The organism is Arthrobacter castelli DSM 16402 (assembly GCF_000430705.1).
In the GTDB taxonomy this organism is placed as follows: Bacteria; Actinomycetota; Actinomycetes; order Actinomycetales; family Micrococcaceae; genus Arthrobacter_C; species Arthrobacter_C castelli.
Genome location: NZ_AUMN01000004.1, coordinates 1 through 57671 on the forward strand (window position 1 = coordinate 1; position 57671 = coordinate 57671).

General features: G+C 62.7%; 50 protein-coding genes and 2 pseudogenes (1 of these 52 running past the window's edge). 33 read left to right on the forward strand and 19 right to left on the reverse strand.

Annotated features, from left to right (window positions below; translation table 11 throughout):
- The first annotated feature begins 454 nt into the window (after positions 1 to 454).
- From H535_RS0106030 to H535_RS23785, 3 genes are all read left to right on the forward strand, one after another.
- Positions 455 to 2086, forward strand: coding sequence for an ABC transporter family substrate-binding protein (locus H535_RS0106030; protein ID WP_245580188.1), 1632 nt, complete (start codon positions 455 to 457; stop codon positions 2084 to 2086).
- A 203-nt stretch (positions 2087 to 2289) separates the two neighbouring features.
- Positions 2290 to 3831, forward strand: coding sequence for an ABC transporter permease (locus H535_RS0106035; protein WP_026818840.1), 1542 nt, complete (start codon positions 2290 to 2292; stop codon positions 3829 to 3831).
- Positions 3828 to 4868 (forward strand): ABC transporter permease, encoded by a 1041-nt coding sequence (locus H535_RS23785; RefSeq protein WP_035768528.1) that lies wholly within the window; start codon positions 3828 to 3830, stop codon positions 4866 to 4868. Before H535_RS0106035 ends, H535_RS23785 begins: the two co-directional genes overlap by 4 nt.
- Before the next feature lie 11 nt (positions 4869 to 4879).
- On the opposite strand, the gene H535_RS0106045 is transcribed toward H535_RS23785, so the two are convergent.
- Entirely contained in the window at positions 4880 to 5509 is a 630-nt protein-coding gene (locus H535_RS0106045; RefSeq protein WP_026818841.1) for a PH domain-containing protein, read from the reverse strand.
- Positions 5510 to 5583: 74 nt separating this feature from the next.
- Here H535_RS0106045 and H535_RS0106050 point away from each other — a divergent pair, with 74 nt between their 5' ends.
- The 4 genes from H535_RS0106050 to H535_RS27625 all read left to right on the forward strand — a co-directional run bounded on the left by H535_RS0106050 (position 5584) and on the right by H535_RS27625 (position 11470).
- Positions 5584 to 7407, forward strand: a complete 1824-nt coding sequence (locus H535_RS0106050) for a dipeptide ABC transporter ATP-binding protein (RefSeq protein WP_026818842.1) — start codon at positions 5584 to 5586, stop codon at positions 7405 to 7407.
- A 56-nt stretch (positions 7408 to 7463) separates the two neighbouring features.
- Entirely contained in the window at positions 7464 to 8009 is a 546-nt protein-coding gene (locus H535_RS0106055; RefSeq protein ID WP_026818843.1) for a hypothetical protein, read from the forward strand.
- A 140-nt stretch (positions 8010 to 8149) separates the two neighbouring features.
- Positions 8150 to 10081, forward strand: a complete 1932-nt coding sequence (gene typA / locus H535_RS0106060; RefSeq protein WP_026818844.1) for a translational GTPase TypA — start codon at positions 8150 to 8152, stop codon at positions 10079 to 10081.
- Positions 10082 to 10123: 42 nt separating this feature from the next.
- Positions 10124 to 11470 carry a PIG-L family deacetylase gene (locus H535_RS27625; protein ID WP_051298636.1) on the forward strand — a complete coding sequence of 449 codons (1347 nt, stop codon included), beginning with the start codon at positions 10124 to 10126 and terminating at the stop codon, positions 11468 to 11470.
- 64 nt (positions 11471 to 11534) lie between these two features.
- On the opposite strand, the gene H535_RS0106070 is transcribed toward H535_RS27625, so the two are convergent.
- Complete coding sequence (locus H535_RS0106070; RefSeq protein ID WP_026818845.1) at positions 11535 to 12029, reverse strand: ArsR/SmtB family transcription factor; 495 nt, start codon at positions 12027 to 12029, stop codon at positions 11535 to 11537.
- Between the two features lie 589 nt (positions 12030 to 12618).
- On the opposite strand from H535_RS0106070, the gene H535_RS0106075 reads away from it, so the two are divergent.
- The 4 genes from H535_RS0106075 (at position 12619) to H535_RS0106090 (ending at position 17989) form a co-directional block, all read left to right on the forward strand.
- A complete protein-coding gene (locus tag H535_RS0106075) occupies positions 12619 to 14277 on the forward strand; it encodes a peptide ABC transporter substrate-binding protein (protein WP_026818846.1) in 1659 nt (552 codons plus the stop codon).
- Between the two features lie 82 nt (positions 14278 to 14359).
- Complete coding sequence (locus tag H535_RS0106080) at positions 14360 to 15283, forward strand: ABC transporter permease (protein WP_026818847.1); 924 nt, start codon at positions 14360 to 14362, stop codon at positions 15281 to 15283.
- The gene (locus H535_RS0106085; RefSeq protein WP_035768531.1) at positions 15276 to 16238 is read left to right on the forward strand and encodes an ABC transporter permease; all 963 of its coding nucleotides are present in this window, start codon (positions 15276 to 15278) and stop codon (positions 16236 to 16238) included. Before H535_RS0106080 ends, H535_RS0106085 begins: the two co-directional genes overlap by 8 nt.
- Complete coding sequence (locus H535_RS0106090) at positions 16235 to 17989, forward strand: dipeptide ABC transporter ATP-binding protein (RefSeq protein ID WP_026818849.1); 1755 nt, start codon at positions 16235 to 16237, stop codon at positions 17987 to 17989. The genes H535_RS0106085 and H535_RS0106090 overlap by 4 nt, the downstream gene beginning before the upstream one ends.
- Before the next feature lie 18 nt (positions 17990 to 18007).
- On the opposite strand, the gene H535_RS28290 is transcribed toward H535_RS0106090, so the two are convergent.
- Complete coding sequence (locus H535_RS28290) at positions 18008 to 18202, reverse strand: putative acetyltransferase (protein WP_245580189.1); 195 nt, start codon at positions 18200 to 18202, stop codon at positions 18008 to 18010.
- 233 nt (positions 18203 to 18435) lie between these two features.
- On the opposite strand from H535_RS28290, the gene fdxA reads away from it, so the two are divergent.
- The 3 genes from fdxA (at position 18436) to H535_RS0106105 (ending at position 21317) form a co-directional block, all read left to right on the forward strand.
- The gene (gene fdxA, locus H535_RS0106095; RefSeq protein WP_026818850.1) at positions 18436 to 18768 is read left to right on the forward strand and encodes a ferredoxin; all 333 of its coding nucleotides are present in this window, start codon (positions 18436 to 18438) and stop codon (positions 18766 to 18768) included.
- Positions 18765 to 19916, forward strand: coding sequence for a succinyldiaminopimelate transaminase (gene dapC, locus H535_RS0106100; RefSeq protein ID WP_026818851.1), 1152 nt, complete (start codon positions 18765 to 18767; stop codon positions 19914 to 19916). The genes fdxA and dapC overlap by 4 nt, the downstream gene beginning before the upstream one ends.
- Positions 19917 to 20033: 117 nt before the next feature.
- Positions 20034 to 21317 carry a citrate synthase gene (locus H535_RS0106105; RefSeq protein ID WP_026818852.1) on the forward strand — a complete coding sequence of 428 codons (1284 nt, stop codon included), beginning with the start codon at positions 20034 to 20036 and terminating at the stop codon, positions 21315 to 21317.
- A gap of 235 nt (positions 21318 to 21552) precedes the next feature.
- On the opposite strand, the gene galE is transcribed toward H535_RS0106105, so the two are convergent.
- On the reverse strand, positions 21553 to 22569 hold the full coding sequence (galE, locus tag H535_RS0106115) for a UDP-glucose 4-epimerase GalE (RefSeq protein ID WP_026818853.1): 1017 nt from the start codon (positions 22567 to 22569) through the stop codon (positions 21553 to 21555).
- Positions 22570 to 22742: 173 nt separating this feature from the next.
- Between galE and H535_RS0106120 the strand changes: the two genes are divergently transcribed.
- Positions 22743 to 23354 carry a hypothetical protein gene (locus H535_RS0106120; RefSeq protein WP_026818854.1) on the forward strand — a complete coding sequence of 204 codons (612 nt, stop codon included), beginning with the start codon at positions 22743 to 22745 and terminating at the stop codon, positions 23352 to 23354.
- A gap of 12 nt (positions 23355 to 23366) precedes the next feature.
- Here the strand turns inward: H535_RS0106120 and H535_RS0106125 are convergent, their stop codons facing one another.
- Both H535_RS0106125 and dapD read right to left on the reverse strand, forming a co-directional pair.
- Positions 23367 to 24224: a hypothetical protein gene (locus H535_RS0106125; RefSeq protein ID WP_035768532.1), complete on the reverse strand. Its 858-nt coding sequence runs from the start codon at positions 24222 to 24224 to the stop codon at positions 23367 to 23369.
- Positions 24224 to 25279: a 2,3,4,5-tetrahydropyridine-2,6-dicarboxylate N-succinyltransferase gene (gene dapD, locus H535_RS0106130; RefSeq protein ID WP_026818856.1), complete on the reverse strand. Its 1056-nt coding sequence runs from the start codon at positions 25277 to 25279 to the stop codon at positions 24224 to 24226. The genes H535_RS0106125 and dapD overlap by 1 nt, the downstream gene beginning before the upstream one ends.
- Positions 25280 to 25347: 68 nt before the next feature.
- On the opposite strand from dapD, the gene dapE reads away from it, so the two are divergent.
- Positions 25348 to 26433, forward strand: a complete 1086-nt coding sequence (dapE, locus tag H535_RS0106135) for a succinyl-diaminopimelate desuccinylase (protein WP_026818857.1) — start codon at positions 25348 to 25350, stop codon at positions 26431 to 26433.
- 104 nt (positions 26434 to 26537) lie between these two features.
- Here dapE and H535_RS0106140 read toward each other — a convergent pair whose 3' ends face one another.
- The 5 genes from H535_RS0106140 to H535_RS23795 all read right to left on the reverse strand — a co-directional run bounded on the left by H535_RS0106140 (position 26538) and on the right by H535_RS23795 (position 31867).
- The gene (locus H535_RS0106140) at positions 26538 to 27398 is read right to left on the reverse strand and encodes an amino acid ABC transporter permease (RefSeq protein ID WP_026818858.1); all 861 of its coding nucleotides are present in this window, start codon (positions 27396 to 27398) and stop codon (positions 26538 to 26540) included.
- Entirely contained in the window at positions 27395 to 28045 is a 651-nt protein-coding gene (locus H535_RS0106145) for an amino acid ABC transporter permease (protein ID WP_245580191.1), read from the reverse strand. The genes H535_RS0106140 and H535_RS0106145 overlap by 4 nt, the downstream gene beginning before the upstream one ends.
- A gap of 83 nt (positions 28046 to 28128) precedes the next feature.
- The gene (locus H535_RS0106150) at positions 28129 to 29025 is read right to left on the reverse strand and encodes a glutamate ABC transporter substrate-binding protein (RefSeq protein ID WP_026818860.1); all 897 of its coding nucleotides are present in this window, start codon (positions 29023 to 29025) and stop codon (positions 28129 to 28131) included.
- 14 nt (positions 29026 to 29039) lie between these two features.
- Positions 29040 to 29768, reverse strand: coding sequence for an amino acid ABC transporter ATP-binding protein (locus H535_RS0106155; protein ID WP_155838596.1), 729 nt, complete (start codon positions 29766 to 29768; stop codon positions 29040 to 29042).
- Positions 29769 to 30007: 239 nt separating this feature from the next.
- Positions 30008 to 31867 (reverse strand): BCCT family transporter, encoded by a 1860-nt coding sequence (locus tag H535_RS23795; RefSeq protein ID WP_081416479.1) that lies wholly within the window; start codon positions 31865 to 31867, stop codon positions 30008 to 30010.
- Positions 31868 to 32107: 240 nt separating this feature from the next.
- Here H535_RS23795 and H535_RS0106165 point away from each other — a divergent pair, with 240 nt between their 5' ends.
- From H535_RS0106165 to H535_RS0106190, 6 genes are all read left to right on the forward strand, one after another.
- Positions 32108 to 32872, forward strand: coding sequence for an LOG family protein (locus tag H535_RS0106165; RefSeq protein ID WP_026818862.1), 765 nt, complete (start codon positions 32108 to 32110; stop codon positions 32870 to 32872).
- Between the two features lie 48 nt (positions 32873 to 32920).
- Complete coding sequence (locus H535_RS0106170; RefSeq protein ID WP_051298638.1) at positions 32921 to 33355, forward strand: DivIVA domain-containing protein; 435 nt, start codon at positions 32921 to 32923, stop codon at positions 33353 to 33355.
- Entirely contained in the window at positions 33355 to 34662 is a 1308-nt protein-coding gene (locus tag H535_RS0106175; RefSeq protein ID WP_026818864.1) for a hypothetical protein, read from the forward strand. Before H535_RS0106170 ends, H535_RS0106175 begins: the two co-directional genes overlap by 1 nt.
- A gap of 204 nt (positions 34663 to 34866) precedes the next feature.
- Entirely contained in the window at positions 34867 to 35037 is a 171-nt protein-coding gene (locus H535_RS28295) for a DUF3117 domain-containing protein (RefSeq protein WP_081416480.1), read from the forward strand.
- A gap of 14 nt (positions 35038 to 35051) precedes the next feature.
- Positions 35052 to 36740 (forward strand): leucyl aminopeptidase family protein, encoded by a 1689-nt coding sequence (locus tag H535_RS0106185; RefSeq protein WP_035768580.1) that lies wholly within the window; start codon positions 35052 to 35054, stop codon positions 36738 to 36740.
- A gap of 242 nt (positions 36741 to 36982) precedes the next feature.
- A complete protein-coding gene (locus H535_RS0106190) occupies positions 36983 to 38446 on the forward strand; it encodes a glyceraldehyde-3-phosphate dehydrogenase (RefSeq protein WP_026818866.1) in 1464 nt (487 codons plus the stop codon).
- Positions 38447 to 38500: 54 nt separating this feature from the next.
- Here the strand turns inward: H535_RS0106190 and H535_RS0106195 are convergent, their stop codons facing one another.
- The gene (locus H535_RS0106195) at positions 38501 to 39553 is read right to left on the reverse strand and encodes a zinc-binding dehydrogenase (RefSeq protein WP_026818867.1); all 1053 of its coding nucleotides are present in this window, start codon (positions 39551 to 39553) and stop codon (positions 38501 to 38503) included.
- 67 nt (positions 39554 to 39620) lie between these two features.
- On the opposite strand from H535_RS0106195, the gene H535_RS0106200 reads away from it, so the two are divergent.
- The 3 genes from H535_RS0106200 (at position 39621) to H535_RS27630 (ending at position 42643) form a co-directional block, all read left to right on the forward strand.
- The gene (locus H535_RS0106200) at positions 39621 to 40226 is read left to right on the forward strand and encodes a TetR/AcrR family transcriptional regulator (protein WP_026818868.1); all 606 of its coding nucleotides are present in this window, start codon (positions 39621 to 39623) and stop codon (positions 40224 to 40226) included.
- Positions 40227 to 40375: 149 nt separating this feature from the next.
- Positions 40376 to 40555: a hypothetical protein gene (locus H535_RS0106205; protein WP_155838573.1), complete on the forward strand. Its 180-nt coding sequence runs from the start codon at positions 40376 to 40378 to the stop codon at positions 40553 to 40555.
- Positions 40556 to 40630: 75 nt separating this feature from the next.
- Positions 40631 to 42643, forward strand: coding sequence for an HNH endonuclease signature motif containing protein (locus H535_RS27630; protein ID WP_155838575.1), 2013 nt, complete (start codon positions 40631 to 40633; stop codon positions 42641 to 42643).
- Positions 42644 to 42733: 90 nt separating this feature from the next.
- On the opposite strand, the gene H535_RS0106215 is transcribed toward H535_RS27630, so the two are convergent.
- Positions 42734 to 43369 (reverse strand): O-methyltransferase, encoded by a 636-nt coding sequence (locus H535_RS0106215; RefSeq protein ID WP_026818870.1) that lies wholly within the window; start codon positions 43367 to 43369, stop codon positions 42734 to 42736.
- 396 nt (positions 43370 to 43765) lie between these two features.
- Between H535_RS0106215 and sigE the strand changes: the two genes are divergently transcribed.
- From sigE to H535_RS23805, 4 genes and pseudogenes are all read left to right on the forward strand, one after another.
- A complete protein-coding gene (gene sigE / locus H535_RS0106220; RefSeq protein WP_081416509.1) occupies positions 43766 to 44389 on the forward strand; it encodes an RNA polymerase sigma factor SigE in 624 nt (207 codons plus the stop codon).
- Between the two features lie 15 nt (positions 44390 to 44404).
- Positions 44405 to 44488, forward strand: a pseudogene (locus tag H535_RS30345) (zf-HC2 domain-containing protein); the annotation flags it as partial.
- Positions 44489 to 44506: 18 nt separating this feature from the next.
- Positions 44507 to 45373 (forward strand): hypothetical protein, encoded by an 867-nt coding sequence (locus tag H535_RS0106225; protein ID WP_245580193.1) that lies wholly within the window; start codon positions 44507 to 44509, stop codon positions 45371 to 45373.
- A gap of 58 nt (positions 45374 to 45431) precedes the next feature.
- Positions 45432 to 45776, forward strand: a pseudogene (locus H535_RS23805) (twin-arginine translocase TatA/TatE family subunit); the annotation flags it as partial.
- A gap of 301 nt (positions 45777 to 46077) precedes the next feature.
- Here the strand turns inward: H535_RS23805 and H535_RS0106235 are convergent.
- The 3 genes from H535_RS0106235 to H535_RS0106245 are packed head-to-tail and all read right to left on the reverse strand — an operon-like array spanning position 46078 to position 49088.
- Positions 46078 to 47202 carry an Mrp/NBP35 family ATP-binding protein gene (locus H535_RS0106235; RefSeq protein ID WP_026818873.1) on the reverse strand — a complete coding sequence of 375 codons (1125 nt, stop codon included), beginning with the start codon at positions 47200 to 47202 and terminating at the stop codon, positions 46078 to 46080.
- A 10-nt stretch (positions 47203 to 47212) separates the two neighbouring features.
- Positions 47213 to 47824, reverse strand: coding sequence for a DUF1003 domain-containing protein (locus H535_RS23810; RefSeq protein ID WP_051298642.1), 612 nt, complete (start codon positions 47822 to 47824; stop codon positions 47213 to 47215).
- Positions 47805 to 49088: a magnesium transporter MgtE N-terminal domain-containing protein gene (locus tag H535_RS0106245; protein ID WP_026818874.1), complete on the reverse strand. Its 1284-nt coding sequence runs from the start codon at positions 49086 to 49088 to the stop codon at positions 47805 to 47807. The genes H535_RS23810 and H535_RS0106245 overlap by 20 nt, the downstream gene beginning before the upstream one ends.
- A gap of 104 nt (positions 49089 to 49192) precedes the next feature.
- Here H535_RS0106245 and H535_RS27635 point away from each other — a divergent pair, with 104 nt between their 5' ends.
- Positions 49193 to 50440, forward strand: a complete 1248-nt coding sequence (locus H535_RS27635; protein ID WP_211236543.1) for a YflT domain-containing protein — start codon at positions 49193 to 49195, stop codon at positions 50438 to 50440.
- Positions 50441 to 50621: 181 nt separating this feature from the next.
- Here H535_RS27635 and H535_RS0106255 read toward each other — a convergent pair whose 3' ends face one another.
- A complete protein-coding gene (locus H535_RS0106255) occupies positions 50622 to 52154 on the reverse strand; it encodes an aminopeptidase P family protein (RefSeq protein ID WP_026818875.1) in 1533 nt (510 codons plus the stop codon).
- A 138-nt stretch (positions 52155 to 52292) separates the two neighbouring features.
- On the opposite strand from H535_RS0106255, the gene H535_RS0106260 reads away from it, so the two are divergent.
- The 3 genes from H535_RS0106260 (at position 52293) to H535_RS29585 (ending at position 55407) form a co-directional block, all read left to right on the forward strand.
- On the forward strand, positions 52293 to 53141 hold the full coding sequence (locus H535_RS0106260) for a PHP domain-containing protein (RefSeq protein WP_026818876.1): 849 nt from the start codon (positions 52293 to 52295) through the stop codon (positions 53139 to 53141).
- A 496-nt stretch (positions 53142 to 53637) separates the two neighbouring features.
- Positions 53638 to 55266: a sodium:solute symporter family protein gene (locus H535_RS23820; protein ID WP_081416510.1), complete on the forward strand. Its 1629-nt coding sequence runs from the start codon at positions 53638 to 53640 to the stop codon at positions 55264 to 55266.
- Positions 55267 to 55275: 9 nt separating this feature from the next.
- A complete protein-coding gene (locus H535_RS29585) occupies positions 55276 to 55407 on the forward strand; it encodes a putative transporter small subunit (RefSeq protein ID WP_026818877.1) in 132 nt (43 codons plus the stop codon).
- A gap of 164 nt (positions 55408 to 55571) precedes the next feature.
- Here the strand turns inward: H535_RS29585 and H535_RS0106275 are convergent, their stop codons facing one another.
- Together H535_RS0106275 and H535_RS0106280 are read right to left on the reverse strand one after the other, a co-directional pair.
- Positions 55572 to 56474, reverse strand: a complete 903-nt coding sequence (locus H535_RS0106275) for a DNA-methyltransferase (protein ID WP_026818878.1) — start codon at positions 56472 to 56474, stop codon at positions 55572 to 55574.
- Between the two features lie 11 nt (positions 56475 to 56485).
- Positions 56486 to 57671, reverse strand: the 3' portion of a protein-coding gene (locus H535_RS0106280; protein WP_026818879.1) for a DEAD/DEAH box helicase. The gene runs 497 nt beyond the window's last position; the window shows 1186 of its 1683 coding nt (coding positions 498-1683); its start codon lies off the right edge, out of view; its stop codon occupies positions 56486 to 56488.

The following is a 57671-nucleotide window of genomic DNA, read 5'->3' on the forward strand; positions in this document are numbered from 1 at the left end:
CTTCGCCAACTACAGGCTCAGATGCCTACTGGCCGCCGGCGGCCACCGCCCCTACCGGCGAAAAACCGCTAACCATGCCTAAATGCGAAGAGCCGGATTACGGTGCGGTGTCTGAGAGGAATATTAGGTTGCATCTCGATAACAACCCGGTGAACAATCGCTAATCGAAACCTAGCCAAGGCAATTTTAGTCTAGGCTCTTTTGATGTGAGACACGCCACGTACCGGTAGGGTGGGTGGCTGTCGGTCCAACGCGAAATAGCGTTGGGCTACTTCCACATCAATAAATAGGAGGCGGAATGCGTTTCGGACGTACTTCCAAAGCAGTCGGGACCGCGGCTATCGCCGCTCTCGCACTGAGCGCCTGCGCCAGCACCGAAGGGGGCGGCGGAGGTGATTCCACCGAGGGGGGATCCCAGGCATCCGGGGGGAATACATCTGTGACGGTGGCAGAGGTGAACCAGTTCACTTCGTTCAACTCGAACAGCGCCACCGGCAACGTTGACATCAACGGAACCATCGAATACCTCACCCAGTGGGATTTCAACTATCTCACCAACGATCTGGAGCTTAAGCGCCGCGAGGAGTTCGGCACTTACAAGAAGCTCTCCGAGGATCCGCTGAAAATCAAGTACACCATCAACGAAGGCGTTGTGTGGTCTGATGGAACGCCGATCGACGCGGGGGATCTGATGCTGGCCTGGGCTGTGCAGTCCGGGCACTTCGACGATGCGAAGACAAATGATGCCGGCGACGTGGTCTCCGGTACTAACTACTTCTCATACGCCGGAAGCACCAGTGGACTCGGCTTGACCGATGTACCTGAAATCGGCGACGACGGCAGGTCAATCACGATGACCTACTCCAAGCCGTATGCTGACTGGGAGATCGCCTTTGGCGTGGGTCTGCCGGCACATGTGGTGGCCAAGGGCGCCGGACTCAAGAACGAGCAGGCGCTGACGGATCTGCTCTTGAGTGCTCCTGAGGGGGATCCCGAGAATCCCAAGAAGCGCCCCAAGCTGAAGAAGGTCGCCAATTTCTGGAACACGGGATTCGACACCACGACGTTCCCCTCGAATAAGGGGCTGACGTTATCCAGCGGTCCGTACATGGTCGAGAGCATGGTTCCCGACCGGTCCATGACTCTGGTGCGCAACCCCGAGTACGACTGGGGCCCGGAGCCAAAGATCGACGAAATCGTCATCCGGTACATCCCGGAGTCACCGTCCCAGGTGCAGGCGCTGCAGAATGGCGAGGTCGACATCATCGCCCCGCAAGCTTCCGGCGACATCAAGGCCTCGCTGGAGCAACTCAGCGGTTTCAAGATGCTGACCGGCCAGATGCTTTCCTTCGACCATATCGACCTCAAATACGGTGGCGTGTTCAAGGACGTGGATGTACGCAAGGCATTTATGAACACGATTCCGCGCAACCAGATCGTCCAGTCGACCATCGCCCAGGTCATCCCGGATGCGAAACCACGTGATTCGCATGTCTTCGATATGGGTACGCCGGGGTATAAGGCGTCCGTTAAGGTCAACGGTTCGGAGAACTGGCAGGAAGTCGATATCCAGAAGGCGAAAGAATTGCTGAACGGACGGACTCCGAAGGTCAAGATCATGTACAACGCGGACAATCCGAACCGTGTTGACGCCTACACTCTGATTGCCGAGAGCGCAGAGAAGGCCGGCTTCAATGTTGTCGACGGCGGACTTCCGGGCAACAAGTGGGGCGCGGCCCTGACTGCCGGCGGCTGGGACGCCACCATCTTCGGCTGGATCAGCGATGGCGTCGGTGTAACGGGTGTTCCGCAGCTGTATGGCTGTGGCTCCGCGTCCAACTTCACCGGTTTCTGTGATGAAAAGGCGCAGCAGGCCATGGACGAGCTCATCGTCACCACCGATCCACAGAAGCAGCAGGAACTGAAGATCACTGTCGATAAGCGGCTCTTCGAGACCGGCTATGGACTGCCGCTCTTCCAGTCGCCGGGCATCATCGCCTATAACGACAAGCTCAAGGGGATCGAGTTCATGGGTAACCAGACCGGCGTCTGGTGGAACTTCTGGGAATGGGAAGTCGCGAAGTAAATCAGCGACCACCAAACCCCTGACGTTCTTGCACTGAATAACTGGAAGCGCCGGGGCCGCAAGGTCCCGGCGCTTTCCAGTGCCCAGCGCGGCCAATGAGTGATTGGGATCTCCCAAATTTTCACTGATGATGATCTGCATTACACTTTTTGCGACAACCCGGATTCTTCCCGGCAACCTTAAACATTGAGGTTTAAACAACTATGGTGACCTACATTGTTCGGCGGTTAGTCACTGCCGTACTTATTCTGTTGGCCGCTTCTTTCCTGGTGTATCTCCTGACAGCGGCGTCAGGGGACCCCTTGCAGCAGTATCGCCAGAGCAGCCTGCCGAATAAAGAACAACTAATTCAACAACGTATCCAATTACTAAACTTGAATACTCCTGCTCCATTGAGGTACTTCGACTGGCTCGGCGGCGCTGCCGGGTGCTTGATCCCCTTTGCGGCCGAGTGCGACCTGGGAAAGAGTATTCAGGGTATCGAGGTAACAACCCTGCTGGCCCGGGCGATGGGCCAGACCATCCAATTGGTGACCGCCGCGACGATCCTCGCGATCATCATTGGAATCGCGCTCGGTATCATCACCGCGCTGCGCCAGTACAGCGGCCTGGACTACGGTGTCACCTTCATGGCGTTCCTCTTCTTCTCGCTGCCGATCTTCTGGGTGGCCGTGCTGCTCAAGGAGTATGGAGCCATTGGATTCAACAATTTCCTGAACCAGCCCAATATCGGGCTCTCGGCCATGGGCATTATCGGGCTCGTGGCGGGTTTCATCTGTTATCTGGTGCCGAAATCAGGGGTGAAGCGAAAACTAATCGCGGCGGCCATAGGTTTCGTCGCCGCGGTGGCACTGTGCTGGTACCTCGACATCTCCGGCTGGTTCCTGACGCCAGGCTTCGGCGCGATCGGCGTGGCGCTGATGGGGGTGGCTGCGGCGTACCTTGTCACCGTACTCACGGCAGGCCTGCGCAATCGCAAGGCCTTATATTCAGCGCTGATTACCGTTGGCCTGGGGATGATCGCTTATTTCGCCATCCAGCCACTGCTTGACCTGGCCACGATCCTGATGATCATCATTCTGGGGGTTGGAGCAGTGCTGGTTGGTGTGGCCGTGGGGTACCTGATGGGCGGCTTCGACCGCCGGCAGAGCATGAATGCGGCCGGGCTGACAGCCTTCCTGATGGGATTCGTGATCCTGCTGGACCGCTACATGCAGGAATGGCCGGAGTACTTCAACAACTCCCGGATCGGCGGACGCCCCATCGCCACTATCGGCTCGTCGACGCCGAACCTTGAGGGTAATTTCTGGATCGCCGGACTGGACATATTCACCCACCTGCTGCTGCCCACGATTGCGCTGATGCTGATTTCGCTGGCCAGCTACAGCCGTTATTCACGGGCGTCCATGCTGGAGATCATGAACCAGGACTACATCCGCACCGCCCGGGCCAAAGGCCTGACCGAGCGGACCGTCGTGATGCGGCATGCATTCAGGAATGCGCTTATTCCTTTGGCCACTTTGGTGGCTTTCGATATCGGGGCGTTGATTGGCGGGGCAATTATCACGGAAGCTGTTTTTGCCTTCAGCGGCATGGGCCAATTGTTCGTGGATGCACTGAACGCAGTGGACCCTAATCCGGTGATGGGCGTATTCCTTATTACCGGGATTCTGGCCATGACCTTCAATCTGGTCGCCGACCTAATCTATTCCGTGTTGGATCCGCGCGTAAGGGTGAAAGCATGAGCACATCTGCTGAAAACGAAAATCCGGATACCGCCACTCCTGAGGCCAGGGGGCTGAGCCAGGGACAACTGGTCCGCAAGCGGTTCTTCGGCCATACCGCTGCTGTGATCAGCATGTTTGTGTTCGCCGGGATTGTCATTCTGGCGTTCACGTCCGTCGGCTACGCCGGAATCCCCGGTTGGTACCAATGGAACTACATCGAAACGCCCCCTATCCAGGGACGCGGTGAGCCGACCTGGGAACTGCCGTTTGACTTTGGCCAGCATCCGTTCGGCCAGGACAGCGTCGGCCGGGATATGTTCGCCATGACCATGCGCGGCGCCCAGCTCTCGCTGATTGTCATGTTCATCATCGGGGCCCTGGGCGGGATCCTCGGCGTGATCATTGGCGGCGTGTCGGGCTACTTCCGCGGCTGGGTGGAAGCGGTGCTGATGCGTCTGACGGACACCGTCATCATCATCCCGCTGATCATCCTGGCCGCCGTGTTGGGAACTATCAGCCAAACCATGACGGGACGGGGAACAATCGCCAACGCTATCTTCGGCGGAAGCGACGGCGTCGTCCTCCTCGGACTCTTCGTCGGCGTGATCATCTGGACGGGGCTGGCGCGTCTGGTCAGAGGTGAATTCCTCTCCCTTCGTGAACGGGAGTTTGTCGACGCCGCACGGATTGCCGGTGCCTCCGACCGCAGGATCATCTTCAAGCACATCCTGCCCAACGCCGTCGGCGTCATCATCGTGAACACCACCCTGGTGATGGCTTCGGCGATTCTGCTGGAGACAGCATTGTCATTCCTCGGGATGGGTGTTCAAGCGCCGGATGTGTCGCTGGGCAGCTTGATCAGTGATAACCAGCAGGCCTTCACCACTCGCCCGTGGCTGTTCTGGTGGCCGGGCCTGTTCATCATCGCGATCTGCCTGTCGATCAACTTCATCGGCGATGGCTTGCGGGACGCATTCGATCCACGGCAAAAGAAGTTCAGGGCCAAGAAGGCGAAGGACACCCGGGCCTCCTCCTCAGCCGAAGCGAAGGCCTGACAATGGACGTTTCAGGCTACGGCGAAGGCAAGGAAACAGGCGGCCACCAGGGCGGCTGCGCAGCCGACGTGGAGCCAATGGACCGACTTGGTGACGTTGGCCGCTTCCGGGCTGTCAACGTCGAGCTTCCCCGCTTCGGCCAGTGCCGCCCATTGGGAACGGACGTGGTAGGCAGCCGCACCGGAGTCAGTGTTTTTCAAGTCTCCGGGGCGGATCGAATCGGCCGCGCCATAGGTGGTGGCCGGCAGGCCGCGTACGTGTTCCGGTTTGCCCCGGTGCGTACCCCACACGCCGGGGGCCGGAGCGGCCCACGCGGTGAATTTTCCGCGCGTGGTGATCAACGTCAGCGCGAACTTGGTGTCCACGTGGATCAGCGCACTCCACGGCACCCGGACGCTGCGCAGCAGATTATGCAGGGTGACGCCGTCGTCGTCGATCTGCACAGAGGGATACCAGAAGACCCACCAGCCCAAGTAAGCCATCACCAGCAGCGGCCACGCGGTCAGCAGCCCGTCGACACCGTTGACTACTGCTGCAGCGATCAGGCCGACGGCGGCCAGGGCCCATGTGATTCCTGCGAACCACTTGGCGCTGCGGGGCCTGAGCGTGATGTCGCTGGCGTCAATGTTTGCCGAATTCATACACATATAGTTTCAGCATCCCGGATCAGTTCACCAATCACAGAGGTGACTGATGCGGTTGGAAGGAAAAAGTCATGACTGATGGCATTGTCGAAATTCCCGAATCCGGGGATGATCGACGGGACGAGACTCCCGTCCTGGAAGTCACCGACCTGAGTGTCGACTACGGCGTCGAGAAGGAATGGATTCCGGCGGCGATCGACCTGAACTACAACGTCCGTTCCGGCGAGGTGCTGGCGATCGTCGGCGAGTCCGGCTCCGGCAAGAGCGCGAGTTCCATGGCCCTGCTCGGATTGCTGCCGGAGAACAGCAGGACGAGCGGCAGCGTGAAGCTGAACGGGCGGGAAATCCTCGGCCTGAGCGGCAGCAAGCTCAGGGAGATCCGCGGCAGTGACGTGGCGGTGATCTTCCAGGAGCCGATGACGGCGATGAACCCGGTGTACACGGTGGGGTACCAGATCATCGAGACCATCCGCCTGCATAACGCTATTTCGCCCCAGGAGGCGAAGGAACGGGCGTTGAAGATGCTTGACCTGGTGGAACTGCCCGATCCGGAAAAGGCCTTCCAGTCATATCCGCACCAGCTCTCCGGTGGCCAGCGGCAGCGCGCCATGATCGCCCAGTCATTGTCCTGCGACCCCAAGTTGCTGATCGCGGATGAGCCGACGACGGCGCTCGACGTCACGGTTCAGGCTGAAATCCTCGATCTGATGCGCAACCTGCGGAACAAGCTCGACAGCGCGATCGTGCTGATTACCCACGACATGGGCGTGGTGGCCGATCTGTCCGACAAGATGGCCGTGATGCAGAAGGGCTTGATCGTGGAGTCCGGCACGGCGGACCAGATCTTCAACAATCCGCGGCACGAATACACCCAAAAACTGCTCTCCGCCGTCCCTCACTTGGGCCAGAGTGCAGAGGGCGACGAAATTGACGTGTCCGCCGCCCTGGCGGCTGCTGCCCACGCGGAACTGCAGGGTGTGGACCAGGAGGAAATGCGGCGCCGCGAGGAAGAAAACCAGCGTCGGCTGGAAGAGGCGCAGCAGGAGACGCAGCACGATGCAGAGAAGGCGGTCCTGGAACTCCGGGACGTCGCCATCGAGTACCCAAAACAGGGACGCGTTCCCGCGTTCCGCGCTGTAGAGGGCGCGAACCTGTCCATTTACCCGGGCGAGGTCCTCGGCTTGGTGGGCGAGTCCGGCTCCGGCAAGACGACAATCGGCCGGGCCGCCGTCGGTCTGTTGCCCGTTGCCGACGGGTCGCTGAAGGTGACCGGCGAGGAGATTTCACACGCCTCCCGAAAGCAGCTGTTCAGGCTGCGCCGCGGCGTCGGGATGGTGTTCCAGGACCCTTCGTCGTCGTTGAACCCACGACTTCCGCTGGGCGAAAGCATCGGCGAGCCGATGTACCTGGCCAAGGTGGCCAAGGGGCCGGCATTGCAGAAAAAGATCGAAAACCTGCTGGACCAGGTCCAGCTGCCCCGCGACTACCGCAACCGGTTCCCGCACGAGTTGTCCGGTGGGCAGAAGCAGCGCGTCGGCATTGCGCGGGCGCTGTCATTGGAGCCGAAGCTGCTGGTGGCCGATGAGCCGACGTCGGCGCTGGACGTGTCCGTCCAGGCGACGGTGCTGGAACTGCTGCAGAACCTGCAGCAGGAGTTGGGCTTCGCCGCCCTGTTCGTCACCCACGACCTTGCCGTCGTCGACCTGATGTCCCACCGGATCTGCGTGATGCGCCGGGGCAGAATCGTTGAGCAGGGCACCCGCGACCAGATTCTGCGGAACCCGCAGGATCCGTACACCCAGCGGCTGCTCGCAGCGGTGCCGCTGCCGGATCCGGAGAAGCAGCAGGAGCGCCGCGAACTGCGGGCGCAGCTGCTGGCATCGGGAATGGAGTGAGCCGAGCAGCCTGAGGCGGAGTAGACGCACGGAACCGGCTGAGAGGAGCTGCGGCGATGGTCCGCCCCATGAATATCGGCGCGCTGGAGACCGGAACGGGCAAGTCCTGGTCGGATTTCGAGCAGTACCTTGCCGGTATTGGTGCGGACCAGCTGTCCCACCAAGAGATCGCGCAACGGTTGAACGACGACGGCGTGGCCACAGGTTGGTGGGCACAGTCCGTCACGGTTGCCTATGAGCAGCAGATCGGTCGGCGCCAACCCGGGCAGGATTGTAATGGCGAGTACAGCGTCTCGGTCAGCAAGACCCTGCACGGCAGCAAAGATGATGCGCTGCGAATGTGGCTGGGCCTGGTCGAGGGAAACGAGTCCTTTTCGGGCATCGACATCAGCGCCGCCCCGGATGTGAACTCGACCGATAAATGGCGCTACTGGCGGTGCAGGCTCACAGATGGTTCCCGGGTGAATGTGAACATCCACCAGAAATCCGATGAGAAGGCCTCGCTGGGTATCCAGCACGAGCGGCTGGAATCAACGGACCAAGTGGAGCATTGGCGGGCGTTTTGGAAGGACCTCGTCAGCGGTTTGGGCCCGCAAATCTGAGCCGTTCGCCGCATCGAATCGGGGTGTTCGTCCCGCCTGCGACCACATTTCGTTAGGCTACTGACGCCTCTGGCCGCTAAAATGGATTGTCTGCCCTTTTTGAAGGGCGCATCCGTCATACTGAATTGAGTCTTTTTCGCATGTCTGAAACCACCGTCGACCCTAATTCCGGGGCTACTGCGCTTCGCAACGATATCCGCAATGTCGCCATCGTAGCCCACGTTGACCACGGTAAGACCACTTTGGTCGATGCCATGCTGAAGCAGACGCATTCGTTCGCCGAACATGGCGAGGTCGCGGACCGGGTGATGGACACTGGTGACCTGGAGCGGGAAAAGGGCATCACCATCCTGGCCAAGAACACCACTGTCACGTACAGAGGTACCGCCTCCGACGAAGACAAAGTCACGATCAACGTCATTGATACCCCCGGCCACGCCGACTTCGGCGGCGAAGTGGAACGCGGGCTGTCGATGGTCGACGGCGTCGTGCTGCTGGTCGATGCGTCTGAAGGACCGTTGCCCCAGACCCGTTTCGTGCTGCGCAAGGCCCTGGCCGCAAAGCTTCCGGTCATCCTCGTGGTCAACAAGACCGACCGCCCGGACTCACGGATCGAGGAAGTCGTCAGCGAATCCATGGACCTGCTGCTTGGCCTGGCCAGCGACCTCGCCGAGGAGCACCCCGAGCTGGATCTTGATTCCGTGCTGGATGTTCCGGTGGTCTACGCTGCCGCGAAGGTCGGCAATGCGTCCCTGGAGCAGCCGGCCGACGGCACCGCTCCGGAGAACCAGGATCTCGAGCCGTTCTTCCAGACCCTCATCGACCACATTCCGGCTCCCCGCTATGATCCCGATGGCGTGCTGCAGGCGCACGTGACGAACCTTGACGCATCACCGTTCCTGGGCCGTTTGGCGCTGCTTCGCGTCCGCAACGGCACGTTGAAGAAGGGACAGACTGTTGCGTGGGCCCGCCAGGACGGCGAATTGAAGAACGTGCGCATCACCGAGCTGCTGGCCACCAAGGCGCTGGATCGCGTTCCCGCTGAGTCTGCCGGGCCGGGCGACATCGTCGCCGTCGCGGGTATCCCCGACATCACCATTGGCGAGACCCTGACCGACGCATCCAATCCGCAGCCGTTGCCACTGATCACCGTGGACGACCCGGCAATTTCGATGACCATCGGCATCAACACCTCACCGCTGGCCGGCAAGGTCAAGGGATCAAAGGTCACCGCCCGGCAGGTCAAGGACCGGCTGGACAAGGAGCTGATCGGTAACGTCTCGCTGAACGTGCTGCCCACCGAACGCCCGGACTCCTGGGAAGTGCAGGGCCGCGGCGAGTTGGCCCTTGCCATCCTGGTGGAGCAGATGCGGCGCGAAGGCTTCGAACTGACGGTTGGCAAGCCGCAGGTGGTCACCCGCGTGATCGACGGCAAGGTGAACGAACCGATGGAGCACATGACCATCGACACGCCGGAGGAATACCTTGGCGCCGTCACGCAGCTGTTGGCCGGCCGCAAGGGCCGGATGACCAACATGGCCAACCACGGCACCGGCTGGGTCCGGATGGAGTTTGTGGTTCCGGCCCGTGGGCTGATTGGCTTCCGCACACAGTTCCTGACCGATACCCGCGGCGCGGGGATCGCCTTCTCCTACTCGGAGGGCTTCGAGCCATGGGCCGGTCCCATCGAGTTCCGCACCAGTGGTTCGCTGGTCGCCGACCGCGCCGGCGTTGTCACACCGTTCGCAATGATGAACCTGCAGGAACGCGGCAGCTTCTTCGTCGAGCCGACCTCGGAAGTATACGAGGGCCAGATCGTCGGCGAGAATAACCGCGCCGACGACATGGATATCAACATCACCAAGGAAAAGAAGCTGACGAATATGCGCGCGGCTTCCTCGGAAACCTTCGAGAACCTGACACCGCCGCGCAAGCTGACCCTGGAGGAGTCCCTTGAGTTTGCCCGCGAGGACGAATGCGTGGAGGTGACCCCGGAATCCATCCGGATCCGCAAGGTGATCCTGAACGCCAGTGAACGGGTGAAGGCTGCTCGTGCGCGGGCGAAATCCTAGGCGCTGTCGGATCCGGCGGGCCATTGAAGGCATAATGGCCGTATGACCATCCCGCAACCTGCTGCACCACCCGGACAACAGGCGGGGTTGCTGCCATCGTTCGCGCACCACTTTCCGCACGAGCGGCCACGCATGCTGTTTGTCCATGCGCACCCCGACGACGAATCGATTGCCACCGGGGCCACGATGGCCGGTTACGCTGCGGCGGGGGCCGACGTCGTCCTGCTCACCTGCACGCGCGGCGAGATGGGCGAGGTCATCCCGCCTCAGTTGCAGCATCTGCAGGCCGGGCAGCGTTCGAGTATCGACGACGGCGAGTCACTGGCCCAAGTGCGCCAGGTCGAACTGGGCGAAGCCGTTGCCGCCGTGGGGATCTCCCGGCAGGTCTTTCTCGGCGATGCTGACGCCGCCGCCCCGGCGCTTGGGCCGAAGCGTTATCGCGACTCCGGGATGGCGTGGGGCGAGTCCGGACGGGCGGAAGCCGGCGATGACATCGACCCGCGCTCGCTGGTCGCCGCAGCACTCGACGAGACGGCCACGCATGCGGCGCACTTGATCGCGTCGTTCCGGCCGCACGCCGTGATTACCTATGACGCGGACGGCGGCTATGGGCATCCCGACCACGTCCGTGCCCATGAGATCACCCACGCTGCGGTCAATTCGACGCCGGGCGGTTGGAAGGTCCCGTGGGTGTATTCCATCCATAGCGATGCCGAGGGTGCGACGGAGCCGGGGCACCGCACGATGGTGCGGATTAATGGCGAGCTGGAGCGCAAGACCGCTGCGATGCATGCCCACCGCACTCAACTGATCATCGATGACGGGCGCTTCGCGCTGTCCAATATGATCTGGCAGCCGCTGCGCGGCGAGGAGGTCTTCCTGCTGGAGGACTCCTCAGGTGTGCTGACGCAGGCACGGCCCGAAGCGGTGCCGGCCGGTGGCGGCCGCTTTCAATCGATTGCCGGCCCTCCGCCGTCGTCGTCATCAAAACCGTCAATGTTCAAGGCACTTGCCGGGACCGTCGCCGCGTCGCTGGCCGGAACATTCTTCGGCACCAGCCTGCACGGGCAGATCATGCATTTATCCTCATTTGCCGTGCCTTGGGGCGCCATTGCCGCGCTGGTACTGGTGTGCAGCCTGGTGGTCTTTGTCGGCGCCTGGGCCCGGAATGTCTGGATGTCGGTGCTGACCGGGTTGTTGACGTACGTGTTCGTCGGCCTGATATCGACCAGTTCAAAAATGATCGTCGTCGGGGTGGCCGGCAGCGCTGCGGAAGCGACGCCGACCATCGCCATGGCGGGGATGATCTTCAGTTACGGCATTACGGTGGCGACCATAGTCGGCACGATTATCACCCTGCGCGCCTTGCGGCGGCCCGGCCGGCGCTGAGCCTGATCCCGACGACAAGGTGCTGCCTTGGGGCGGGGCCTCATCTGCTGCGAGGCGCTGGGCCTCATTCCGACGAGCGGTCTCTGTGGTGGGCCAGCATGATCGACGTCGGAATGCCGTCGCCGTCGGCGGGCATCTTGGCGTACTCTTCCAGCAGCGCCTTGATCCTGTCCATCATTTCGGTGCGGTGCTTCTCGTTGAGTTTGAGGCCCAAGCGTGCGACCTCGATTTCCGACGGAGCCAGCCCTTCGATCTCCTGCAGGAAGGTATCGACCAGTATCGGAGCCACATTCTGAACCGGGGTCCCCCAGGACAGCCGCGTCGCCCGGTAGGGGACTTCTTTGGCTCCGCGATTGCCCTTGCGGTGCTCTTCGGCCTCCAGGAATCCGGTGCCCAGCAGGGTCCGCACGTGGTGTAAAGCGGTGGCCGGATTCAGCTCCAGTTTTTCGGCGATTTCCTTATTGGTCCGCGATTGATGCAGGCACAGCCGCAGGATCCGCAGTCGGACCGGGGAGCTCAGTGCCCGGCCCTTGGCCTGTAAGTCGTCGTCGTTAGACATAGCCAAAGTCTACGTCACCGGCAGGGTGTGATTGATATTACCCAATCGCATAGTAGATGCTTTTCCGGGGTCACCGCTGCCTCCGCCGGTGGTGGGTTCGAGACCTGGAATCGGGGGAGGCCGGGGCATATTGGCCCTTTGCTGATCTGCGCTGAGACAGCGGCCGCAAGTGTGCGTGTATAACAATCAGACAACGGCGCCAATGTTCCTGCCGTTGATTTGACTTTTGGGACTGTTGCCTCGGTTTACTATCCACCTTGATATTACGCGGCGCAGCCGCCGGTCGGATCACCGGTTTTGACGGAATTCTCTGGATCCTGATACGTCGAATGATTCCTTTTTGTGCCTTTGTGGTTCAGTTGTGACTGGGCTAACGTCATCTGCGATGCAACAAAAGTTGATACGCAGTCCGGTTTCTTTAACTGGCTGCCGCGAAGGACGCGCCGGCGCGTTCATCCGCACGCAACCGCGGGATGCGGGAATTTCAATGCATCATCACCTGCCACGTATCAAGATTCTCACCACAGCTCGCTGAACTGGTTGGAGCCATGGTGGCTTCATCACGAGCTATACGATCCCAGGAGGAGTTATGAAGAGCATCCGTCACAAGGCGTTGCTCAAGGGCGTTGGTCTTGCCGTCGTTGCCAGCCTTGCCCTCACAGGCTGCGGCAGTGGCGGTGGCGGTGAAGGAGGCGCAGGCGAAAGCGCCGAAATCATCACCACGAACACCACTGAGCCGCAGAATCCGCTGATCCCCACATCCACCAACGAAGTTGGTGGCGGACGCATCATCACCCAGCTGTTCGCGGGGCTCGTCAGCTACGACGTTGACGGCACCATGCAGATGGAAGTCGCCAAGTCCATTGAGACAGAGGATTCGCAGACCTATGACATCACGCTGAAGAAGGGCTGGACCTTCACCAATGGCGAGAAGGTCACGGCGCACTCGTTTGTCGATGCTTGGAACTATGGTGCGCTGGCCAGCAATGCCCAGCTGTCGGCAAACTTCTTTGCGCCCATCAAGGGGTATAACGACGTCAACCCCGGCAAGGAAGGCGCCAAGCCAACTGCCAAGACGATGTCGGGTCTCAAAGTCGTGGATGACTACCACTTCACCGTGACCCTCAATGAGCCACAATCGGACTTCCCCCTGCGGCTGGGCTACTCGGCATATTCACCGCTGCCCAAGGTTGCTTTCGAAGACATGGAAGCCTTCGGCGAAAACCCGATCGGCAACGGACCGTACATGATGGATGGCAAAGGGGCCTGGGAACACAACCGCCAGATCAAACTGGTGAAGAATCCCGACTACAAGGGCAACCGCACCGTCAAGAACGATGGCATCACCTTCCGCATCTACACCGATGCCGAAGCTGCCTATGCCGACGTGCAGGATGGCGCACTCGACCTGATCGACCAGGTGCCCGCCTCAGCTCTTCAGACTTACAAGGAAAATGAGAGCATCAAGGCCTACAACAAGCCGGGTTCCGTCTTCCAGAGCTTCACGATTCCCGGCCGCCTTGACCATTTCGGTGGCAAAGAAGGCCAGCTGCGCCGCAAAGCCATCTCAATGGCGATCAACCGGCCGCAGATCGCCGAGGCGATCTTCTACGGTTCCGTAACTCCGGCAACAGACTTCACGGCTCCCACCCTCGACGGCTACAGCGATAGCCTTGAGGGCTCGGATGTGCTGAAGCACAACCCGGAAAAGGCCAAGAAGCTGTGGGCAAAGGCCAACGAGATCAACAAATGGACCGGTGCCTTCAAGCTTGGCTACAACGGTGACGATAACCATAAGCAATGGGTCGATGCCGTGACCAACCAGATTTCGAATACTCTCGGCATCAAAGCAGTCGGCGCTCCCACTGCCACCTTCGGACAATTCCGCACTATGATCACCGAACGTAAGATCCAGTACCCCTTCCGTTCCGGTTGGCAGGGCGATTACCCCTCGATTGGCAACTACCTGGTCGCGCTGTATGCCTCAGCCGCCGCTGACGGCAATGGTGCGAACGACGGCGATTACAAGAACCCGGAGTTCGATAAGAAGGTTGCCCAGGCTGCTTCCGCTGATTCGCCCGAGGAAGGCATCGAGTTGTACCAGGAAGCGGAGGAGATCCTGCTTGAAGATCTGCCGGCCATTCCGCTCTGGTACGAAAATGTCGCGGCAGCCAGTGTGCCCGAATTGGAGAACGTGGAATTCGACTGGAAGAACGTCCCCGCGTACTACCAGATCTCTAAGAACTAGCTTCTCCTGACAGCCGGTCCGCCGCTGGGAACATTCCCACCGGCGGACCGGCTGGCGAGCACACACATAAGGAGGCCGCGTAGTGCTTCGCTACACGTCCCGCAGGATTCTCCAAATGATTCCTGTGCTGCTTGGCACCACCCTGCTGATCTACGCGATGGTTTTCGCGATGCCCGGCGATCCCGTAACAGCATTGTTCGGAGATAAGCCTGTCAACGAAAATGTCGCCGACCAGATCCGTGCCGAATACAATCTCGACGAACCGTTCATCGTGCAGTACCTGCTGTTCCTCAAAGGCATTTTCGTCGGCGATTTTGGAATTACTTTCTCGGGCCGACCGGTCATTGACATCATTGCCCGGGTTTTCCCGACCACGATAAAGCTCGCCTTTATGGCTCTCATTATTGAAATGGTCCTCGGCGTTGCTGTAGGCGTGATGGCGGGAATCCGCAAAGGCAAATTGTTCGACTCGACGGTGCTGATGCTCTCGCTGGTCGTCATAGCCATCCCCACCTTCGTGCTGGGGTTCGTCGGCCAGTTCGTGTTCGGTATTGAACTGGGCTGGTTCCCGGCCACCGCCCGGGACGCTTCCATCGGATCGCTGCTGATGCCCGCCGTCGTGCTGGCCGGTGTCTCCCTGGCGTACGTGATCCGCCTGACCCGCACATCGATCGTGGAGAACTTGTCCGCCGACCACGTCCGGACCGCCAAGGCGAAGGGGCTGTCAGGAAGCCGCGTCACCACGGTCCATGTGCTGCGGAATTCGCTGATTCCTGTGGTGACCTTCCTGGGCGCTGACCTGGGGACGTTAATGGGCGGCGCGATCGTGACAGAGTATATCTTTGCCGTCGACGGAGTCGGCAGCGCCCTGTATGACGCCATCCTGCGCAGCGAAGGTACAACTGTTGTCTCCATCGTGACCCTGCTGGTCGTCGTTTACATCTTTGCCAACTTGCTCGTGGACCTGCTGTATGCGGTCCTTGATCCGAGGATTCGATATGCCTGACACTTCCATTCCCCGCGCGACCCGTGCCGGTCAACAACGCTATGTGGCGCCGCTGGATGAGACGCCGCTGCAGGGTGTTGATGCGGTCTCGAACGAATCCGATGGATCCAGTCTGTGGAAGGACGCTTTCCGCTCCCTGATCCGTCAGCCGCTGTTCATTATCTCCGGGCTGCTGATCCTGCTGATCCTCGTCGTCGTCGCGTTCCCGTGGCTGTTCACCTCCGCTGACCCGACCTACTGCACGCTGGACAACAGCTTGGCCGAGCCTCGTGCCGGGCACCCGCTCGGATTCAACCAGCAGGGGTGTGACATTTACGCCCGCGTCATTTACGGCGCGCAAGCCTCAGTGATGGTGGGCGCCTTCACCACGCTGGGTGTAGTCATTATTGGCGGCATTATCGGCGCTGTCGCCGGTTTCTACGGCGGATGGATCGATGCGCTGCTTTCACGCATCATGGACATCTTTTTCGCGCTGCCTTTCGTCCTCGCCGCCATAGTCGTGCTGCAGCTCGTCCGGGACAGCATCACGGTATGGCATATCATTGGCGTTCTGGCGGCCTTCGGGTGGACCCAGATAGCGAGGATTACCCGCGGAGCCGTGATTTCGACGAAGAATTCCGACTTCGTCACCGCCTCCACGGCGGTGGGAGCGTCCCCGCTGAAGAACCTGGTCCGGCATGTGCTTCCGAACGCCATTGCGCCGGTGATTGTCACGGCGACAGTATCGCTGGGGATCTACATTGTGGCCGAGGCAACGCTGTCCTACCTGGGCCTGGGGCTGCCCAGCACCATCGTTTCCTGGGGCGCCGACATCGCTTCGGCGCAGACACTGATACGGACAAATCCTGAAGCCTTGTTCTTCCCCGCCGCGGCCTTGGCAGTGACAGTGCTGAGCTTCATCATGATGGGCGACGCCGTTCGCGACGCTCTCGATCCGAAAGCGAGGACCCGATGACCGGGGATGCTAACCAGACCGTAGACGAGGCCGCGACCGCTGAAACCGGTCCGCTGCTGCAGATTTCCGACCTGGAAGTAGGCTTCAAGACCCAGAACGGCATGGTCTCCGCTGTCCGTGGAGCAAACCTGAGCGTTTATCCCGGCCAGACGGTGGCCATCGTGGGGGAGTCTGGATCCGGGAAGTCCACGCTGGCGCACACCATCGTTAACCTGCTCCCTGACAACGGCCGGATACGCCGCGGCTCCATCCGCTTCCGGGACCAGGAAGTGACGCAGTTTTCCAAGCGGCGGATGGCCGCCCTGCGTGGCTCTTCGATCGGCCTGGTTCCGCAGGACCCGATGTCCAACCTCAACCCCCTGTGGCGCGTCGGGTTCCAGATCAAGGAGACCCTTAAGGCGAACAACATTGCCACGGGCAAGGCCGCGGACAAGCGGGTCCGTGAATTGCTGGCCGAAGCGGGCCTTCCGAACGCAGAAGAGCGGGCACGGCAGTTTCCCCATGAATTCTCCGGCGGAATGCTGCAGCGCTCGCTGATTGCCATGGGCCTGGCCGCCCGGCCCGACCTGCTGATTGCCGATGAGCCGACGTCGGCCCTCGACGTCACTGTCCAACACCAGATCCTCAACCATCTCGATGGGCTGACGTCCGAATTGAACGTTGCGGTGCTCCTGATTACTCACGACCTCGGGCTGGCGGCCGAGCGGGCCGAGCACCTTGCGGTGATGTACAAAGGCCGTATCGTCGAGTCCGGTCCGGCGCTGGATATTCTGCAGGATCCACAACATCCTTATACCCAGCGGCTGGTGCACTCAGCCCCATCACTTGCATCCCGGCGTCTTGAATCTGAACATCAACACATTCAGGTCAGCGACCCGTCCGCCGCTGCGACGGAGACCACGGACGGCGCCACCAGTAGGGATGCAGCCCCCGGTGCCACCAGCACCGACACTGTCCTGGAGGCCGAGCACCTGGTCAAGTCGTTCCCGATTCGGGGTGACTTCGGTCAAAAGTCCACAGATTTCAAGGCCGTCGACGACGTCTCTTTCTCGCTCCAACGCGGAACCACCATGGCACTGGTGGGAGAGTCCGGGTCCGGCAAATCGACTGTCGCCCAAATCACGTTGCGGTTGCTGCGCCCGACAAGCGGGAGGGTGCTGTTCGATGGAGAAGACATTTCCCCCTTGGCGAGTAAAGAGTTGCTTCGGCTGCGACGGAAGGTCCAGCCGATTTTCCAGAATCCATACGGCACCCTCGATCCGATGTACTCCATCTACCGCACCATCGAAGAACCGCTGCGGACCCATGGCATCGGCAATCAGAAGCAGCGCCGGCAAAAGATCAAAGACCTGTTGGAAAAGGTTGCGATGCCCGCCTCAACTGTCAACAGGTATCCCAATGAGCTCTCGGGAGGACAGCGACAACGTATTGCCATTGCCCGTGCCCTCGCGTTGGATCCGGAGGTCGTGGTGTGCGATGAAGCGGTCTCGGCACTGGACGTGCTGGTGCAGGACCAAATCCTCAATCTCCTCAACGACCTCCAGGGAGAATTCGGGCTGAGCTATCTTTTCATCAGCCACGATTTGGCCGTAGTCCGGCAGATTGCAGACGACGTATTGGTGATGCGCCACGGCCAGCTGGTCGAAGCCGCCAGCACTGACGAAGTCTTCGGTAATCCCCAACAGCAATACACTCGCGATCTGCTCGAATCGATCCCGGGCGGCCACATCCCGCTCGGTAACACCGCCTGACTCGCGGCTGCCGGTTCCTCAGCCATCTCGTGCAGACCGGCGCGGCGGGGGAGGGGGAACTGGCTTGGCCGCTTGGACATCTGCCAGGTCGATCACCACCTCCGAGCTGCGCGTTTCGACCATGCAGCGTTCTTCATCGACGCTGCGCAAGTACCCCAGTGCGTCGGTCAGCCCGCCGGGTATCCGGTAGCGGACCACGACCCGCGTCCCCACGGGTAGGGTGGTAAGTGTTTGAGCAGCACGATTTAAGGGCACAGCCCCATGGTAGAGGGCTGCAAAGTTTCACATCCGCCCCTCACGACTCCATCCTGCAGGCAACAAGTCCCGCACCCGGGCTCGCGCTGCCCCTCATGCGGTAGATCACGTGGGCCCGGTAGGAGTAGGCAGGGGATGTGGGGGACAATGGAAGGTGAACAGATGCGCGGATTCGAGAGGAAGGTCGGGACGTGACATACGTAATCGCCCAGCCATGCGTGGATGTCAAGGACAAGGCATGCATTGAAGAATGCCCCGTTGACTGCATTTACGAGGGCGAACGCTCCCTGTACATTCATCCGGATGAGTGCGTCGACTGTGGTGCCTGTGAGCCCGTTTGCCCGGTGGAGGCCATCTACTACGAGGACGACACTCCGGAACAGTGGGCCGAATACTACAAGGCCAATGTCGAGTTCTTCGACGAAATAGGGTCCCCTGGCGGGGCCGCCAAACTCGGCAATACGCACACGGACCATCCGATTATTTCGGTGCTGCCGCCGCAGAACCAAGACGTCCAGCTGTGACGTTCGCTGCTCCGCGGGAAGGTTTCGGACTGAGTCTTCCGGATTATCCATGGAACGCCATGGCCCCGTACGTGCGGCAGGCCTCGGAACACCCGGATGGGTCCGTCAACCTTTCCATCGGAACACCCGTTGACCCCACTGCGATGGTGGTGCAGGAGGCGCTGACTGAAGCGGCAAACGCCCCCGGCTATCCCACCACACAGGGCACGGCTCAGCTGCGGACCGCCATTGTCGATTGGTATGCCCGCCGTCGCGCCGTGCCGGACCTTGATCCGGGCGCCGTGATGCCGACCCTCGGTTCCAAAGAGCTGGTCGCGTGGCTGCCCACGCTGCTGGGGCTGGGGGCCGGCGACGTCGTCGTCCGCCCCACCGTCGCATACCCCACCTACGACATTGGTGCCTTGCTGGCCGGTGCGACTCCGGTCGCTGCCGACAGCCTGGAGGAGCTCGACGACGAAACGCGCTCCAAAGTGCGGCTGGTGTGGGTCAACTCCCCGGCCAACCCCACCGGTATCGTGCGCAGCAAGGACCAGCTGGCCGCCGTGGTCCGTCAGGCCCGTGAAGCCGGGGCTGTCGTGGCCTCGGACGAGTGCTATGCCGAGCTCGGCTGGGACCAATGGGACAGCGATCGGGGCGGCGAACCCGTCCCCGGCATCCTGCACCCTGACGTCGCCGGAGCGGACCATCACCGGTTGCTCTCCGTCTATTCGTTGAGCAAGCAGTCCAACATGGCCGGCTACCGGGCGGCGTTTGCAGCCGGCGACGCGGAGCTGATGGCCAATCTGATCAACAGCCGCAAGCACGCCGGGATGATTGTGCCGTTCCCGGTTCAGCAGGCGATGCGTGCCGCCCTCGACGACGACGCGCATGTGGAAGCGCAGAAGGACCTGTACCGTTCGCGCCGTGAACGTTTGCTGCCCGCCTTGCGCCAGGCCGGGATCCGGGTTGAGCACTCCGAAGCAGGGCTGTACCTGTGGGGCACCGCCGGCGAAGATACCTGGACCACGGTCGGCCGGCTGGCGGCGGCGGGTATCGTCGTCGGGCCGGGCACGTTTTACGGCCAGGCCGGGGAAGGCTTCATTCGCGTGTCCCTGACCGGAACCGACGAGCGCGTTGATGCCGCCGTTCAGCGGTTGCAGTCGTTGTAAGTGTCAAAGAATTAGAGATCGCGGCCACCAGACGGTAGCGTTTTAGCTGAGTATGTGCATATTCGTCCGCTGGGACGGGGTGCGCCACATTCATCGTCGAACCCATAAGGGGACAAAATGACCGAGCAGAACGGCGCCAGCCTGAAGTACGACGGCGGTGAGCTTGATCTCGCACGCGTAAAGGCGGCTGAAGGCAACGATGGATACGACGTGTCCAAACTGCTGAAGGAAACCGGCGCTGTCACCTTCGACCCCGGCTTCATGAACACGGCCGCGACGACGTCGGCGATCACCTATATCGACGGCGGTGAGGGGATTCTGCGGTACCGCGGGTACCCGATTGACCAGCTCGCGCAGAACTCGAGCTTCCTGGAAGTTTCCTACCTGCTCATTTATGGGGAGCTCCCGAGCGCGTCCCAGCTGCACGCGTTCGACGAGCGGATCCGCCGTCATACATTGCTGCACGAGGACCTGAAGGGGTTCTTCGGCGGCTTCCCGCGCGATGCCCATCCGATGCCGGTGCTGTCTTCGGCGGTGTCGGCGCTGTCGACCTTCTACCAGGATTCGCTGGATCCCTTCGACGACGAGCAGGTTGAGCTGTCGACCATCCGCCTGATGGCCAAACTGCCGGTCATCGCGGCCTACGCGCACAAGAAATCCATGGGCCAGCCGATGCTGTACCCGGACAACTCCATGAACCTGGTGGAGAACTTCATGCGGCTCTCGTTCGGTTTGCCTGCCGAGCCGTACGAGATGGATCCGACCATGGTGAAGGCGCTCGACCTGCTGCTCATCCTCCACGCGGACCACGAGCAGAACTGTTCCACGTCCACAGTCCGGCTGGTGGGCAGCTCCAACGCGAATATGTTCGCCTCCATTTCGGCAGGGATTAATGCGCTCTTCGGGCCGCTGCACGGCGGTGCCAACGAAGCGGTGTTGAACATGCTCCGCGACATTCAGTCCTCGGGCACCGCGCCGGAGGACTTCATGGAGAAGGTGAAGAACAAGGAAGCCGGCGTGAAGCTGATGGGCTTCGGACACCGCGTGTACAAGAACTACGACCCGCGGGCGAAGATCGTCAAGGACACCGCGCACGACATCCTCTCCAAGCTGGGCGGCAACGACGAACTGCTCGATATCGCCATGCGGCTCGAGGAGAAGGCGCTGGCCGACGACTACTTCATCGAACGCAAGCTTTACCCGAACGTGGACTTCTATACAGGCCTGATCTACAAGGCCATGGGCTTCCCGGAGAAGATGTTCACCGTGCTGTTCGCGATTGGACGGCTGCCGGGCTGGATCGCCCAGTGGCGGGAAATGATGCAGGACCAGCAAACCAAGATCGGCCGTCCGCGCCAGCTCTACACCGGACACACCGAACGGAACTACCCCGCGCGGTAGGTTCGGCCGCCACACGCCATGAATTGGTGCGTCAACCCCTGATTGTTGGTGCTCTGGTCGCTGGCGGGGTCCTCGGCGGGTGAAATCCCTCCGGAATGGGACAAATAACCGGCGGCGCCGCCGGTCAAATGTCCCATACCGGAGGGAAGTGGGATTGGTGGGGAACTCCACGGCCCGCTGGGCGATGCGCACGTCCCGGCCGCTGATACGCGGACCGCTTCGCGCCGGCCAGCCCTTACGCGGCGTCGTACCCGTTGGGGTTGTTCTTCTGCCAGCGCCAGTGGTCCTCGCACATCTGCGCCAGCGACCGGTCCGCTGACCATCCCAGATCGGAAAGCGCCGCCGACGGGTCGGCGTAGCTGACGGCCGCATCGCCGGGGCGCCGCGGCGCGATCTCGCTGGGCAACTCATGTCCGACCGCTTTTTCGAAGGCGGCGAGCACCTCAAGCACCGACGATCCCTTGCCTGTCCCCAGGTTCCAACGGTGCACTCCGGGGTGCTCCGGCAGGTAGTTAAGCGCCGCCAGATGTCCGGTAGCCAGATCCACCACGTGGATGTAGTCCCGGATGCAGGTGCCGTCGGGGGTGGGGTAGTCGTTGCCGAAGATGCGCAGTCTCTCCCGGCGTCCCACGGCCACTTGGGCGATGAACGGCAACAGGTTGTTGGGAATCCCCTGAGGGTCTTCGCCAATCCTGCCCGACTCGTGGGCGCCAACGGGGTTGAAGTACCGCAGCAGCGCCACGGACCAGCGCGGATCCGCGGTGGCAAGGTCGGTGAGGATGTCCTCGATCTGTTCCTTGGTCCGCCCGTATGGGTTCGTGGCATTGAGTTCCATCTTCTCCAGCAGCGGAACTTCCTCGCTCGCCCCGTACACAGTCGCCGAGGAGCTGAACACAATGGAACGGACTTCATGGGTATCCATGACGCGCAATAACGAGAGCGTGCCTGCCACGTTGTTGTGGTAGTAGTGCAGCGGCTCGGAAACGGACTGCCCGACCGCCTTCAGGCCGGCAAAATGGATCACGGCGTCGATAGGCGCCTTGCCGAAGACGGCGCTGAGAGCGGCTTCGTCCAGCAGGTCCAGCTGATGGAAGGTGAGCTGCTTCCCGCCAAGCTCCTCCACCCGCTTCAGCGACTCCCGACTGGAGTTGGAGAGATTATCGACGACGACGACGTCGTGGCCCGCCTGCAATAGCTCCAGTGTGGTGTGTGATCCGATATATCCGCTACCGCCGGTGACGAGAATTCTCATAGCGCAAGCCTATTTCACCTTGTCCCGAATGAACGAAAGTCCGTCGGGGCAGGGGCCCTTGCTCCGCCCGCCGTCCCAACCACCCCGCCCCGGCCAGTCCAAGGGGTGGAGTACTGCCGCCACAGGGGCTACCCTAGGTGCAAACCTGTTGCCGGCTTCAGCGAGGAACCACGATGCACCACTCCGGTGGCCCCGGCTGGGACATCACAGTGGACACCTCGTCCGTCATGCTCACGGCACTCTACCTGCGCGATGCCGCTGGTCTGGAGGGAACAGGCACTCCCGCAGTTTCCCCGGCGAGCCCGAAGGTCCGGACGGTGGATCCACGGCAGACAGTTGCCCATTGCGGAGGGGTAGCGGAATTGCGTGACCAGTGGAGCCGGTGGTGGAAGTCACTGGCGACGGGGCGTCCCGAAGCGGTGACCAACCTGGATCCTCCGGAATTCTCAGTCTTCACCGGAGTTCCGGCGCTGCAGCGGTTCTGCCAGGCACACTACGGGGCAGCGATGACATGGGGACGGGAACGCCGCAGCGAGTACACCAAGCTTCAGACTCGGCGCGAGGCCACCGGACGGTCGGAGATCTTCGCGAACCTCGTCGAGGAACGGGAGATGGAACTGGGCCGGGACGCGCGCGCTTTCACGCTCAACATCATTGAACTGCCGCTGAGCGAGGCGCGTGCCTGGTATATCGAGCCGCAGCGGCTCATCATGAGCCAGAGCCTGCCCGACGACGAGGAAGACCTGCGCAGTTTCGTGCAGCCGGTTATCGAGCTGCTGGTGTAATCGCCGGGCCCGCTATTCCTTAATATCGTCCGGGCCGGCGAGGGTAATGCGGACGGTGTCCGACGTGGTCTCCGCGACCGACCATTGGGCCTGTTCACGGGACCACTTCAGGCCGGCGTAGTCCACTCCGGTGATGTTCAGCGCCTTGGCGTTGGCCACTGCCCACTGGGCTATGGCCCACCCGGTGCTGCCTTGTGCCTGGACCAGCACCTGCCGCCCGCTGACCGACGTCGAATGTTCCCCGAACGCCGTCGTCAGCTGCCCGAGCACCTGCTGCGGGTCGCCAACGGTTGTCGGCTGGCGAAGCACGCAATTCAAGGCTCCGGTGGACTGGCCGGTCAATGCCGAGGCGAAGGCCCGGGCCTCGGCCTCATGATCGGCGTACGCGGCCGGGAACGCAGACCGCTGCACCTGCTGCGCCGCATCCGTAACGGCGAGATTCTCGTAGCCCTCAATCTCGACCAGCACGTCGTAAAACGCATTGGTGGCGTAGACGGGGTCCATCAACTGTTCAGTGGTGCCCCAGCCCTGGGACGGGCGTTGCTGGAACAGCCCGACCGAGTCCCGGTCACCGTAGTCGATATTGCGCAGCTTCGATTCCTGGATGGCCGTCGCCAGGGCAATGGAGGCGGCGCGCGGCGGCAGACCGCGCTTCACCGACAATCCCGCAATCAGGGCCGCGTTGGCCGCCTGATCGGGATCGAGCTCATAGGATTCAGGGCCGACGACGGCGGTGCAGCGCTCGCGAACCAGCGTCTGGTTCTGGGTCAGGTAAGTGACGGCCACGGCGATGCCGCCAACCACCACCACGAGAAGGACCGCAAGCACCGCGAACCCTCTCAATCGGCGCCTGAATCTGCGATCGTCCACTAGTTGGCGTGCAAAGCTTCGTTCAGCGCAACGGTCTGACCCTGGCGGGGGAGTGCCTCCACTTCGCCTGAGGTGGAGTTGCGCCGGAACAACAGGTTCGGCACCGTGGACAGCTCGACGGCCTTGACGATGCGCCCGCGCGCCGGCTGCCCGGACTGGCCGTCGGCAGACTGCACCCCGCCGGCGGAGTCAGCGGAACTTGCCAGGTCCTCGGTGGGACGGTCGGAGGGGACGACGATGCGCACCCGGGTTCCCGCGGTGACGTAGAGTCCGGCCTCCACCACGCAGTCGTCGCCAATGCTGATGCCGACCCCGGAGTTGGCGCCGAGCAGCACCCGCTCGCCGAGGGAGATTTTCTCCTTGCCGCCGCCGGAGAGGGTGCCCATGATGGATGCCCCTCCGCCGACGTCGGTCCCGTTGCCGATCACCACGCCGGCCGAAATCCGTCCCTCCACCATGGAGGCGCCCAGCGTACCGGCGTTGAAGTTCACGAAGCCCTCGTGCATCACCGTGGATCCGGTCGCCAGATGCGCGCCGAGGCGGACCCGGTCGGTGTCGGCGATCCGGACGCCGGCGGGGACCACGTAGTCGCTCATCCGGGGGAACTTGTCGATGCCGTAGACCTGCACGGGGCCGCGGCGGCGCAGCTTCAGCCGGGTCAGTTCAAAGTCTTCCGGCCGGCACGGGCCGAAGTTTGTCCACACCACGTTCGCCAGCTTGCCGAACACGCCCTCCATGTTCAGGCTGTTCGGGCGCACCAGGCGGTGGGAGAGCAAGTGCAGCCGCAGGTAGGCGTCGGCGGCATCCACCGGCGCGGCATCGAGGTCGATGTCGGCGGAAACGGCCTGCAGGGTCACGTCGCGGTCGGTGTCGGCCCCGTCGGCCGCGACCTGGGACAGCTCCAACGCGATCGCCTGGTCCGCGTCCGCCATTGCCCCGAGCGCCGGGGCCGGGTACCAGACGTCCAGAACGGTTGAATCGGCGGCGACGGTGGCCAATCCGAATCCGTAAGCGCGGCGTGAAGATGCAGTGTCGTTTTCGGCAGCTGAAGTCATGCCTGCCAGTTTATCCGCGCCAGAGGCTGAACCATACTCGCGCGCTGTCGTCGTCGTAGTCTTGTCACGTGACTACTTTGGACAATCATCTTCAGCTGCAGGACGTGGCCTCGCTCACCGCGGCGCTGCTCGACATTGAGAGCGTCTCCGGCAACGAACGGCAGATCGCCGACGACGTCGAGGCGGCCTTGACTGCCCTCGGCCACTTGGAAGTGGTCCGCGACGGCGATGCCATCATGGCGCGGACGAACCTGGGCCACGATGAGCGTGTGGTGCTGGCCGGGCATCTGGACACTGTCCCGCTGCCCACGACGGAAGGCTCGCGGGGGACCGTGCCGTCCCACTGGGACGGGTCCTCTCTGTTTGGACGCGGAGCGACGGATATGAAGGGCGGGGTGGCTGTTCAACTGGCGCTCGCCGCGGGGCTGGCGGCGCCCAACCGGGACGTGACGTATGTCTTTTACGACCACGAGGAGGTCGAAGCGTCGCTGAGCGGGCTGGGTAGGCTGGCGGAACATTATCCCGGGTGGCTGCAGGCGGATTTCGCCATCCTGCTGGAACCGACCAACGGGAACGTCGAGGGCGGCTGCAACGGCACCGCGCGTTTCGACGTGACGACGACGGGCAAGGCCGCCCATTCCGCCCGGGCCTGGATGGGGGCCAACGCGATCCACGCAGCGGCGCCGGTGCTGACCCGGCTGAGCGACTACGAACCCGCCGCCGTCAATGTCGATGGGCTGGACTTCCGGGAGAGCCTGAATGCAGTGCGGATCCAAGGCGGAAAGGCCGGCAATGTTATTCCGGACCACAACGTGGTCGAAGTGAACTACCGTTTCGCCCCGGATAAAACCGAGCAGCAGGCCCATGAACACGTGCGGCAACTGCTGGACGGATTCGACGTCGTCGTCACCGATTCTTCGGCCGGCGCCAAGCCGGGCCTGAACCACCCTGCCGCCGCGAGCTTCGTCGAAGCGGTCGGGGCGGAAGCAAAGCCCAAGTACGGCTGGACCGACGTCGCCCGTTTCAGCGAGCTCGGGGTTCCGGCAGTGAACTTCGGCCCGGGTGACTCGTTGCTCGCGCACAGCGATGACGAGCACGTGTCCGCGGAGGCCATTCGGGACTGTCTGGCCGCGCTGACGCGCTGGCTGTCCTGACCGGGGACGGATCAGCTTGCGGCGGGACACGTCCTGTCAGCTGGCCGGCTTCCGGCGAATGGCCCGCCTTGCCGCGGGCGCCTTCCGGCGACCGGCGGCGCCGGCTACGCCCCGGTATTGGCGTCAGTGGCTTCAGTCGTACTGGCCGTTTGATCCATTCCTTGCTGACCTGCCATCTTGGCCCGCTGGCGTCCTTCCAGATAGACCGCCAGTCGCGACAGCGAGTAGTTGATCGCAATGAACACTGCGGCCAAGACGATTCCGACTGCGATCGGGTTGTTGTACAAGGTCGAGGTGAAGATCAGCTCGCCTTCGCGCACGAAGCCGGGGTAGGCAATGGTGAAGCCGAGGGCCGTGTCTTTCAAAGCCACTACACATTGGCTGATGATTGCCGGAAGCATCGTCCGGATGGCCTGTGGAAGCTGGATCAACCGCAGTACTTGGCCACGGTTCATGCCAATGGCGTAACCTGCCTCGGCCTGGCCTTTGGGGACAGCAAGAATGCCTGCCCGGAATACTTCCGCAAGTACCGAACCGTTGTAGAGCATCAGCGATATGACGAGTGAGCCCAGAGCCCCAAGGACGTCGCTGTAGACCAGGAAGATGAAGAAGATCAGCAGCAGCAGTGGAACGGCGCGGAAGAACTCGATGACGAGGATACTGGGCCACCGGATGACGGCTACACGTGACAGGCGTCCTGCAGCGAATATGAGCCCAAATACGACGGATAGAACAATGGCGATTGCTGCCGCGAACAGAGTCGACAGTAGAGCCTCGAAGAGCCCGAGCAGGATACTCGGCATGGTCAGGAAGGACCACTTGTCGGGGGTGATCGCTCCTTCGGTCCAGAGCTTGAGGATCACTAAGGCAAGGAACGCCAGAATGACGATAGATCCGAGCACCGCCCAAGTGCGATGTCGGGCACGCGTCTTGGGCCCTGGTTCTTCGAACAGGACGGAGCTCATCGGACCACCGCCAATTTACGCTCGAGTGCCGAGGCGATTCCTGAAATCACAGCCACAATCAAGATGTAGCCTCCTGCAATGGCAAAGAACGACGGATAGATAAAGGGCGCAAAATCCCGGATAAGGTTGCTGAGCTGTCCGGTAGCTTCCACTACCCCGAAGGCAGCCGCGATGGCCGTGTTCTTGGCCAGAGCGATATAGACACTGGTCAACGGCGGAATTACCGCTCTCGAGGCCTGGGGCAACACAATCTGCCCCAGTGTCTGGCCGAACGTCATGCCAACGGAACGTGACGCTTCCGCCTGCCCCGGATCCACCGTATTAATGCCTGAGCGGATAGCTTCACAGATGAATGCGGAGGTGTACGTTGACAGGGTCACGACAGCGAACCACTCGAAGGGTATCGCTACCCCGAGAGTCGGCAGGCCCTCGACTGCGAGGATGAAAAGCACCACCAAGGGCGTATTCCGGAAAATATTGACATAGCTCGTTCCGAAGGCGCGCAACGGCGGTACTGGCGATACCCGGAAGATCGCCAACATGGTTCCAACGATCGTGGCGAACAACGCGGACCAGCCGAGCAAGAACAATGTCATGCTGAAGCCGTCGAGCAGCCGCCGCATCAATTCGGGCAGGTACTCATCCACGGATTAAGTCTCCTCACACGGTGGGGTTTGGAATTGTCCAGGTTCCGCCGGCCCGGTCACAGACCGGCGGAACCGGATTTCATTCAGCCCTGTGAACAGGAATCAGTCGTCGGCGGTTCGGGCGTTTCAATACCCGATTCGCCGAGGGTTGACTCGAAGGCCGATTTCCAGCTGCCGTTCTCGAACGACTGGTTGATCGTCTCGGTGAGGAACTTGCACATTTCCGTGTCGCCCTTGTAATAGCCGACACCGTAGCGCTCTTCACTGAAGACCGGGCCAACAACTTCCAGTTCATCCGGGCTCTGCGCGGCGTAACCGAGAAGGATCGCTCCATCCGTCGTGACGGCGTCAACAGTGCCATTCTGCAGCTGCCGAACACAGGCCGAGTAAGTGTCGAAGGGGACTGGCTCGGCGCCGTATTCCTTGGTCACCGTCTCGATCGAGGTCGAACCGGTGACTGAGCAGACCTTGACGCCTTTCAGGTCCTCTGGCCCGGTGATCTTGTCCTTGTCTTCCTCACGGACCAAGAGCTGCTGGCCGGTCACGTAGTACGGGCCTGCCTGTCCGACCACTTTCTGCCGGTCTTCAGTGATGGAATAGGAGGCGATGACAATGTCGACGACCTCGTTCTGCAGGAACGGTTCCCGGTTGTCGGAGACCGTTTCCTTCCACTGAATGTCGCTGGGAGCTATGCCAAGCTGACCGGCGATAATCTTGGCCATCTCGATGTCGAACCCGACCGGGTTGTCCTCGCCTGGAGGCATGAAGCCCAGCCCCGGCTGGTCGAACTTCACGCCAACGGTGATCTTGCCGGAATCGGCAAGTTTGGCCGGCGTGCTGCCCGAGGCGAATTCAGGGTTCTCTGCAATCGGGTACTCTGAGTCGCCTCCGGAACCGGAGCCGCCCCCGCATGCGGAAAGTACCAGCGCGAGCGCCATTGCTCCGATCGCTGCCCTTGCTTTCCTTCGTTTGAACTGCATCTTCTCTCCTTTATTCAGTGCTCAAGGATCTTGCCGAGGAAGTCCTTGGCCCGATCCGACTGCGGGTTGGTAAAGAATTCATTTGGGGTGTTTTCCTCGACCAGCCGTCCATCGGCCATGAAACTGACGCGGTGCGCGGCTGTCCTGGCGAATCCCATTTCGTGGGTCACGACGACCATTGTCATCCCCTGCTTGGCCAGATCCACCATTGAATCCAGCACCTCTTTGATCATTTCCGGATCCAGCGCCGACGTGGGCTCGTCGAAGAGCATCACCTTTGGTTCCATGGCCAGGGCCCTGGCGATCGCCACGCGCTGCTGCTGCCCTCCGGAGAGCTGGGCCGGGTACTTGTTTGCCTGGTCGTCCACACCGACGCGGCGCAGTTGCTCGTGGGCCTTCCTATCGGCGTCGGCCTTGGAATGTTTACGCACCTTGATGGGGCCAAGGGTGACGTTCTCCAGCACTGTCTTATGCGCAAACAGATTGAACTGCTGGAACACCATGCCGACGTCGGCCCGCAATCCGGCGAGGCTCTTGCCCTCCTTGGGCAACTCCTGGCCATCCACCGCAATGACGCCCTCGTCGATGGTTTCCAGCCGGTTGATGGTCCGGCACAGCGTGGACTTGCCCGACCCGGAGGGGCCGATCACCACAACCACTTCGCCGGGGGTGATCTGCAGGTCGATATCCTGCAGCACGTGCAGCTTGCCGAACCATTTCTGCACGCTGTCCATAGCGACCATCGGTGCTGCGCCTGCGTTATCTGACATGAGCGGACTGACACCCGGCCTTTCTCCTGACGAATTCCCCGTTGGGCCTCACAACAACGTGGCCCAAAATGGCGCACGTGTGGTGTCCGCCATAATGAACCCCAGCGTAGCCGACCACGTGCCCGTCATCGGGTAACCGGGAGATATTGGACCAAAATCGTGATCGAAGAGTGACCTGGTCTCCTCGGTATCGGCGTGTGACCGCCGGCCACTCAGCTATTGTCCGGATCTGCTTCCCGGCTCCGGTGCCGCGGTTCGGGCGTCGGCCCCGTCGGCCCGTTCTCGGGGCGGGTCTGGTAGGAATACGACAACTTCCGGCTTCCCGTCCGGCCCGCCAACGTGCCATTGCGCCGGCGGGTCTTGCCTGCGGGTGGCTGGATATACGGGTCACGGAATTGAGGCACCTCGTCCTCTGCCTGCGGTTCGACGACGACTTCCTCCTCGTCGTCGTATTCGCTCCCGTAGTCGTCGTCCTCGTCGGTACGGCGCTCGACCTCCTCCGGTGGCAGCACCTTCTTCCAGCGGCGGGTTTTCACCGGCGGCAGCTCGCCGCCGTCTTCCCGCAGCGCTCGGTGCATGGCATACATCTGGAAATAGCCCATGACGAAGAAGGGCAGCCCGACCAGAATGATCGTCGTTTGCAATGCTTCAAGACCGCCGGCTCCGGAGAACACCAGCAGGGTGGCGGTCACCACGCCAATGGCAATAGCCCAAAAGATCCGCTGGCCCAGGGGGTTGAAGTCTTCATGGCCATTGTTCATGGTGTCGGTGACCAGCGCCGCAGAGTCGACAGAGGTGACAAAGAAGATGATCACCAGAATCATTGCAATCACAGAGATGACGAACGTGAACGGGAAATGTTCGAGGAACCCGAACAGAGCACCGGGAATATCGCCTTCTTCGACGACGCGTTCAACCAGGCCGCCTTCGCCATTGAGCTGTATGTCGAACGAGGCGTACCCGAAAATGCCGAACCAAATCACCGAGAATCCAGCGGGGATCGCCAGTACTCCTGATACGAACTGCCGGATGGTGCGTCCGCGGGAGATCCGGGCGATGAAGATGCCGACGAAAGGCGACCAGGAGATCGTCCACGCCCAGTAGAAGACCGTCCACGAATTCTGCCAGCCGGTGTTCTGGAAGGCCTCGTTCCAGAAGGCCAGCTGGGGAAGTTCCTGAATATATTGACCAAAGGACTGGAAGACGCCGTTGAGCATGAACAACGTTGGTCCGGCGATGGCAATGAAGATCAGCAATCCCACCGCCACGACGATATTCAGGTTCGACAACACCTTGATGCCACGGTCCAGCCCCAGGGCCACCGAGATCAGTGCAGCGCCGGATACAACGCCGATGACGATGAGTTGCCACAGTGCGTTCTCCGGAATGCCAAACAGCTGCGCCAGGCCGCCATTGATCTGCAGGGCGCCGAGGCCGATCGACACAGCCACGCCGAAGACCGTACCGACGATCGAGATGATGTCGATTGTCTTGCCGATTCTTCCATGGATCCGCTCGCCGAGGATCGGCTGGAAGATCGAACTGACCCGTGGCGGCAGATTGCGCTTATGAATGAAATAGGCGAAGCACAAGGCCGGCAGGGTGAAGATGGTCCACGTGTGCAGCGTGAAGTGGTAATAGGTGAAGGTCATCGCGTCTTTGGCGGCCTCGACAGTGCCTGGTTCGACGCCCTGGCGCGGCGGGTTGCCAAAGTGGCTGACCGGTTCCGCCACGCCCCAGAACATCAGGATGGAGCCGATGCCGGCGGCGAAGAGCATGGCAAACCAGGAACCGCGGGAGTGCTCGGGAGGTTCCTCATCCGGACCCAGTTTGACCCGGCCGAACTTGCTGACCGCTATATAGATCAGGAAGAGGAGGAAAACGGAGACGCCCGAAATGTAAAACCAGCCGAGGTTGGTCATCAGCCATTCCGAGGCCGCCGAAGTGGCGGTCGCAAGGGCGTCAGTGAACACGATCGTCGCTACAACGAACAAGATGATCACGAGTGCGGAACCAAAGAAGATCGGTGGACTGGTCCGCAGTCGCAAGGCGTCATGCAGTTTGGTAAGCATCGCGGTTAGCCTCCGCTGGTTGGCTGGCCGGACCGGTCACTGCGGGTCCCGGGAAATCTCATCGGCGGGATCCGATTGGCCCGGACTATTTAGTTGTTGCGTGGGTCACGTGCGCCCAACGTTACCCAAGAGCAGGGTGAGCGCAAGGGAAACGCCGGAAGATGTGCCAATGAATTTGTAGTTGCCCCGGTCAACAGGGCCCCTGGGCAATGGGAAGTGTCCCTGGGCTAACCTTGTTGAATGAGTGACAAGGCAGAGGCGAACCATCATCCGGACGTGCCATCCCGTCGCAAGGGGCCGGTGGAATTGCGGCGCGATTTATCGCATGCTCCGACGTCGGACCAGTCACTGCTGGACACCAGGACTCCGGACGGATTCACCCATACCGATCCCTGGCGGGTGCTGCGGATCCAGAGTGAGTTTGTTGAGGGTTTCGGCAGCCTGGCCGAACTGGGCCCCGCCGTGTCTGTGTTCGGCTCGGCCCGGACCGGTCACGATAGCGACCACTACCGGATAGGCCTCGAAATCGGGCGGCGGCTGGTGGAAGCCGGGTTTGCGGTGATCACCGGCGGTGGGCCCGGGACCATGGAGGCGGCCAACCGCGGCGCTCAGGAAGCCGGCGGCGTATCCGTGGGCCTGGGCATCGAATTGCCCTTTGAACAGGGGATGAACGACTGGGTCGACCTCGGGGTGAATTTCCGGTACTTCTTCGCCCGCAAAACCATGTTCGTCAAGTACGCCCAGGGCTTTATTGTGCTGCCGGGCGGGCTGGGAACCCTGGATGAACTGTTCGAGGCCATGGTGCTGGTGCAGACGGGGAAGGTCACGTCTTTCCCCATCGTATTGATCGGCACCGATTACTGGACTCCCTTGCTTGGATGGTTGGACGAAACGCTGGCGGGGCAGGGGATGATTGCGCCGTCGGATATGGATCTGGTGCACTTGGTCGACACGCCCGAAGACGCTGTCCGGTCCCTTGTCGAGGACGTGTCGCACCACCGGTAGTCGGCAGCTGCACGCCTGTCCATCTGGCACGATGGTGCTGTGACATTAATGCTGGTTGTCCTGGCCGTGCTCGGGGCGGGATTCGTCGTCGTGATGGCTCTGGGCAGGTTTAGTCGCTCCGACCGCTCTGGTGGCCCCGCAAACGACGACGGCGTGATGGCCCGGCACTGGAAACGCGGGGAAGTGCCACTGGCGCGGGGGCTGGTGGAACCGGCGCAGAACCTGCCACCCGTGCTGTTGCCCGACGATCCGGCACCGGCCGACGTCGACCGGTTGCGTTTCTCCGCGGGAATGCGCGGATACCGGATGGACCAAGTCGACGAGGTCCTCGATATCCTGCGGGACGCCCTGGCCGCCAAGGATCGGCAGTTGGCCGAATTCCAGTCCGGCTCCGCCGACCAACCAGGCTCAGCCGACCCTGCACCTCAGCCGGACTCCGCCGACCAATCAGGCTCCGCCGACCGGCCGGACTCCGCACCCTGATGCACGACGACCAACTCCGCCGGGCCACTGCCGGGGAGTCGTTGGCTGCGCCGTTGCGCAGCCTCGTTCCTGTCTTCGCGCGCTGGCCATGGTATGTCCAGGTCGGGCTGGTCTACGCCGCCGCCCGGTTCGTGTCGTGGTGTATCTTCGTGGCCGTCGCCCGCCACCAGGGGCCGGGTCCGTGGGGAGACGGAGAGCCGGGCTACCTGGACTTCATCAACATATGGGACTCCGAGTGGTACCACCGGATCTACAGCGAAGGTTATCCCGGCGAGATCCCGCGGGATGACTCCGGCAACGCGCTGACCAACGCGTGGGCCTTCTACCCGCTGTTTCCGCTGCTGGTCCGGGTGCTGACGTTCATTACGGGGCTGCCGTGGATCGTCGCCGCACCGCTGCTGGCCACGCTGGCCGGGTTGGGCGCGGTGCTGATGATCTACAAACTCTTCCTGCTGATCGACCGGCGTCGCTTGCGTGGATCCGCCTCCGGGACCTTTGACGATGCAGCGATGGCCGGCGTCCGCCGCAGTCCACATGAGAACGCGCTGTGGGGAGCCGCGCTGGTCTCCACTTTCCCGGTCTCAGCCATACTCCAGGTTCCCTACGCCGAGTCGCTGCACTTGTTGCTGCTTGCGGCATCGCTGTTTGCGTTGTTGCGGCGCGATTACCTGATGGCGGTTCCGCTGGTGCTGTTGATGTGTCTCGCCCGGCCGACAGGCGTGCCGTTTGCGTTGCTGGTCTTGGTGCATCTGCTGCTGAGGATATGGCACCGCCGCTCGGACCCGTTCCCGGCCGGCGAAGCAGCCAAGGCGGGGCTGCTGACCATGGTCAGCGGAGCCGGGGCGCTGGCCTGGCCGGCCATTGCCTGGTGGGTGACCGGCGACATGCGCGCCTATACCGAAACGGAGGCGGCCTGGCGTTCTGATGGCGGGATTGTTCCATTCCTGCCGTGGGTGCAGACCGGCCAGCGGTTGTTCGGCGATGTGCTCGGTTGGGTGGCACCGCTGCTGCTGGTCGCCGCCGTCGTCGTCTATTTGGATTCGACGGCGGTGCGCCGGCTGGGCACGGATCTGCGGCTGTGGTGTGCCTCCTACTTCCTCTACCTGCTGGTCTTCCTGCACCCGCAGACCAGCACGTTCCGGTTGCTCTTTCCCGCCTTCCCGCTGGCACTGGCGGCTGTGTACGTATCGAAGTCCCGGGCCTATCGAGCCAGCGTGATAGTACTGTTTACGTTGCTGCAAATCGTCTGGGTGGCCTGGCTGTGGCTGTGGGACGAGTTGCCGGGCGGAGGCGATTACCCGCCGTGAGCAATCGTAAGGACCCCGGGAACCGCAAACAGGATAATGTGAGATAGGCAATGGTGTGGCCCGCGTGCTGTCGTCTTGGTGCTATCGCCCTGGTGCGGCGTGGTGCGCTGCGGGCCCGCATGCTGCGGGTGCCCGCGGCCACGCGATGTGTCCCCAACCGGCGTTGCAGTTGCGGCGTCAAACCAGTGGAAGGAATATTCCCTTATGGCGGCCATGAAACCACGAACAGCTGATGGTCCAATGGAGGTCACCAAGGAGGGGCGCAGCTTGATCATGCGCGTGCCGCTGGAAGGCGGAGGCAGGCTGGTTGTGGAAATGAATGACCAGGAGGCCGGCAGCTTGAAGGAATGTCTGCTCGGCATCACGGATAGCTGAGGTTGGAAGAGAATATGGCTGACACCACCCGCCGGACCATGGAACGCGCGCTCCTCGAGCCCGTCATGACTGAACTCGTTCCGCTGCCTGCCGCCGAATTCAGCGACTCGCTGACCGGCAGTGCGGCCGGGGTCGACGTTCTGGTGGTCCCTATTGCCGCCCCGCGCAGCGACGACGCTTCTTCCAACGGCACTGCTTCCAATGGCGGACCAGGTGAGTCTGCCACCCCGCAGCCCCGCCCCACGGCGGTCCAGGCGGCCATAGCTTACGACGTCGATGTCGCTGCCGTGGCGGAGATCCACGAGGTCAGCGGCAAGGCAGGGGAGTTGCTGACGCTTCCGGCGCCGCGGAACAGTAACGATCTGCCGTCGAAATTGTTAATGCTGGGCATCGGTGATGAAAGCCTGACCAGTCTGCGGCGCGCGGGCGCGGCGTTGGCCAGGGCGACCTTTGGCGCAGGAACACTCCGGTCGAGCGTCGTGGACGGACTCACCCCGGAGGAGCAGCGCGCCTTCGTGGAGGGGTTCCTGCTGGGGGGCTACCGCCCGCCGCGCGCCGGACTCTCAACCCCTCCCAAGCCGATGGCCGCCCGGCTGCAAATCATCGGCGCCGACGCCGGGGCGCTTCAGCAGGCTGAAACGGCAGCGCAGGCAACGTGGCTGAGCCGCAGCCTGGCGAACATGCCCTCCAACATTAAAAACCCGGAATGGATGGTCGCTCAATGTGAACGGGCAGCGGCGCAATCAGGCCTCGACATCCGGGTGTGGGAGGACAAACAGCTGCGTGAAGAGGGCTTCGGTGCCTTGAACGCGGTGGGAGCGGCGTCCCCGAGCGGGCCGCGGCTCGTCCAACTCGGGTACGACGGCGGCAGTCGCGACGGCGGCGGCAACGAAGAGCGCCGCAGCGAGGGGGTCAACAGCGAGGGGGCCAACAGCGACGGCGACAGCAGCGACACTCCGCACATCGTGCTGGTGGGCAAAGGCGTCACGTTCGATTCCGGCGGCCTGTCTCTCAAACCTCGCGAGGCCATGATGCCGATGAAGACCGATATGGCCGGCGCCGCCGTCGTTCTCGCAGTGCTGCAGGCCGCGGCCAGACTGGAGTTGCCCTGCCGGGTGACCGCGCTGTTGGCGCTGGCCGAAAATTCCATTGGCGCCTCGTCCTACCGGCCCGGCGACGTCATCAGTGCCTACGGCGGCACCACGATCGAAGTTGGGAACACGGATGCCGAGGGGCGCCTGGTGCTGGCTGACGCGCTTGCCTATGCCAGCAGCCAACTGAATCCGGACGTTCTGGTCGACGTTGCGACCCTGACCGGGGCCGCCGCCGTCGGGCTGGGTAAGAATGACGCCGCGTTGTACAGCAACCGGGATGAGTTGACCGGTGCTTTCCAAGCGGCCGCGGAGGCAACGGGGGAGCGGGTGTGGCCGATGCCGCTGTCCGACGAATACACGTTCGCGCTGGAATCGCCCATTGCTGATCTGACGCATATCGCTGCTCGGGGGACCGATATTGGCGGCGGGTCGGTCTTCGCGGCGCTGTTCCTGAGGGAATTCATCGGGCAAACGCCCTGGGCGCACCTCGATATTGCCGGTCCGGCGCGTGCCGACGGGGACAAACATGAAATCACCAAGGGCGCCACGGGCTACGGCGCGCGGCTGCTGCTCGCGTTCCTGGCTGACTGGTCTGCACCCGGGGAATAATGACGCTGCCCCCGGTGAGTGAACTCACACGCTTTGTGCTCCGGCGGCGCATGGCCGGCCTTAGAATAGAGGTGGCGGAAAGCGGTCCCACCATGCTTTCCGTTCAATGACTCATGTGCGCAGCGCCGCGGGCATGCCCCTTCGGGCACGAAGGGGGCCTTCTTCTCTGCGCCGGAACACAGCACAATCCAGGCGCAGCCGACGGCGTACGACGGCACCGTCCGGGACGGGAAGGTATTTACTTGAGCCAGCAAACTGAGAAGTGTCTCGACCAGTGGATCAATCGTGAGGCGCTTGCAGAGGCCATGATTCCGTTGATCGGTCAGCTTTACCGCAACAACAACGTAGTCATATCGGTGTATGGGCGAAGCCTGATCAACCAATCAGTGGTTGGCCTGTTGAAGGCGCACCGGTTCGCCCGCCAGATCGATAATGTGGAACTGCCGCTGGAGGAGACCCTCCCGATTCTGCAGGTGCTCACCCGGCTTGATCTCGGACCCGCCTCCATCGACGTCGCCCGGATAGGCGTGCGTTACCGCCAGGAGGGAGCCGGGCTGGGCCTGGAGGAGTTCCTGCGGACTGAACTGGCCGACGTCGTCGGTGGCCATGGCACCGATGAGCGCACCAGTACCGACGTCGTGCTGTATGGCTTTGGGCGCATTGGCCGGCTGCTGGCGCGGATCATGATTGAGCATTCCGGTGGTGGCAGCGGGTTGCGGCTGCGGGCCATCGTGGTCCGGCGGGGGTCCGATTCCGACATCATCAAGCGCGCCAGCCTGCTGCGCCGCGACTCCGTTCACGGACCTTTCGAAGGCACGATCACCGTGGACGAGGCCAACAACACCATTCTGGCCAACGGGACGCTGATCCAGGTGATTTACTCCGGCGACCCGGCCAGTATCGACTACACCGAGTACGGCATTCGGGATGCGGTCGTCGTCGACAATACCGGCAAATGGCGCGACGCCGAGGGGCTGTCGCAGCACTTGGCCTGCCCCGGCGTGGCACGGATGCTGCTCACCGCTCCGGGCAAGGGCGAGCTGAAGAACATCGTGCACGGTATCAACCACGACACGATCGGCGACGACGAAATTGTCTCGGCCGCGTCCTGCACCACCAACGCCATTGTTCCCGTGCTCAAGGCGGTAAACGACAAATACGGCATCGTCCACGGGCACGTGGAGACCGTGCACTCCTTCACCAATGACCAGAACCTGATCGACAACTTCCACACCGGCGACCGGCGTGGTCGTTCCGCGGCGCTGAACATGGTGCTGACGGAGACCGGCGCGGCCAAGGCCGCGGCAAAGGCTCTGCCCGAACTCTCCGGGAAGCTGACCGGCAACGCCATCCGGGTTCCGACGCCGGATGTTTCCATGGCGATCCTCAACCTGAATCTGGAACAGGGGACGGACAAAGAAGAGATCAACGCGTACCTGCGTGACATGTCGTTGAATTCCACGCTGCACAAGCAGATCGACTACATCGATTCGCCGGAGGTGGTGTCCAACGACTTTGTGGGCTCCCGTCGGTCGGGCATTGTGGACGGGCTGGCGACTATCACGTCCGCCAATAACGTGGTGCTCTACGTCTGGTACGACAACGAGTTCGGCTACAGCTCCCAGGTGATCCGTGTGCTGGAGGAGATGGGCAACGTCCATCCGCCTGCCTTCCCCATGGAACGGGAGCTGTCAGCCACCGTCTAGGTCCCGATTCCCGGCTCCGGACTCCTGCTCGATACCTGTCGGCGTCGGCCGGTTTCAATCGTTGACCAGAACGAGCTTGCCAACATGTTTCCGGGCGGCCAGGTCCGCCTGTGCCCGGTGGATGTCCGCGAGCTCATAGGTGGCGGCAACTACCGGCCGGACATAGCCCCGTTTCGCGATGTCGACGAGGGTTCGGAAGTGCGCCGGAGTGTGCATGCTGGATCCCAGCAGGACAATGTTGTGCAGGTACAAACGGCGGATGTCGAGGTCGATTTGATAGCCGCCGAGGGCTCCGGCCACGACCCATCGGCCGCCTTCCCGCAGGCTCGGCAGGCCAGTTGTAATCCCGGTTCCCGCCACGACGTCGAGCACGGCGTCAACGCCATCGGCCGCCGTCGACCCGATCTGTTGCCAGGGGTCCGTGGCGCGATCGATCACTTCATGCGCGCCGGCGTGCCGCACTGCGGACAGCTTGCCGGCGCTGCTGACCGCGATCACTGTTGCGCCTCGCGCTGCTGCGAGTTGGACGAGGGCCAGGCCGACACCTCCCGAGGCTCCGGTGACGGCGACGGTCTCACCTGCTTGCACGCGTCCCCGTTCCAGCATCCCGAGCGCGGTCCCATAAGCGGTCGGGAGGCAGGCCAGCTCCGTGTTGCTCAGCGGTGAGCCCTCAACGTTGTGGGCTCGGTCGGCGTGTACCGTCACGTAGCGGGCGTACCCGCCGTTTCTTTCACTGCCGAGCAGGCCCACGGGATTCGCGTCGTCGCCATCCTGATCGTAGTTTGCAGGATCCACGAGCACGCGGATGCCATGCATGCGGGAGTCGACGCCTGAACCAAGCCGGACGACGACTCCAGCGACGTCGGCGCCCTGGATGCGCGGAAAGTCGATCGGCCCGCGCCACCCGGATCGTGCGTGCGGATCGCCGGGTAGGCCATATGCGCCCTCCCGCGTCCAGAGATCGGTGTTGTTGAGCGCGGCGGCGTCCACGCGAACCAAGACTTCACCCGCGGCCGGCGACGGCACAGGCGCATCCACCAGCTCAAGAGCTCCCGGACCGCCGTGGGCGGTAAGCCGCGCCGCCAGCATCTTGTTCGGAACTGCCATGTGATTCGTCCTCCAGTTAGATATACTGATCTGTGTAACTGAATCTCAGCGTAAGGTATACAGACCAGTGAACACAACTGCGCTCGACCCCGATGCCCTGACACGTGGCGCCCGACGTATCCTCGAAGCGGCTTCGGCACTGTTCTACGAGCGTGGAATCACCGCTGTCGGCGTCGACCTGATCGCCGAGCAGTCAGGAGTTACCAAGCGGACCCTGTACAACCGTTTCGGGTCCAAGGACGCCCTCGTTGCCGCCTATCTCGTTGACAGGGACCGCCGCTGGCGATCCGCAGTCAACGAAGCCCTGGCCGCACCCGGAATGTCGCTGCAGCAGCGGGTGATGATTCCATTCGATGTACTCCGGGAGTGGATCAAACTGAACCCGCGTGGCTGTGCATTCATCAACGCGCTGGCCGAGCTGCCTGACCCCGATCATCCGGCCCATCAGGTGGCGGCGGACGAGAAGCGATGGCTGCTCAACTTGTTCGAGCGACTGGCCGCTGAGGCGGGCGTCGCGCGAGCCGGCCTGCTCGCCAATCAGCTGCTCAGCCTGCACGAAGGGGCACTGGCCATGCATGCCGTCTTGCCCGACTCTGACTGCGCGACATCCGCTACCCAAGCGGCGTGCGGGCTCGTCCAGGCGGCAGCTGGCGGCGAAGGTTCGAACCTCTGAGTGAAGCCGGTCGCGCGACGGGTCGCGTCGCAAAGAAGTGTGGGCCTGCACCTCGAGCGCATCAGAGCTCTGGCATCAGCGCAGCGGCCGACTGATAGCGACAGAGTCGTTCCCCGGCGCGCGTTTGTGGCTGAATGCTGGGCAGCGCCGTGAGCACTCTCCAGCTGGTGACGGCGGGAGTGCAGCTGCCTTTCGACCGTCGGGTTCCCGTGGGGCTGCCGTGCGACGAGCGGGGCATTCGGCGCCGGGGATTGGTGTGGGGCGGCCATTTTTCGACTGCCGCGCAGCGGTTAGGGATCGTCCGGGATCCCATGGCCAAGATTGCCTGAGTTTCGTTATCTGACCGTTATATTTGGTGGCCTGATTCTTCTAAAACTGTCGGTGCTCGATGGTTGACTATTTTTATGACGGTTCGAGTGGGTGTTGACGACGACGGCGGTGGCCGGCCGGGTGCCGGTGCCAAGGGCCGCAGTGCCTTTGACGACGCCGCTGCGGGTGCCGCTGGTGCCGCTGGCGGTGGTGCCAAGGGCCGCAGTGCCTTTGACGACGCCGCTGCGGGTGCCGCTGGTGCCGCTGGCGGTGGTGCTGGTGGCGCTGGTGGTGAGTCTGTGTTTGAACCGTTGCTGGTGACGCTGTTTTTGGAACGTGACGTGGTTCGTGGCGCGGGGTTCAAGGACAAGCCGGTGCTGGCCCGGGGCATTATCAACGGGCTGACCCGCCTGGATCCTGAGACCCTGGATTATCGGGAGGCGGTGAATCTGCTGGACGAGGCGTCCAAGCTTGTCTCGGCCGCCGAAGCCCTCAAAGCTAAAACCGTCTCCCGGGTGTGTGCCACCGCCGGCGACCGGGTTGATGAGGAAGATGTGTTGCCGCCGGCGGGCCCCGATGCCGACCAGTTGGCGTCGATGGTCGCAGAGTCGGAGATCGGCACGGTGCTGGACCTGTCCAAGCGGGCGACCGACCGGCTGGTCCAGCACAGTAACCTGCTCACCGGTGCCCTGCCGGTCACCTTGGACGCCCTCGCGCAAGGAACGTTGCATCCGGATCAGGCCGAAGTGATTGCCGATCAGTGCGGGAGTCTCCCGCGTGAGGCGTACCCCGACTTTGAGGCCGAGATGGTGGCCTTCGCCCCGGGGCGGGCGAAGCACCTGGTCGCGGCCAAGGCACGCAGGGTGCGGGAACGCTCCCACCCGGAGACGATCAAGCGGCGTAAGGAAAAGGCCGCCGCGGATCGGACCGTGGTGGTGGAGCCGGTCGAGGACGGGATGTGCTGGTTGAGCATGTATCTGCCGGCCGAGGCCGCGGTGGCGGCGTTTAACCGGCTGACCGGCCTGGCCCGGTCGTTACAGGGCCCCGACGAACCACGTGATCTCGCCCAGTTGCGGGCTGATGTGGCAGCGGACCTGCTCCATACCGGCACCGGCACCGGACTACCACCAGCGGCCCTGTCCGGCACCGGCAACGATGCCTTCTACGGCACAAACCCGCCACCGGGGGCCCCGACCGGACCTGCCGCACCCGGCACCGCCGGAAGCACCGGATCCACCGGGGTGGTGGGGGTCGCTGGAGATCCTCCCGTAGCCGGAGCCACCGCAGATACTCCTGCCGCCGCCGGAAGCACCGGTGGTGGTGATCCGCCGGGTTCGGGCCGGATTCCGAATTATGCCGGGATTAAGGCTGAGCTGCTGGTGGTGGTGCCGGTGTTGACGTTGATGGGGTTATCGGATGAGCCGGCCGATCTGGAAGGGTACGGTCCCATCGATGAGGACACCGCACGACAACTGTCGGCCAATGCCCCGTCGTTCAAGCGGTTATTGACTCATCTGGAGACGGGGGCGCCGATGTCGTACGGGCGGGACAGCTATGCGGTGCCGAAGGACTTGCAAAAAATGGTGCGGTTGCGCGACCGGACGTGTCGCGGGTACGGGTGCAATAAAGCCGCCCGTCACTGCGACCTCGACCACACTGTCCCATACCCGACAGGGCAGACCGAACTGACGAATCTGAAACCACTCTGCAAACCCGGCCATGCCCTCAAGACCGCGAAACTGTGGCGGGATATCCAGCACCGCGACGGCAGAGTGGACTGGACCTCACCGGCAGGCAGGAAATATTCGAACACTCCCGAAGGCCCACTACCCGAAATGCGGGCAGTACCCGACATCGCCACCCTGCTCAACAAAGCCAAACACCAGGCAGAAAGCGCCGGCAGGGCGGAAAAGACACCGGCAAAACCGGCTAAGCAGGCCAAGGGCTCAAACCAGCGCGGAGCCGCGGGCCAAAAGCACGACACCGGGGTCAAACCGCCCCGGAAAGATCCATGGCAAATACCTAAGGCCAAAAAGAACGGCACCGCCGGCGACGCGATGAACAGGCAGCCATCACAGAAACCAACCGACGACCCAGCACCCTTCTAATACGGTGGGGTGTCACCTGGGTAGGGTGGTCGTTTCCAACAGTCCGGGGCGGCAGGACCGCAACAACGAAGTGGCTTCCGGCCAGGCTTGCTAACTGTGTTTGACTGCCAGCAGCAAGCCATCGCCAGTTGGGGTGACGGCAGAAACCATCCGTTCGTCCTCGCGAATGCCTCGTTCGACTTGCCGCAGAACGGTTGTCGTTTCCTCGCGGTTAGCCGGATTGGATACGCGGTCGCGGTCCAGCGCGTCGTTGATGATGAGCATGCCCCCGACCTTAAGCAGGCGGACGCCTTGTTCAACGTACGTGGGATACGACAGTTTATCGGCATCGATAAACACCATGTCGTACGCCGAATCGGTCAGCCGTGGCAGGACGTTAGCAGCGCGGCCGGAAATGGTCCGCGTGCGGTTGCTCGCAATGCCAGCTTCGGAGAACGCCTCACGAGCCGCCCTCAAGTGGTCGACATCGACGTCGATAGTGGTAAGGACAGCTTGCGTGCTCAAGCCGCGCAGTAAGGAGACCCCGGAGACGCCCGCGCCGGCACCAACCTCAACGACCGTTTGGGCTTTGGAACCGGCGGCCAATACCGTCAGCGTTGCAGCTACGCCTGTGCTGACGGGTTTGACGCCAAGTTCATGGGAACGTTCGCGGGCGCGCAACAGGACGTCGTCTTCTGCATGCAACGACTCCGTATAGGACCAACTGGTCGACTTATCCGCGCTCATGCCTTCTCTTTCTTTCACCACATGTCCACCGTACTTGCCAAGCCTACTGTTAACGGAGCCGGAATATGGACACACCCCTTGACGTTGCAAACAGAAATCGCCTGAATAGGCTGGCCGCGGGCTGTGTGGCTCACGGCCAGGGCGCAGGGACGACGTGTTAGCCGAAGGATCATCGGCTGGGGATGATGGGGGAGAACAGACGCCGGGAGCAACGGGGGAGAACAGACGATCCGCCTGCAAGGGGACAGGATTTTTACAGTGTACGTTCAGCTTTATCAGGCATTATAGAAATTGGACATCCGCAGATGAGGCAGCCTCGTAGCCCTACCGAGGTCGACGGGCGTCACCGGAAGCTAGGTGGTTCACGGTCCTCTGCGAGGCAAGATGGGAGCAACGATGTCTGAGCCGACAACTTCGCTGTCCGCGGCGGGCGCCGATGGCGCAGCTGACGGATACGCTGACTGGGTACCGCCAACGTGGGAGCAAGTGGTCAACGACCACTCCACCAAAGTATTCCGTCTGGCATTCCGCCTGACGGGAAACCGCCACGACGCAGAGGATCTGACGCAGGAGGTCTTCGTCCGCGTATTCCGATCACTGGCCAAATTCAAACCTGGCACGCTGGATGGTTGGTTGCACCGGATTACCACCAACCTGTTCCTCGACCAGGCGCGTCGTAAGCAGCGCATCCGTTTCGATGGTTTGTCCGACGACGCCGAGAGCCGATTGCCGGGTCGCGACCCCGGTCCGGAACGCAGTTTCGAATTCAACAATCTCGATCTTGACATTCAGGCGGCCTTGGAAGATCTGCCGCCCGATTTCCGCGCCGCTGTTGTGCTCTGCGATATCGAAGGCCTCTCTTATGAAGAGGTCGCCGCTGCGCTGAACGTGAAACTTGGGACTGTCCGGTCACGCATTCACCGCGGCCGGACCATGCTGCGTGACAAACTGGCACACCGCGATCCTCGCGCAGGTGCGAACCCCCGTCTGACGCTGCCGCATGTGGCTGGTGCACTCTGACTGCCGATGATCAACATGCGTCACCCGGTATCGAAATATCTGGAAGGCAGCCTCAGCGGACGGGCGCTCCGGCGCTTTGAGCGTCATCTCAAAGAGTGTGGAAAGTGCCATGAACAGGTGGAAGCCGATCGAAGGATCCAGCAACGCCTTCGCGAGGCGGGTGGCCCGGAGCCCCGCCGTGATCTGGCTGAACGGATCCTTGCACGCAGTGCCCAACCGGATCCCCCCGCTAAACCGTCCCACCGGCCGCGCGCCGGAAGTGACGGCACAGCAGCGTGGATGGAACACCGCGGTTCCAAGGTGCGTAAGCTCGCCGCTTTGACTGGTTCGGCGACCGTGGCAGCTGTCGCAGTGCTGGGAGGCGCGTATGTCGTGGGGGGCGGATCCCACATCAAGGAAGCTGCGGACGGGGCGGTATTCGCATCTGTCCAGTCAGCCGGCCAAGGTGCGAACGGTCATACGGCGATGGCGAAAGAGGAATTGAGCCGCCTGCGCGCGGCCGGCTGGAACTGTCCGGAATTGGGCGCGCTGGGGTACGACCTGGAGTATGCTCACGGCTACCAGATAGCCGGACACCCGACACTAAAACTCGTCGTGGGCAGGGGAGACTCTGTCATCACCATCTATGAACGCCGGAAAACACCATCGGCTGCGCACGGTACCGAGGCAATGAAATCGGCACCTCCCATTAATGCCGCCACTGGTCGGACGGCGGCGGAGGACGGCTTTTCGCAAGTTCCGTTGCAGATGGGCGATGGGACCGTGGAGACGATGTGGTTCCGGTACGGGGAGAAATGGCAGATCGCATTCCAATCGCAGCAAGCCTGGTACATGGTCCAGTCCGATATCCCGGTCACTGAGGTGGCCGCCGCGGTGTCGCACGTGGTGGCGACCGACCGGGCGCAACTGGCTCAACCCTCAGATACGGAAAAGTCCGGCCTCTTTGACCGGCTGTGGCACGGGCTGACGGCGTTTGACCGTTAGCCCGTGCCACAGCCGGAGCGAATCGCAGTCACGGCGGGGCGGAAGGTAATCTTTCAACGTGTTTGGAATTAATGGGCTCGAGTTCGTCGCATTGGCGATCATTGCCGTACTGGTGATTGGGCCCGAGAGGCTGCCTGAGTATGCCTCTCAACTCGGCAGGCTCGTCAAGGAACTCCGCAGGATGGCAACGGGGGCGCGCCAGCAGCTCCGGGACGAGGTAGGACCGGAAATCGACGACGTCGACTGGCAAAAGCTGGATCCGCGCCAGTACGATCCGCGGCGGATCATTCGCGAAGCTCTGTTGGAAGACGACGAACCGGTCAAGCCACAAAGCCCCACCTCCGGTTCACGTGGAGGTGCGTCCGGAACCGCTGCATCGACCGCCGGTGCCGCCGCGGCGTCCGCGGGATCGGCAGCGGCGGCCTCAACAGATGGAAGCTCGGCAACTGGAAGCTCCGCAGCGGCGGCCTCGGCAGATGCATCATCGGGCGCCGGCGACGGCGGGGCTGCCCGTGATGGGGGAGCTTCGGATGCAGAGGGAACGGCCGGTTCTACCGCGGGAAAGGACAGCCCCGCGGTAACAGGCAACACAGCCGGGGCACCGCCGCAGCAGTGGGGCATGCGGCGTCGTCCGTTACAGCAGCTGCCGGCCGGCGAAGCCGCTCCATTCGACACCGATGCCACTTGACACCGGCCCCCGATAACTACTTGGGACTGACTCCCAGGCTCCTGCCGGCCAGCCCACGCGGTTGATGCATCAAGGCCCCGGCAATGTCATCCAATGCCTTGGAGGAGGGATTGTCCGGGTCCTCCATGACGACAGGTGTACCCGCGTCGCCTCCTTCCCGTAGGGCAACTTCAAGTGGAATGCTGCCCAGCAGCGGCACTTCCTCCTGCATAGTCGAGCTGAGCCGCCCGGCCAGAATTTCCCCACCGCCGGAGCCAAAGACCTCCATGCTGGTCCCATCCGGGAGCACGAGATGTGACATGTTCTCGATGACCCCGGAGACATGCTGGCCCGTCTGCAGGGCCATGGCCCCCGCGCGCTCGGCGACATCGGCGGCGGCAGCTTGTGGAGTGGTCACCACCAGTAATTGCGATCCGGGCAGCAACTGGGCCACGGATATTGCCACATCACCGGTTCCCGGAGGCAAATCGAGCAGCAGCACATCCAGGTCTCCGAAGTACACATCGGTGAGGAATTGCTCCAGCGCCCTGTGCAGCATTGGTCCACGCCAGGCAACCGGTTGATTACCCGAGACGAACATGCCAATGGAAATCACTTTCACGCCGTACGCGACCGGCGGAAGGATCATCTCGTCGACCCGGGTCGGGGTCTGTTCAATGCCCATCAGGCGCGGCACGGAGAATCCATAAACGTCGGCATCGATGATCCCGACCTTGAGACCCGAGGCGGCCATGGAACAGGCGAGGTTGACGGTCACGCTGGACTTGCCGACACCGCCTTTGCCGCTGGCGACGGCAAACACCTTGGTCAGCGAGTCTTCTTCGTTGAAGGGGATGCCTTGGCGTCCGGAACCGCGCAATTGATCCTTCAACGCCTGGCGTTGGTCAGGGGTCATGACGTCGAGGACGACATTGACCGACGTCACTCCTTCAATGCCCTCGACAGCGCGGCTCACATCGGAGGTGATGGTCTCCCGCATAGGGCAGCCGGCGATGGTGAGCAAGACAACCACGGTGAGGGCGCCGTCGTCGTCCGCCTCCACGCTTTTCACCATGCCGAGTTCGGTGATCGGTCTGCGCAGTTCGGGATCCTGCACAGTGCCGAGGGCGCTGTGCACCGCATCGATAAGTGGGGAGGTCATATGACCGAGCCTAACGTTCCGGGCCGCTGGGCCGAGACCCCTGTTCGCTGCGGGCTGTGCCGGAGGCCGGCTCGTCGGCATCGTCGGCGCCGTCCCTGGGCTCCATGACTTCTTCGAGCACCGATCGCAGTTCGGAGCGGACGAAATCACGGGTGGCGACGTCACGCAGGGCTATCCGCAGCGAGGCGAGCTCCCGGGTCAAATACTCCGTATCCGACAAATTCCGTTCGGCTCGTTGCCGGTCCTGCTGCAAGGAGACACGGTCCCGGTCGTCCTGCCGGTTCTGGGCCAGCAGCAGGAGCGGGGCCGCGTACGAGGCCTGCAAAGAGAGCATCAAGGTCAACAGCGTGAAACCCAGGGCGGCGCTGTCGAACCGCAGATACTCCGGCGCTAGGCTGTTCCAGCTCAACCAGAAGACGCAGAAGACCGTCATATAGAGCAGGAACTGCGGTGTTCCCATGAAACGGGCAAAGTTTTCCGTCCAGCTGCCGAAGGCATCAGGGTTCGGCGAGATCCTGGGCAACAGCCGTGCCCTGGCCTGCCGTGGAGTGTCGAGGCCTTCGCTGATCCCTTTCGCAGTGCCCCGGACCTTGGACTTTGAATCAGCCAATGCGTCCTCCAATCTTCCGCAGCGGTACATCGTCGTCGTGAAGGCGCCAGTCATCCGGCAACAGGTGATCCAGCACATCGTCGACCGTCACGGCCCCCACCAGCCGGCCGGCGTCGTTGACCACCGGAAGCGAGTTCAGATTATAAGTCGCGAGCATTCTGGCCACCTCGCTGACTGCAGCGAGGTCGGAAACGGCCTCCAGATTGCGATCAAGCAGGTTGCCCAGCGACTCGGGCGGAGGATTGCGCAACAGCTCCTGCATATGGACACCGCCGAGATACCTGCCGGTCGGTGCTTCCAACGGAGGACGGCTCACGAATATCAACGACGCCAGGGCGGGGGAGATATCGTCCTGCCGGGCGTGGGCGAGTGCTTCAGCCACAGTGGCCTCGGGCGGAAGGATCAGTGGCACCGGCGTCATCAGCGAGCCGGCGGTTCCTTCGTCATATTCCAGCAAGCGCCGCACGTCTTCGGCGTCGGATGGCTCCATTAGTTGCAGCAGATCTTCGGCCTGCGTTTCCGGCAGTTCGGACAGCAGGTCCGCGGCGTCGTCGGGATCCATTTCGCCCAGCACATCGGCGGCACGTTCACGATCCAGGGCCGACAGGATCTGCACCTGGTCCACGTAGGCCATTTCCTGCAGGATGTCCGCCAGCCGTTCATCCTGCAGCTCGCCGGCGACTTCGACCCGGCGTTTGGAGTTCATTTCATGCAGCGCCTCGGCAAAGTCGGCCGCCTTCATCCCTTCATGGGTGGCTACGAACTGGGTGGCAGGTTGTGCCTCCTCGGCGTTCCCGTGGACGGCGTCGGACCAGTCGATGATCATCGTCTCTTTGCTGCGGCGCCGGCTCAGTTTGGACGCAGCGTGGCCTCTGCGAACGTACAGTTTGGATACCAGCCAGTCACTGGATTTCTGCCGGTCCATGCCGATGTCCTCGATCGTGGCGTCCCCACTGCCATCGGCCAGGGTCACACGGCGGTCGAAGAGCTCGGCGGCGACAAGTGTTTCCCGTCCGCGCTGTTCAAAACGGCGCATGTTGACCAGGCCGGTGCAGATAATTTCGCTTTGGTCGATGGACGTAATACGGGTCATCGGTACGAAGACCCGTTTCTTGCCCAGGACCTCGACGACGATGCCCACGACATGCGGGGCAGCGTTGGTTCCGCGGGCCAGGACGACGACGTCCCGCAGGCGGCCGATGCGGTCGCCCAAGGGATCGAAAACGTCCAGTCCGAGCAGGCGGGCGACGAATACGCGCGATGGGTTGGTGCTCACAAATCAAGGCTACGACGCGCCGCAGGATTTGGCGGCATTGGAACTCTCGTTCACCTGCAGCGATAACGTTATCCGCGCGGGCGAATATGAAGGAGAATGGGTGTATGTCGAATATGCTCGGTCAGACTACCTCCCGCGATCAAACGCGTACGTTACCGCAGGGTGAGACGGTGGGAACGTACACGGCGTATCTTGATGCGCAGAAGGCAGTCGACTACCTGGCCGACCAGCAGTTCGCGGTCCAGAATGTGAGCATTCTGGGAAATGACCTTAAGACCGTGGAACAGGTGACCGGACGGTTGACCTATCCGCGCGTTGCTCTCGCCGCAGCGGCGACGGGCGCGTGGTTCGGTTTGTTCGTCGGCGTGGTGCTGATGCTGTTTGGTGGAACAGAGACCTATTCGACCCTGTTGTCTTCAATGGCGCTGGGTGCAGGATTCTGGATGTTGTTTGGCGTCATCACGTACGCCATGCAGCGCGGAAAGCGCGACTTTACCTCGAAGAGCCAAGTGGTCGCCTCGAATTACCAGGTCATCGTCTCTCCCGAGGCCGCGGGCGAGGCCCGGCGGCTGCTGCAGCAGTTGCCGATGAACGGAAAAGGTGGTCCCGCCGGGCCGGGCTACGGCCCGGGCCAAGGGCCAAATCAATACGGCGGCCCGGGGCAATACGGACCTGGACAGGGTTACGGGCCAGGTAGCCCCGGACAGTACGGACCCGGGCAGGGTTACGGACCAGGCGGCCCCGGCTACGGTCAGGGCGGCCCCGGCTATGGGCCAGGCGGCCAGGGGGGCCAGGCGCCGGAGCGGCCCGCCGGCTGGGAGGACCCATACCAGGATCCGAAGCCGGGCAACCAAAACCAACCGCAAGTTCCTCAAAATGGCCAGGGCTGGCAGCCTGGCCCGGGCGGCACCGGTGGCCAGCCTGCTCCACAGCAGGGCGCGCCTCCGCAGCAGCCCCGGGCACCGCAGGCACAGCCCCAGCAACCGCAGGCGCAGCCACAGCAGCCACAGCCACAGCAACCGCCGGAGGATTCGCCGCGGCGGGGGCAATTCCGGGACCTTCCCGACGGTCGGCCCCAGTACGGAGAACGGCTTCCGGCGGCCCAGCCTCCCCCTCCGGGCCAGCAGCATCCGTCGGAGGGGCCGAATCTTAACCAGCCGGGGCAGTCTGCGCAGCAGGGGCAGCAGCCTACGCAACCGGCGCGCCCACAGGACGAGCCCGGCCAGCAGGAGGACGCGCAATCCGGGCCGGACAGCCAATCGGAGCGTCCCGAAGACGACTCGTCGGACAGGCAGGAACCCGGGAAGCCTTCAAGCGACCGGTCGAGCTACGGGGACCAGGACCGGCAGTAGCACGCCTCGGCCGGACAGACGGCGGCTGGCAACTGTAGCACTGCCAGCCGCGGGATCACCGGCCCCGCCGACTGGCGACCGACGTCGAACAGATGCAAAAGAGCCCGTGCGGTACGCGACCGCACGGGCTCTTTAAAGCCGGCCTGTGCCTACCGGGGCCTGTGCCTACCGGCGGCCGGGGCTATTCGCCGGCATAGATTCCAGCCATCCAGGACTCCACGTCTTCCGGCTTCCGCGGCAGGGCGGCACTCAAGTTCTCATTGCCGTCCGCGGTAATCAGCACGTCGTCTTCAATCCTCACGCCGATACCGCGGTACTCTTCGGGCACTGCCAGATCCTCGTCCTTGAAATAAAGCCCCGGCTCAATCGTGAAGATCATGCCTTCGGTGATCACGCCGTCGAGATAGAGCTCACGCTTGGCCTGGGCGCAGTCATGCACGTCCATCCCCAAGTGGTGGCTGGTTCCATGTGGCATCCAGCGGCGGTGATGCTGCCCCGCGGGACTGAGTGCTTCCTCCACCGACACCGGCAGCAGCCCCCAGTCCGACAGTCGTTGGGCGAGCACCTCCATGGCGGCGGCGTGGACCTCCCGGAACCGGCGGCCGGGGACCGCGACCTCGAAGGCCGCATCCGCGGCGTCGAGCACTGCCTGGTATACCTTGCGCTGCACGTCGCTGTAGGTGCCGTTGATCGGCATGGTGCGGGTGATGTCGGCGGTGTACAGCGAGTCGATTTCGACGCCGGCGTCCAATAGCACCATGTCTCCGGAGCGAACCGTTCCATGGTTCCGGTTCCAATGCAGCGTGGTGGCGTTATTACCCGACGCCGCGATGGTCTCGTAGCCGAGGTCGTTGCCTTCTTCACGTGCCTTCGTGGTGAAGGCTCCTTCAATGACGCGCTCGCCGCGGTGGTGGGTCATGGCCCGCGGCAGGGAACGCACGACGTCCTCGAAGCCTTCCACGGAGGCTGCGACTGCGTCGCGCATCTGTTCGATTTCCCACTCGTCCTTGATCAGGCGCAGTTCAGACAAAGCCTCGGTCAGCTGGGCATCGAGCAGGTCGGACTGCTCCAAGTCGACGCTGGTGTTAATCCGCGACGTGTCCACCAGCGCGTCAACGTTGATATCGACTTCGCGGACGAGGCGGATGCGGATGCCGCCCACGGTCGTGACTCCGGCGTCCTTGGTGATGGCAACTTCCAGACCACTGGCGTCGGCCGTTTCCAGCCCCAGCAACGTCTTGAACTCGGGGAGGGTGGGACGCTTGCCGATCCAGAATTCGCCCGACCGCGCATTGGCGTAGAAGTCTTCCGTGTCGCGGCCGGCCATCGGGTGGAAGTACAGCGTGGTGATGTGATTGCCGCCGTCGTCGCCGGTTCCTTCCGCCACCGGTTCCATCACCAGCGCGGCATCCGGCTCATGGTCAACGCCCAGACCGGTCAGGTGCGCGAAGGCCGAATACGGACGGAACTTGTAGTCGACGTCGTTGGAGCGCACTTTCAAGGGGCCGGCGGGGATCACCAGGCGTTCGCCGACGAACTTGCCTGAAATAGCACGACGGCGGTTGGCGGCGTGGGCGGCAACCGGTGCGCGGGCGGGCAACTCGTCCGTGGAGGAGGCCCACTGGCTCGCCATGAACTCCTTGAATGCCGCCGAGTCCGGCCGCTGGGACCGGTTATTCACGCGGTCTGTCAGCGGTTGCTCCTCGGGGGTCATCGGGGTCGAGGTCCCGGTATCGGGCAGGGTTTTATGATCGTTCACTTCGCTACTCACGTTTCTATAGTCTCACCGAAGGACATGGGGGTAAAAGCCGACCTTCGGCGTATTCGGGCGGGCTCCCAGTAGGCTGAAAGGGTGAAGATCGATCTCCATACGCATTCGACGGTCTCGGACGGCACCGAGACGCCGGAGGGCGTAGCCGCTGCGGCGGCCGCCGCCGGGTTGGGGGCCTTTGCGCTGACCGATCATGATTCGACCGCCGGGTGGGACGACTGTGCCGCCAAGGCACGGCAACTCGATCTGATGTTCGTACCCGGAATGGAGATCTCCTGCCGGTCCACCGAGGGAATCAGCGTTCACGTGCTCTCGTATCTGCAGGACCCGGAGAATCGGGCCTTGCGTGCCGAAATCGACCGCACACGTCAATCGCGGCTGATTCGTGCCGAACGCATGGTGGAGCGGTTGTCCGAAGATTTTCCGATCAACTGGCACCATGTGGCCAAGCATGTCACCCCGGGGGCCTCGGTGGGACGGCCCCATATCGCCGATGCGCTGGTTTCGGCAGGAATCGTCACCGACAGGTCGGCGGCCTTCACCGAGATCCTCACCCCGAAGTCCCGCTACTTCGTCTCGCATTACGCACCCAACCCGGCTGACGCCGTCGCACTCGTCAGGGCTGCCGGTGGCGTTCCGGTGTTCGCCCATCCTGTGGCCCACCAGCGGGGCCGCGTGGTCGGTACGCACACATTCGGTGAAATGATCGACGCCGGATTGCTCGGCTTGGAAGTGGACCACCGGGATAACCCGGAGGAAAGCCGTCAATGGCTGCGTCGTTTGGCGGCCGAACATGACTTGCTGGTGACCGGATCCAGCGACTACCACGGCGCGGGCAAGGCGAACAGGCTGGGGGAATTCCTCACCAGCGCCGCCACCTTGAGCCGGATCGAAGAGCTGGCCAGCGGCGCCGCCGTCGTCCGTCCCTGACGTGTCAACCTGATCTGTCACATAAAGTGAGGGATGTCGCACAACCCGTGGGTCGGCGTGGAACCATGCTACGGTCAGTTCCCAGAAGGGGGGACGCAAGCGATGAGTAATCGCACCGGCACCTGATGTGTCGGCGGCGGTGAAGATTTGCCCCGTCCCCGGATCCCGCCAGGGGGCAGAACCCCTAATTGACGGTTTGCAGGCAGAGCCCACAGGCATCAGCCTCACCGTCACACTGCTACGGCAGAGGAAGTCGCGCCATCAGGCATGCGCAGCGGGATCCACGCGTTACGGACCCGAAACGGGTTCGCCACTTCGCGCCCGAAAACGGTGAGGTGGGAAGCCCGTTGGAGGCTGGCGCGCGGGCAAGGCCAGGTGACGGGCGCACCCTGGCGCGACAGAGAGGGTAGTAGTGTCCGAGAACGCTGGACTAATTCAATTGAGCGGATGGGCGGTTGTCCTTCTGCTCGTCGCCATTTACGGCGGCAGTTTCCTGATGTCGACAATGATCGGGCGTAAGAAGGAGAACGCCGACGGCTACATGACAGCCGGCAACAACATTGGATTCGGTATTTCCGCGGCAAGCATGACCGCAACCTGGGTGTGGGCCTCGTCCATGTACGCCTCGGCCACGGCCGGGTACACCTACGGTATTTCGGGCCCCATCCACTACGGGCTGTGGGGCGCGTTGATGATTCTGTTTATCTACCCGTTTGGAAAGCGGATCCGGAAAGTCGCGCCCAAGGCGCACACGCTGGCCGAGGTGATGCACGCCCGGCATGGCCGCTCCAGCCAGTTGATGCTGGCCGGCTCCAATATTGTTGGCAGCGTCATCAGCCTGACCTCGAATTTCATTGCCGGCGGCGCATTGGTCGCCTTGCTGTCCCCGTACAGCTTCACCACGGGCGTGATTGTGGTGGCCGCCGGGGTGTTGCTTTACACCCTGTGGTCCGGCTTCCGCGCGTCGGTGCTGACCGACTTTGCGCAGGTCGTCGCGATGCTGGGAGCCGTGGTGATTATTATCCCCGCGGTGTTCTTCTTCGCCGGCGGGCCGGCAATGTTCTCTGAGGGCGCGTCCAACCTGACGCCGGCGCAAGGCAATTTCTTCTCCAGCGAAGCCTTCCTGATGCAGGGCGCCCCGTACATTTGCGCGGTGCTGGCCTACGCCATCGGCAACCAGACCATCGCCCAGCGCCTGTTCGCGGTCCGGGAAGACCTGATCAAGAAGACCTTCGTGACCGCAACTATCGGCTACGGGGCCACGGTGATCGGCATCGGCATGCTCGGGGTGATGGCCTTGTACCTGGGGATGGAACCGGCCGGCGGCAATGTGAACAACCTGATCCCGCAGATGGCCTCCACGTTCCTCGGGCCGGTGCTGCTGTGCGTCTTCTTCGTGATGATCCTTGGCGCGCTGTCCTCGACCGCCGACTCGGATCTGGCGGCGCTGTCATCGATCATGATGGCTGACGTTTACGGCAAGAACCTGGCGAAGAAGGCCAGCCCAAAGACCATGCTGATGGTCGGCCGGATCACCATGATCCTGGCCACCGCTGCAGCGCTGGTCTTTGCCAGCGGGCAAATGGATATCCTCGACCTGCTGGTCTTCGTCGGCGCGCTCTGGGGTGCCCTGGTGTTCCCTGTGATTGCCAGCTTCTACTGGGGCAAGGTCACCAACAAAGCATTTACGACGTCGGTGCTCGTCGCGCTGGCTGTCTTCATTCCCGTGCGGTTCAACTGGTTCTCGATGTCGGGTGCCACCGGCATCATCTTCGACATCATCTCGGTGGTGGGCATCGGCGTTGTTCTGGGGCTGATGTCTTTCGGCTTCTTCGGCCTGAAACCGGCCAAGATCATCGCCGTCGTCGGCGCACTGGTATCGACGCCGTTCGTCATCGGATTCCTGCACGACTATCAGGTGCTGACCGGTTCGCTGGTTGCCTACGCCGTGAGCACGGTCGTCTGCTGGGCGATGTCCGTGGGAAACAGGGAATCGTTCGACTTCGCCCTGATCAGGAAGCGCACCGGCGACTACGACGAGCGGGAAGATGACCCATCTGACAGTGATCGCCGTGATGGCCGCGACGACGACTTCGACAGCGCCTCGGTGCACGCCGGGCAGTAAGGACTCACCATGGAAACTCTGTTCCTGACCATTTATGTACTCATGTGGCCGGTTATTGTCGCCGGCATCCTGTGGACCGTCTGCAAGGGCTTCATTAAGGACATGTTGAAGTCCAAAAAGGAAGGCCGGCCGGTTATTTAGGACCGGGCCCAAACTGAAGGCCAAAAAGGCTGAAGCCGGCCACCGCAATGCGGTGGCCGGCTTCAGTTGATTCGGTTGCTACAGCTCAGGAGGCGGTGATGCCTGTCCAGCCGGTGGTGCGGCGGGTGCCGCTCGGTCCGGCCGGTCCTGCCGGCCGGTGGCGGTTATCGTCTCGCCGGAGCCGCCGGCTGGGTCTGCGGCCGGACACGGTATTGCACGACGTCGGCCACCGCGCCCAGTCGGGAGTTCATCACGTCGATGGCCTGCTGGTTCTCGTCAACACAGACGAAGCGGCGGTCCAACGAGGCGGCAACTGCGCCCAAGGTCCCGGAGCCGGCGAAGAAATCGAGCACCCAATCGCCCTCACGCGAGCTGGCAGCGACCATTCTGCGCAACAGTCCCTCCGGCTTCTGGGTCGGATAGCCTGTCTTCTCCTTGCCGGTGGGGGACACGATGGTATGCCACCACACGTCAGTGGGCAGCTTGCCCCGGGCGGCCTTCTCGGCGGTCACCAAACGCGGAGCCATATACGGTTCGCGGTCCACGGCCGCGTTATCGAAATGGTAGCCGGACGGGTTCTTCACGTAGACCAGGATGTTGTCATGCTTGGCCGGCCAGCGGTTCCGTGCCCGGCCGCCGTAATCATAGGCCCAGATGATTTCGTTGAGGAAACTCTGACGGCCGAACAACATGTCCAGCAGCACCTTCGCGTAGTGCACCTCGCGATAGTCCAAATGCAGGTACAACGTTCCGTCGTCCGCCAGCAGCCGCCATGCCTCGGCCAGCCGCGGCTCCAGGAAGGACCAATAGTCGGCAAAGGCGTCGTCGTAGTGCGACAGCGATCCCTTGACGGTGGCGTAGGACCGGCCCTGGAAGCCGATCCTGTCGCCGTCGTCGCTGCGCACCATCGTGGTCTGCTGGCGGCGTTGCGTCCGGCCGGTGTTGAACGGTGGATCAATGTAGATCAGCGTGAAGGCGCCATCGGGCAGGGTAGGCAGGAAATCGGCGTTATCCGCATCGACCACCAGGTTCGAGCCGTCCGCGGACCACCGAGCTGAATCGTTCATTGGCGGCGCGGTCAGCTGTCGGTGTTCTGGCCGGTCGAGACCGTGACCCCGTTGCGGGTACGGCGGCGACTGCGCCGGCGGCGGTTGCCGGATGTGCCGGACGGCTTTGCCTCATCACCGGCGGGGTTGGGCTGCTCATCCGGCTTGGCCGTACGGTGCCGGTTTCCGCCGTCGCGTCCGTCGCCCGAACGGCGGCGTTCACGCCCCCGGCCGGAACCGCTCTTGCCTGATCCGTTGCGACCGGAACCGCTCTGGCCCGACCCGCCTTTGCCGGAACCGCGCTTCCGGGAACCGGCGTCATCAGCGTTCTTCTTGCCGGTTTCGCCCAGGTCCTCGATCTTTTCGGCGTCCAGGCCGGCATGGGTGCGCTTGCTCCTGGGCAGCCGGCCCTTGGTTCCTTCGGGAATATCCAGGTCGGTGTACAGATGCGGGGAGGAGGAGTAGGTCTCCACCGGCTCGGGGACATCCAGGCCGAGGGCGCGGTTGATTACGCTCCAGCGCGGCATATCCTCCCAGTCCACGAAGGTAATGGCCGTGCCCTTGTTGCCGGCACGTCCGGTGCGGCCGACGCGGTGCAGGTACATCTTCTCGTCCTCGGGGCACTGCAGGTTGATCACGTGGGTGACGTCGGTGACGTCGATACCGCGGGCAGCGACCTCGGTGGCCACCAGCACGTCGACCTTGTTGCTGCGGAAGGCGCGCAGCGCCTGCTCGCGGGCGCCCTGCCCGAGGTCACCGTGGATGGCTCCGGAAGCGAAGCCGCGTGAGACCAGTTCGTCGCTGAGCTTGGCGGCGGAACGCTTGGTCTTGGTGAAGATGATCGTCCGGCCTCGTCCTTCGGATTGCAGGATCCGGGCGACTACTTCATCCTTGTCGAGCGAATGGGCACGGTAGATCACCTGGCGGGTGTTCTTGACCGTCAGCGAGTCGTCGTCGTTGGAAGTGGCGCGGATGTGGGTCGGCTGGCCCATGTAGCGACGGGCCATCGACACCACAGCCCCGGGCATAGTGGCCGAGAACAACATGGTCTGGCGGACCTCAGGGACCGCCGAAAGCAGCGTTTCGACGTCGGGGAGGAACCCGAGATCGAGCATCTCATCGGCTTCATCCAGCACCACGGTCCTGACATTTTTCAAGGACAGGTGCCGCTGTTTGTACAGGTCAATCAGGCGCCCGGGCGTGCCGACGACAACCTCG

What these genes read in the sequence shown, in the direction of transcription:
- H535_RS0106035 (WP_026818840.1), top strand. Translation starts at nt 2,290, where the DNA reads ATGGTGACCTACATTGTTCGGCGGTTAGTCACTGCCGTACTTATTCTG.
- H535_RS23785 (WP_035768528.1), top strand. Translation starts at nt 3,828, where the DNA reads ATGAGCACATCTGCTGAAAACGAAAATCCGGATACCGCCACTCCTGAG.
- H535_RS0106045 (WP_026818841.1), bottom strand. Translation starts at nt 5,509, where the DNA reads ATGAATTCGGCAAACATTGACGCCAGCGACATCACGCTCAGGCCCCGC.
- H535_RS0106050 (WP_026818842.1), top strand. Translation starts at nt 5,584, where the DNA reads ATGACTGATGGCATTGTCGAAATTCCCGAATCCGGGGATGATCGACGG.
- H535_RS0106055 (WP_026818843.1), top strand. Translation starts at nt 7,464, where the DNA reads ATGGTCCGCCCCATGAATATCGGCGCGCTGGAGACCGGAACGGGCAAG.
- typA (WP_026818844.1), top strand. Translation starts at nt 8,150, where the DNA reads ATGTCTGAAACCACCGTCGACCCTAATTCCGGGGCTACTGCGCTTCGC.
- H535_RS27625 (WP_051298636.1), top strand. Translation starts at nt 10,124, where the DNA reads ATGACCATCCCGCAACCTGCTGCACCACCCGGACAACAGGCGGGGTTG.
- H535_RS0106070 (WP_026818845.1), bottom strand. Translation starts at nt 12,029, where the DNA reads ATGTCTAACGACGACGACTTACAGGCCAAGGGCCGGGCACTGAGCTCC.
- H535_RS0106075 (WP_026818846.1), top strand. Translation starts at nt 12,619, where the DNA reads ATGAAGAGCATCCGTCACAAGGCGTTGCTCAAGGGCGTTGGTCTTGCC.
- H535_RS0106085 (WP_035768531.1), top strand. Translation starts at nt 15,276, where the DNA reads ATGCCTGACACTTCCATTCCCCGCGCGACCCGTGCCGGTCAACAACGC.
- H535_RS0106090 (WP_026818849.1), top strand. Translation starts at nt 16,235, where the DNA reads ATGACCGGGGATGCTAACCAGACCGTAGACGAGGCCGCGACCGCTGAA.
- H535_RS0106105 (WP_026818852.1), top strand. Translation starts at nt 20,034, where the DNA reads ATGACCGAGCAGAACGGCGCCAGCCTGAAGTACGACGGCGGTGAGCTT.
- galE (WP_026818853.1), bottom strand. Translation starts at nt 22,569, where the DNA reads ATGAGAATTCTCGTCACCGGCGGTAGCGGATATATCGGATCACACACC.
- H535_RS0106120 (WP_026818854.1), top strand. Translation starts at nt 22,743, where the DNA reads ATGCACCACTCCGGTGGCCCCGGCTGGGACATCACAGTGGACACCTCG.
- dapD (WP_026818856.1), bottom strand. Translation starts at nt 25,279, where the DNA reads ATGACTTCAGCTGCCGAAAACGACACTGCATCTTCACGCCGCGCTTAC.
- H535_RS0106140 (WP_026818858.1), bottom strand. Translation starts at nt 27,398, where the DNA reads ATGAGCTCCGTCCTGTTCGAAGAACCAGGGCCCAAGACGCGTGCCCGA.
- H535_RS0106150 (WP_026818860.1), bottom strand. Translation starts at nt 29,025, where the DNA reads ATGCAGTTCAAACGAAGGAAAGCAAGGGCAGCGATCGGAGCAATGGCG.
- H535_RS0106155 (WP_155838596.1), bottom strand. Translation starts at nt 29,768, where the DNA reads ATGGTCGCTATGGACAGCGTGCAGAAATGGTTCGGCAAGCTGCACGTG.
- H535_RS23795 (WP_081416479.1), bottom strand. Translation starts at nt 31,867, where the DNA reads ATGCTTACCAAACTGCATGACGCCTTGCGACTGCGGACCAGTCCACCG.
- H535_RS0106165 (WP_026818862.1), top strand. Translation starts at nt 32,108, where the DNA reads ATGAGTGACAAGGCAGAGGCGAACCATCATCCGGACGTGCCATCCCGT.
- H535_RS0106170 (WP_051298638.1), top strand. Translation starts at nt 32,921, where the DNA reads ATGCTGGTTGTCCTGGCCGTGCTCGGGGCGGGATTCGTCGTCGTGATG.
- H535_RS0106175 (WP_026818864.1), top strand. Translation starts at nt 33,355, where the DNA reads ATGCACGACGACCAACTCCGCCGGGCCACTGCCGGGGAGTCGTTGGCT.
- H535_RS28295 (WP_081416480.1), top strand. Translation starts at nt 34,867, where the DNA reads ATGGCGGCCATGAAACCACGAACAGCTGATGGTCCAATGGAGGTCACC.
- H535_RS0106185 (WP_035768580.1), top strand. Translation starts at nt 35,052, where the DNA reads ATGGCTGACACCACCCGCCGGACCATGGAACGCGCGCTCCTCGAGCCC.
- H535_RS0106195 (WP_026818867.1), bottom strand. Translation starts at nt 39,553, where the DNA reads ATGGCAGTTCCGAACAAGATGCTGGCGGCGCGGCTTACCGCCCACGGC.
- H535_RS27630 (WP_155838575.1), top strand. Translation starts at nt 40,631, where the DNA reads ATGACGGTTCGAGTGGGTGTTGACGACGACGGCGGTGGCCGGCCGGGT.
- H535_RS0106215 (WP_026818870.1), bottom strand. Translation starts at nt 43,369, where the DNA reads ATGAGCGCGGATAAGTCGACCAGTTGGTCCTATACGGAGTCGTTGCAT.
- sigE (WP_081416509.1), top strand. Translation starts at nt 43,766, where the DNA reads ATGTCTGAGCCGACAACTTCGCTGTCCGCGGCGGGCGCCGATGGCGCA.
- H535_RS0106235 (WP_026818873.1), bottom strand. Translation starts at nt 47,202, where the DNA reads ATGACCTCCCCACTTATCGATGCGGTGCACAGCGCCCTCGGCACTGTG.
- H535_RS27635 (WP_211236543.1), top strand. Translation starts at nt 49,193, where the DNA reads ATGTCGAATATGCTCGGTCAGACTACCTCCCGCGATCAAACGCGTACG.
- H535_RS0106255 (WP_026818875.1), bottom strand. Translation starts at nt 52,154, where the DNA reads ATGACCCCCGAGGAGCAACCGCTGACAGACCGCGTGAATAACCGGTCC.
- H535_RS23820 (WP_081416510.1), top strand. Translation starts at nt 53,638, where the DNA reads ATGTCGACAATGATCGGGCGTAAGAAGGAGAACGCCGACGGCTACATG.
- H535_RS29585 (WP_026818877.1), top strand. Translation starts at nt 55,276, where the DNA reads ATGGAAACTCTGTTCCTGACCATTTATGTACTCATGTGGCCGGTTATT.
- H535_RS0106275 (WP_026818878.1), bottom strand. Translation starts at nt 56,474, where the DNA reads ATGAACGATTCAGCTCGGTGGTCCGCGGACGGCTCGAACCTGGTGGTC.